At 37.8% G+C, this 54,875-nt stretch carries 41 protein-coding genes, 1 tRNA gene, 1 other RNA gene, 1 pseudogene and 1 riboswitch; of the genes and pseudogenes, 20 read left to right on the top strand and 24 right to left on the bottom strand.

What is annotated here, in order from left to right; all coding sequences use genetic code 11:
• Positions 1-169: 169 nt before the first annotated feature.
• Positions 170-1,813 (bottom strand): sensor domain-containing diguanylate cyclase, encoded by a 1,644-nt coding sequence (locus MT391_RS16030; RefSeq protein ID WP_499498985.1) that lies wholly within the window; start codon positions 1,811-1,813, stop codon positions 170-172.
• Positions 1,814-2,191: 378 nt separating this feature from the next.
• Positions 2,192-2,313: riboswitch (TPP riboswitch) on the top strand.
• Positions 2,314-2,379: 66 nt separating this feature from the next.
• Here MT391_RS16030 and thiD point away from each other — a divergent pair.
• The 9 genes and pseudogenes from thiD to MT391_RS16075 all read left to right on the top strand — a co-directional run bounded on the left by thiD (position 2,380) and on the right by MT391_RS16075 (position 10,371).
• On the top strand, positions 2,380-3,222 hold the full coding sequence (gene thiD, locus MT391_RS16035; protein ID WP_499498987.1) for a bifunctional hydroxymethylpyrimidine kinase/phosphomethylpyrimidine kinase: 843 nt from the start codon (positions 2,380-2,382) through the stop codon (positions 3,220-3,222).
• Positions 3,223-3,230: 8 nt separating this feature from the next.
• Positions 3,231-4,019, top strand: coding sequence for an ABC transporter ATP-binding protein (locus MT391_RS16040; RefSeq protein WP_499498989.1), 789 nt, complete (start codon positions 3,231-3,233; stop codon positions 4,017-4,019).
• Positions 4,020-4,122: 103 nt separating this feature from the next.
• Positions 4,123-4,809, top strand: a pseudogene (locus tag MT391_RS16045) (ABC transporter permease); the annotation flags it as partial.
• Positions 4,810-4,907: 98 nt separating this feature from the next.
• Positions 4,908-5,858, top strand: a complete 951-nt coding sequence (locus MT391_RS16050; protein WP_299665455.1) for an ABC transporter substrate-binding protein — start codon at positions 4,908-4,910, stop codon at positions 5,856-5,858.
• 54 nt (positions 5,859-5,912) lie between these two features.
• Positions 5,913-6,578 (top strand): thiaminase II, encoded by a 666-nt coding sequence (gene tenA, locus MT391_RS16055; protein ID WP_499498991.1) that lies wholly within the window; start codon positions 5,913-5,915, stop codon positions 6,576-6,578.
• Positions 6,579-6,620: 42 nt separating this feature from the next.
• Positions 6,621-7,433 carry a hydroxyethylthiazole kinase gene (gene thiM / locus MT391_RS16060; protein ID WP_499498993.1) on the top strand — a complete coding sequence of 271 codons (813 nt, stop codon included), beginning with the start codon at positions 6,621-6,623 and terminating at the stop codon, positions 7,431-7,433.
• A gap of 188 nt (positions 7,434-7,621) precedes the next feature.
• Positions 7,622-8,248 carry a thiamine phosphate synthase gene (gene thiE / locus MT391_RS16065; protein WP_499498994.1) on the top strand — a complete coding sequence of 209 codons (627 nt, stop codon included), beginning with the start codon at positions 7,622-7,624 and terminating at the stop codon, positions 8,246-8,248.
• Between the two features lie 307 nt (positions 8,249-8,555).
• Positions 8,556-9,443, top strand: coding sequence for a LysR family transcriptional regulator (locus MT391_RS16070; protein ID WP_499498996.1), 888 nt, complete (start codon positions 8,556-8,558; stop codon positions 9,441-9,443).
• Between the two features lie 247 nt (positions 9,444-9,690).
• On the top strand, positions 9,691-10,371 hold the full coding sequence (locus tag MT391_RS16075) for a DUF3334 family protein (protein ID WP_166370662.1): 681 nt from the start codon (positions 9,691-9,693) through the stop codon (positions 10,369-10,371).
• 341 nt (positions 10,372-10,712) lie between these two features.
• On the opposite strand, the gene MT391_RS16080 is transcribed toward MT391_RS16075, so the two are convergent.
• The 4 genes from MT391_RS16080 to MT391_RS16095 all read right to left on the bottom strand — a co-directional run bounded on the left by MT391_RS16080 (position 10,713) and on the right by MT391_RS16095 (position 16,912).
• Complete coding sequence (locus tag MT391_RS16080) at positions 10,713-12,050, bottom strand: EF-hand domain-containing protein (RefSeq protein WP_499498997.1); 1,338 nt, start codon at positions 12,048-12,050, stop codon at positions 10,713-10,715.
• 320 nt (positions 12,051-12,370) lie between these two features.
• On the bottom strand, positions 12,371-13,039 hold the full coding sequence (locus MT391_RS16085; RefSeq protein ID WP_299665434.1) for a response regulator: 669 nt from the start codon (positions 13,037-13,039) through the stop codon (positions 12,371-12,373).
• Between the two features lie 3 nt (positions 13,040-13,042).
• The gene (locus MT391_RS16090; RefSeq protein ID WP_499498998.1) at positions 13,043-14,437 is read right to left on the bottom strand and encodes an ATP-binding protein; all 1,395 of its coding nucleotides are present in this window, start codon (positions 14,435-14,437) and stop codon (positions 13,043-13,045) included.
• A gap of 246 nt (positions 14,438-14,683) precedes the next feature.
• On the bottom strand, positions 14,684-16,912 hold the full coding sequence (locus MT391_RS16095; RefSeq protein ID WP_499499000.1) for an NADP-dependent isocitrate dehydrogenase: 2,229 nt from the start codon (positions 16,910-16,912) through the stop codon (positions 14,684-14,686).
• Positions 16,913-17,221: 309 nt separating this feature from the next.
• Here MT391_RS16095 and MT391_RS16100 point away from each other — a divergent pair, with 309 nt between their 5' ends.
• A complete protein-coding gene (locus tag MT391_RS16100) occupies positions 17,222-17,914 on the top strand; it encodes a pseudouridine synthase (RefSeq protein ID WP_166370672.1) in 693 nt (230 codons plus the stop codon).
• A 120-nt stretch (positions 17,915-18,034) separates the two neighbouring features.
• On the opposite strand, the gene murI is transcribed toward MT391_RS16100, so the two are convergent.
• A complete protein-coding gene (gene murI / locus MT391_RS16105; RefSeq protein WP_499499002.1) occupies positions 18,035-18,901 on the bottom strand; it encodes a glutamate racemase in 867 nt (288 codons plus the stop codon).
• A 189-nt stretch (positions 18,902-19,090) separates the two neighbouring features.
• Between murI and trmA the strand changes: the two genes are divergently transcribed.
• A complete protein-coding gene (gene trmA / locus MT391_RS16110; RefSeq protein ID WP_499499004.1) occupies positions 19,091-20,197 on the top strand; it encodes a tRNA (uridine(54)-C5)-methyltransferase TrmA in 1,107 nt (368 codons plus the stop codon).
• Between the two features lie 174 nt (positions 20,198-20,371).
• Here the strand turns inward: trmA and MT391_RS16115 are convergent, their stop codons facing one another.
• The 7 genes from MT391_RS16115 to ftsY form a co-directional block, all read right to left on the bottom strand.
• Positions 20,372-21,316, bottom strand: coding sequence for a dienelactone hydrolase family protein (locus MT391_RS16115; protein WP_499499006.1), 945 nt, complete (start codon positions 21,314-21,316; stop codon positions 20,372-20,374).
• 220 nt (positions 21,317-21,536) lie between these two features.
• A complete protein-coding gene (locus MT391_RS16120) occupies positions 21,537-22,382 on the bottom strand; it encodes a prephenate dehydratase (RefSeq protein ID WP_499442413.1) in 846 nt (281 codons plus the stop codon).
• Positions 22,383-22,455: 73 nt separating this feature from the next.
• Positions 22,456-23,304 (bottom strand): RNA polymerase sigma factor RpoH, encoded by an 849-nt coding sequence (rpoH, locus tag MT391_RS16125; RefSeq protein ID WP_166370680.1) that lies wholly within the window; start codon positions 23,302-23,304, stop codon positions 22,456-22,458.
• Between the two features lie 110 nt (positions 23,305-23,414).
• Positions 23,415-23,738: a hypothetical protein gene (locus MT391_RS16130; RefSeq protein WP_166370682.1), complete on the bottom strand. Its 324-nt coding sequence runs from the start codon at positions 23,736-23,738 to the stop codon at positions 23,415-23,417.
• Between the two features lie 161 nt (positions 23,739-23,899).
• Positions 23,900-24,889, bottom strand: a complete 990-nt coding sequence (gene ftsX / locus MT391_RS16135) for a permease-like cell division protein FtsX (RefSeq protein ID WP_166370684.1) — start codon at positions 24,887-24,889, stop codon at positions 23,900-23,902.
• Positions 24,882-25,562, bottom strand: coding sequence for a cell division ATP-binding protein FtsE (gene ftsE, locus MT391_RS16140; RefSeq protein WP_166370686.1), 681 nt, complete (start codon positions 25,560-25,562; stop codon positions 24,882-24,884). The genes ftsX and ftsE overlap by 8 nt, the downstream gene beginning before the upstream one ends.
• 13 nt (positions 25,563-25,575) lie before the next feature.
• Positions 25,576-27,375, bottom strand: a complete 1,800-nt coding sequence (ftsY, locus tag MT391_RS16145) for a signal recognition particle-docking protein FtsY (RefSeq protein ID WP_499499008.1) — start codon at positions 27,373-27,375, stop codon at positions 25,576-25,578.
• Positions 27,376-27,471: 96 nt separating this feature from the next.
• On the opposite strand from ftsY, the gene rsmD reads away from it, so the two are divergent.
• Both rsmD and MT391_RS16155 read left to right on the top strand, forming a co-directional pair.
• Positions 27,472-28,077 carry a 16S rRNA (guanine(966)-N(2))-methyltransferase RsmD gene (gene rsmD / locus MT391_RS16150; protein WP_499499010.1) on the top strand — a complete coding sequence of 202 codons (606 nt, stop codon included), beginning with the start codon at positions 27,472-27,474 and terminating at the stop codon, positions 28,075-28,077.
• Between the two features lie 3 nt (positions 28,078-28,080).
• The gene (locus MT391_RS16155; protein ID WP_499499011.1) at positions 28,081-28,344 is read left to right on the top strand and encodes a DUF1145 domain-containing protein; all 264 of its coding nucleotides are present in this window, start codon (positions 28,081-28,083) and stop codon (positions 28,342-28,344) included.
• A 536-nt stretch (positions 28,345-28,880) separates the two neighbouring features.
• On the opposite strand, the gene MT391_RS16160 is transcribed toward MT391_RS16155, so the two are convergent.
• From MT391_RS16160 to MT391_RS16190, 7 genes are all read right to left on the bottom strand, one after another.
• A complete protein-coding gene (locus MT391_RS16160; protein WP_166370694.1) occupies positions 28,881-29,840 on the bottom strand; it encodes a KpsF/GutQ family sugar-phosphate isomerase in 960 nt (319 codons plus the stop codon).
• A 42-nt stretch (positions 29,841-29,882) separates the two neighbouring features.
• Positions 29,883-29,959, bottom strand: a tRNA-Pro gene (locus MT391_RS16165).
• A gap of 200 nt (positions 29,960-30,159) precedes the next feature.
• On the bottom strand, positions 30,160-31,356 hold the full coding sequence (gene fabV / locus MT391_RS16170) for an enoyl-ACP reductase FabV (RefSeq protein ID WP_499499012.1): 1,197 nt from the start codon (positions 31,354-31,356) through the stop codon (positions 30,160-30,162).
• Positions 31,357-31,523: 167 nt separating this feature from the next.
• Positions 31,524-32,741 (bottom strand): FAD-dependent monooxygenase, encoded by a 1,218-nt coding sequence (locus tag MT391_RS16175; RefSeq protein ID WP_499499014.1) that lies wholly within the window; start codon positions 32,739-32,741, stop codon positions 31,524-31,526.
• Entirely contained in the window at positions 32,738-34,030 is a 1,293-nt protein-coding gene (gene ubiH, locus MT391_RS16180; protein ID WP_499499015.1) for a 2-octaprenyl-6-methoxyphenyl hydroxylase, read from the bottom strand. Before ubiH ends, MT391_RS16175 begins: the two co-directional genes overlap by 4 nt.
• On the bottom strand, positions 34,023-35,321 hold the full coding sequence (gene pepP, locus MT391_RS16185; RefSeq protein WP_499442512.1) for a Xaa-Pro aminopeptidase: 1,299 nt from the start codon (positions 35,319-35,321) through the stop codon (positions 34,023-34,025). The genes ubiH and pepP overlap by 8 nt, the downstream gene beginning before the upstream one ends.
• A gap of 11 nt (positions 35,322-35,332) precedes the next feature.
• Positions 35,333-35,902: a UPF0149 family protein gene (locus MT391_RS16190; protein WP_299668178.1), complete on the bottom strand. Its 570-nt coding sequence runs from the start codon at positions 35,900-35,902 to the stop codon at positions 35,333-35,335.
• Positions 35,903-36,074: 172 nt separating this feature from the next.
• On the opposite strand from MT391_RS16190, the gene MT391_RS16195 reads away from it, so the two are divergent.
• The 6 genes from MT391_RS16195 (at position 36,075) to MT391_RS16220 (ending at position 42,444) form a co-directional block, all read left to right on the top strand.
• Positions 36,075-36,377, top strand: a complete 303-nt coding sequence (locus tag MT391_RS16195) for a cell division protein ZapA (protein ID WP_166370706.1) — start codon at positions 36,075-36,077, stop codon at positions 36,375-36,377.
• Positions 36,378-36,567: 190 nt separating this feature from the next.
• Positions 36,568-36,752: non-coding RNA, 6S RNA (ssrS, locus tag MT391_RS16200), on the top strand.
• Between the two features lie 196 nt (positions 36,753-36,948).
• The gene (locus MT391_RS16205; protein WP_499499026.1) at positions 36,949-37,551 is read left to right on the top strand and encodes a 5-formyltetrahydrofolate cyclo-ligase; all 603 of its coding nucleotides are present in this window, start codon (positions 36,949-36,951) and stop codon (positions 37,549-37,551) included.
• Between the two features lie 385 nt (positions 37,552-37,936).
• On the top strand, positions 37,937-38,593 hold the full coding sequence (gene rpiA, locus MT391_RS16210; protein WP_166370710.1) for a ribose-5-phosphate isomerase RpiA: 657 nt from the start codon (positions 37,937-37,939) through the stop codon (positions 38,591-38,593).
• Positions 38,594-38,793: 200 nt separating this feature from the next.
• Positions 38,794-40,023, top strand: coding sequence for a phosphoglycerate dehydrogenase (gene serA / locus MT391_RS16215; RefSeq protein ID WP_499442518.1), 1,230 nt, complete (start codon positions 38,794-38,796; stop codon positions 40,021-40,023).
• 342 nt (positions 40,024-40,365) lie between these two features.
• Positions 40,366-42,444, top strand: coding sequence for a methyl-accepting chemotaxis protein (locus MT391_RS16220; protein ID WP_499499018.1), 2,079 nt, complete (start codon positions 40,366-40,368; stop codon positions 42,442-42,444).
• 293 nt (positions 42,445-42,737) lie between these two features.
• On the opposite strand, the gene MT391_RS16225 is transcribed toward MT391_RS16220, so the two are convergent.
• Positions 42,738-43,166, bottom strand: a complete 429-nt coding sequence (locus MT391_RS16225) for an organic hydroperoxide resistance protein (RefSeq protein ID WP_299668160.1) — start codon at positions 43,164-43,166, stop codon at positions 42,738-42,740.
• 171 nt (positions 43,167-43,337) lie between these two features.
• Here MT391_RS16225 and MT391_RS16230 point away from each other — a divergent pair, with 171 nt between their 5' ends.
• Positions 43,338-43,778 (top strand): MarR family winged helix-turn-helix transcriptional regulator, encoded by a 441-nt coding sequence (locus MT391_RS16230; RefSeq protein ID WP_166370716.1) that lies wholly within the window; start codon positions 43,338-43,340, stop codon positions 43,776-43,778.
• 223 nt (positions 43,779-44,001) lie between these two features.
• Here the strand turns inward: MT391_RS16230 and MT391_RS16235 are convergent, their stop codons facing one another.
• From MT391_RS16235 to MT391_RS16245, 3 genes are all read right to left on the bottom strand, one after another.
• The gene (locus MT391_RS16235; RefSeq protein ID WP_499499020.1) at positions 44,002-45,795 is read right to left on the bottom strand and encodes a GGDEF/EAL domain-containing response regulator; all 1,794 of its coding nucleotides are present in this window, start codon (positions 45,793-45,795) and stop codon (positions 44,002-44,004) included.
• Positions 45,788-48,787 (bottom strand): response regulator, encoded by a 3,000-nt coding sequence (locus MT391_RS16240; RefSeq protein ID WP_499499022.1) that lies wholly within the window; start codon positions 48,785-48,787, stop codon positions 45,788-45,790. Before MT391_RS16240 ends, MT391_RS16235 begins: the two co-directional genes overlap by 8 nt.
• An 85-nt stretch (positions 48,788-48,872) precedes the next feature.
• Positions 48,873-54,848, bottom strand: a complete 5,976-nt coding sequence (locus MT391_RS16245) for a beta strand repeat-containing protein (protein ID WP_499499024.1) — start codon at positions 54,846-54,848, stop codon at positions 48,873-48,875.
• Between the last annotated feature and the right edge of the window lie 27 nt (positions 54,849-54,875).

Consider the following 54,875-nt stretch of genomic DNA (forward strand, 5'->3'; position numbering starts at 1 on the left):
GAAATAACAGTGTTATATCACTTTGTTTGAGCCAGTAAATAAGACCTTGTAATGAATGATGTCTGAGCAGGGTAAAATGTATTCGACCCTTTAAATAGACCTTGTAAATAGACCTTGTAAATAATTCTGAGGGTACATTCCCATTTGAACATCACCACTTCATTTATGACTAATTTTTATAACACTCGCAGCGATTCCTACCATGTTCCTTACTTTGGTATAGGGCAAGATCTGCTTGTTTAATTAACTCCACAGATTTAATGTTTAGTTGAGGGGTCATTGATGCGATACCTAAACTAATGGTGACATGCTTGTATGACGTTTTACTATGGGAAATGTTTAAATTACTAACAGCAAGCCTTACCTTTTCTGCTACTAAAGCGCCTTCTTTAATATCACTTTCTAGCAATATAACAAACTCCTCACCACCATAACGAGCCAAAAAATCAGTAGGTCTATTAATGGTTTCTTGGATAGTTTGGGCCACTTTTTTTAAACAATCATCACCCGCTATATGTCCGTAAGTGTCATTAAATTTTTTAAACTCATCTATATCAACGAGTAATAAAGTTAACGGTTGTTGGCTACGGGTTTTTACCAACCATAAATAATTAAGCGTTTTATCTAACCACCTCCTATTAAATATATCAGTTAACCCATCGACTTGTGACAACGACTCTAATACCGCATTCGATTTTTCAAGTTTATCATTTCTCTCATTAACCATATCGATAGCGGCATTGAAACCAATAATCAAATCACCTATTTCATCTTTTTTATAACCTTTAATATGTGTCAGGGATTTTTTCTGTAATACCATTTCCCTAACAGATTCAGCAGCCTTTTTTAATGGATTAAAAAAGAAGAATAAAAAAAACATAATCACCAAAAATACAGAAAAACTAACAATGATCCCATTAATAATGGCAGCCCGTAAACTTTCATTTATTATCTGATAAACCTTGGCCACAGGAGTTCTTACCATAACAAACCAATCCGAGGAGTTAATATCAGCCGTAGCGGCTAACATTTCACCTTCAACTAAAGTCACTGTATGTCCATATCCGTTAAAGCCTCTCATTACCTCGTCAAGAAATGCATCCATCCCTTCTTTAGGAGTTGCTTTTAACACTAGGTTTGGATCGCTCGATGCTAAGAATATTTGATTCGTTCTTGAAATGACTAAGATATCGCTTCTTTCACTAAAGTCTTTATCAAATATATACTCCATAAAACCGGGGCGATTCAAGAAGATTGGTGCTTCTAATATGCCTAATACCTGCCCATTTTCATCTCTTAACGCTTTTGCGATCACAACCAGTACTTCACCCATAACTTCAGAACGAAAAGGTGAACTAATAATAACGCCTTGGCTATTATTCGCCTTTCTCAACCATTCGTAATCAGTCATTACTAAGTTTTTTCTACCTGGAATAACCGGATATTCAGCTATCGCGCCCTGTCCATTTGGGCTTATAACTGCAAAGCCCTGTGGAAAAAAATCAGTAAAAACAATATTATTTTTAAATATTTCCTTTATAAAGGCTTCTGATTGTATTTTTTGAGGAGGAATTTTATCCGCTAAAGCAACCAAAAAATTCGTACGCATTGCTATTTTTTTTTGAATGTCTTTTGCGATATATTTAGCTTGTGTATATTGCTCTTTATTGATTTGGTTTTTTATTTCAGCCTTAAGCATTAAAAAATTGTAAATTTGAAGCGGCGTAAAAGCAACGATGATAAACACCGCAACATAGAAAGATAATTTAGTGGAAATACGGGATGGTTTTATTTTATCTAAAAGAGTTGTCATCTACTCATAATTTATTAGTTAATACACAAAGGCAAACATACCTCTTTTATTATATAAAAGTTAGTTGTTTTGTTGATAACATTGCGACTCATCATGAAATTATTTGTTTGAAACAAAACTCAGTTATTAGCGACTATTAATTTTTACTATGCGAGATATAAAGCGGTAATAAAACGTATCAACAAGTAACACTTGGGATTGTCGAGATTGCGTAATCACATCTTAGAATGAAATATAAATTTAAGTGATGCAGTTTTATACGCAGTCGTTGTTTAACACGAATTATTAATATAGGCGATTAACCACAATTAACTTAACAAACTCTCCTTTACCAATATGTTTGATTGCGCTTTTAATAGAACTTGTTATGATTTGCGGCGATTATAGTCGGGGGGCCATTGGCTGAGAGCGATGTGATATCAATATTAATTGATAAAACGTCGATACCCGTTGAACCTGATACAGTTAACACTGACGCAGGGAACTATGTAGAAACCATTCCTGTGGCATTCCTTTGCTTTGTATTGGTGGATATCAGTTCCGATCGCGTTGTGAACGGAGCCATTATGTCTGACCTTACACCTAACGCTATTTGTACACCTATTCGCACACCAATAGTATTAACTATTGCTGGCTCTGACAGCAGTGGCGGTGCTGGTATTCAAGCCGATATTAAAGCGATTTCAGCCACCGGCAGTTATGCTTGCTCTGCGATCACTGCTATTACCGCACAAAATACGCTTGGTGTGTCTGCTATCTTCCCGATCCCCCTTGAACATGTTGAAAAGCAATTAGATGCTGTTTTTAGTGACCTCAATATTGTCGCGGTTAAAGTAGGCATGTTAGCCGACTGCGAGATCATCAAAGTGGTGGCTAAAAAACTAAAACAGTACAAACCGTCCTTTTTAGTAATCGACCCTGTGATGGTCACCACCAACGGTGATTTATTATTAGAAAAAGTCGCCATTCAAACGCTAAAAACTGAACTACTGCCAATGGCTGATTTAATCACCCCTAACTTGCCTGAAGGCGCGGCGTTAATTGACAGTCACATTCCCACCAGCGAACAAGAAATGCAGGCAATGATTGATGCTTTACGTCAGTTAGGTGCTAAAGCCGTATTATTAAAGGGCGGGCATTTAGAGCAAGATGAAAACAGTAATGATTTGTTAATTTTAGCGGACTCAGTACAGCAACTCACTGCAAAACGTATTAACACAAAAAATAACCACGGCACAGGTTGTACCTTATCTTCAGCGATTGCTTCTTATCTGGCTCAAGGCCATGAATTATCAACAGCAGTACAGCTTGGTAAAGATTACATTACGCAAGCATTACAACATGCTGACCAACTTAATATTGGTCAAGGCCGAGGCCCTGTTGATCATTTTTATGCATTGAATCGATAGTGCTAACCATGACAAATAACTTATCGCCACAGCCAAAAAAATCAATAAATCAAAGCGCTCCAAGCATTGATATTCACAATGCCAGCTTGCGTTATAACGACAGTGAGCAGTGTGTATTGTCATCGCTTGATATGCATATTCCAGCAGCACAATGGACCTGTATTTTAGGCCGTAGTGGCTGCGGTAAAAGTTCTTTGTTACGTTATTTGGCGAACTTATTAAGCGATAAAGTACAATGGTCTGGGCAGCTATCCACCAGCACCAATATTGCATTGCAAGGTCAAATTGCCTATATGGCACAGCAAGATTTATTAATGCCCTGGTTATCGGTATTAGATAACGTACTGCTCAGCGATAAATTTACACCTAATCCACAGCCATCACAACGTGATAAAGCACAACAACTATTACAGCAGGTTGGCCTTGAGCAACAAGCTCATTATCTACCACAGCAATTATCTGGTGGAATGCGACAGCGTGTTGCATTAGCGAGAACCTTAATGCAAAACAAGCCTGTAGTATTAATGGATGAACCTTTCTCGGCATTAGATGCAGTAACACGCTACCGCTTGCAAAACTTAGCCCATGAATTATTAAAAAATAAAACCGTAGTATTAATTACACATGATCCACAGGAAGCTATTCGTTTAGCAAACCAGCTTTATATTATGCAAGGTCAACCTGCATCTGCAGAATCATTAGATGTACCTAGTACCCCAGCACCAAGACAATTTGATGCACAATGCGCTGAGCTACAGCAGACTATTCTTGACCGTTTGGAGCAAGATTATGCGTAATTTTGTTTCCATGTCAGGTTTAACTAAATCGTTTAAAAGCAGTGATAAAACATTACCGCCAGTATTACGTATCCTGTTCACTTTTATGATTATAATTGCAATTTGGCAAGCGATTGTGGTGCTCTTTGATCTACCCTCTTTTATTTTACCTGAGCCGTTAGCGGTATTTGAACGCCTGATCACACGCTATGAAGTGTTGTTAAAACATAGTTGGGTAACCACACAAGAGATACTTTTAGGGTTATTACTAGGGCTTTCCATGGGCCTATGTTTTGCACTACAAATGTTACTGTTTAAACCCATTAAACGCTGGTTATTACCGATCCTGATCACCAGCCAAGCAATTCCTGTTTTTGCGATTGCGCCTATTTTAATGATCTGGTTAGGTTACGGTATTTCCTCAAAAATAGTGATGGCGGCGATGATCATCTTTTTCCCAGTGACCACCTGTTGCTACGACGGGTTAAAAAACACTCCTACCGGTTACCTTGATTTAGCTAAAACCATGGGCGCGACTAAATGGAAGATGTTACGTCATATTCAATTGCCTGCTGCTTTACCTACTTTAGCGTCTGGTATTCGTGTTGCTGTGGTTATTGCGCCGATTGGTGCGGTTGCCGGTGAATGGGTAGGTTCAAGCGAAGGGTTGGGTTATTTGATGCTACAAGCTAATGCGCGAATGTTAATTGATGAAATGTTTGCGGCCTTATTTATTCTATCTGCGCTCTCTGTAAGTTTATATTTTATCACCGATAAGTTACTAAAAAAGCTTATCCCATGGGAAGTCTAAATGCACCATTTTTAATAACCCTAAACTAAGCCTAAAACTAAAACTAAAACTAAAACTAAAACGATTAATACCAAAAATACTATAAGGAAATAAAACACATGAAAAAGAGTTTCATTTTAACCGCCTTGTCTCTAACGGCTGCATTATTATCATTCTCCGCACAGGCTGAAGATAAAAAAGTCACGCTAATGCTAGATTGGTTTGTTAACCCTAACCACGGCCCAATTGTGATTGCACAACAGCTTGGTTATTTTAAACAGCAAGGTTTGTCTGTCGATATTCAAGAACCTGCAGACCCAAGCATGCCACCTAAATTAGTTGCCGCGGGTAATATTGACTTGGCTATTACTTATCAGCCTAACTTGATCATTGATGTATCTGAAAAATTACCTTTAGTACGCTCAGCGACCTTAATAGCAACACCGTTAAATACATTAATGGTCTTAGATGATGGCAAAATAAATTCATTGAGTGACCTAAAAGGAAAAAAAGTCGGCATTGCTATTTCAGGTAGTGAAGAAGCCATCATTGGCAAAATGTTAGAATCAGTACAACTTAATTATCAAGATGTAGCGATCATTAACGTCGGTTGGGCTCTCTCTGCTTCTTTAGCATCGGGCAAAGTCGATGCCATTTGGGGCGGGTTACGTAACTTTGAAACTAACCAGTTAGAACTGGAAGGGTTTAAAGCTAAAGCTTATTTCCCTGAAGAGCATGGTGTTCCGGTTTACGATGAATTGGTATTTGTTGCAAATGCAAATAAGTACGATGCGAAAATGATTAAAGCCTTTAATAAAGCCATAGAGCAAGCCACTATTTATATCGTTAACCACCCACAGCAAGCATGGAATGAGTTTGTTAGTTACGCACCTGATACGTTAAATAATGAGTTAAATAAACGAGCATGGCGCGATACGTTGACTCGTTTCTCATTACGCCCTGCTGCTATTGATTTAAAACGTTACGATGATTATGCGCAATTTATGTTTGATAACAAACTGATTAAAAGTCTGCCAAAAGCAAAAGATTACATGCCAATATTCGAGTAGTTAGCACACTCATATCAAGTTTAAATAGACAACTAAAAAAACAGCGAGAGAATCATGAACCATCAAGATTTAATTAGTGCTTGCCAGTCTGACTGGGATGCCTACACACAGCATCCATTTGTGATGCAATTAGGAAACGGCAGTTTAGCGCAGCCGTGCTTTTTACATTACCTAAAGCAAGATTTTTTGTTCTTAAAGCAATATGCGCGTGCTTATGCATTAGCCATTTATAAAGCCAATACCCTAGCAGACATGCGCAAGGCGTTACCTAGTGTACATGCGTTATTAGATTCTGAGATTAGTCACCATGTCACTTATTGCGCAAATTGGGGATTAACGGAAGCAGACTTAGAAGCAGAGGATGAAGATTTTGGTACCGTCGCTTACACGCGTTACGTGTTAGATGCAGGCATGACCGGTGACCTAGTTGATTTATACGCAGCATTAGCCCCCTGCTCTATTGGTTATGCAGTGATTGGACGTTTATTAGCAAATGATAAAAATACCATCGTTGAGGGTAATGAGTTTGCTAGTTGGATTGATTTATACAGCGGTGAAGAGTTTCAACAAAGTGTTACCGATGGTGTGCAACATTTTGACCAGTTACTTGCTGAAGTAGACATTAACAGCAAACGTGGTCAACACTTGGTAAAAGTATTTAAAACAGCAACCAGAATGGAAGTTGCCTTCTGGCAACAAGGTTTAAACGCCGCTATTTAAATAGACGCAGTGCTAAATAAAAACAGAAGTAGAGGAGCAAATATGTCAGTAATAGCAACAGAAAAGCGACAAGTGATCACTAATGCCTTACAAGTATTGCGCGAACAAAAACCATTAGTAGTAAACATCACTAACTATGTGGTGATGAACAATACAGCTAATGCATTGTTAGCAATTGGCGCTTCACCTATTATGGCGCATTCATGCCAAGAAATGGCTGAAATGATGTCATTTAGTGGTGCGTTAGTCATTAACATTGGCACCTTAGATAGCCAGTGGATACCACGCATGATCTTCGCAGTTGAACAAGCGAACCTCAATAATAAAGTGGTAGTATTAGACCCTGTGGGTTGTGGTGCAAGCACTTTACGTACTGAAACATCACGCCAAATAGCAGCACTTGCAAAGCAGTTAATTATTAGAGCTAATGCTTCTGAAATTATTGCTCTAGCAGGAGAAAAAGCACAAGGCAAAGGTGTCGATTCACTTGATAGCAGTGAAACAGCAGTTGGTGCAGCCCGTTACTTAGTTGAAACTTATCAATGTAATGTCGTCATTTCTGGCGAAGTCGATTACATCATCAATGCAGAGAGTGAGATATCACTGCATAATGGTGATGCAATGATGCCTAACATCACAGGAATGGGTTGTAGTTTAAGTGCATTAACCGGTGCTTTTGCAGCGATTGGTGAAAATACTGGTTTAGCAGCTGCTGCCATACTTGGCATCGCAGGGGAAGTTGCGGCTAAGCAATCCGCGGGACCAGGAAGTTTACAAATGAACTTATTAGACGTGCTATATCAATTAGATGATAAAGCGATTGTGGCACACTTAAAGATGACTATTAATAAATAATACAGTCGTTGCTGGATCAGTAAGTGAAAGTGACCTTATTGCTTTCACTCTACTTAGTTATATTCTTTGCTATTGCTGCTTAGTACTATTGATTAACTTTGCTGCTTAGCATTTCAACTTAGCTTTGACAATTAGCAATGCTATTTACATAAGCCACTTTTTTATTGTATCCAATACAGGTAAGCACCATGAATCCATACCGTTTATATCTAGTCACCGATGATCAACAGGATCTTTATACTTTAATTAATGTAGTCAAAGAAGCTGTCGCTGGCGGTGTTTCCATGGTGCAAGTACGCGAAAAAAGTAACGATATACAATCTTTTATTACTCGCGCTCAAGTGGTTAAAACCATACTTCAAGGCACTGGCGTTCCGCTAATTATTAATGATCGAGTTGATGTCGCTTTAGCGGTAGATGCCGATGGTGTGCATTTAGGTCAATCGGATATGCCAGCACAAATGGCAAGAACATTAATTGGTCCAAATAAGTTGTTAGGTTTATCGATAGAGAATGAACAACAATTAATGGATGCAAATACACTACCACTGGATTACATTGGTTTAAGTGCAATATTTGCTACCCCAACAAAAACCGATACGCTTAAACAATGGGGTATTGCCGGTTTACAAAAAGCGATTAATGTTTCTCAATTTCCGATTGTGGCTATTGGTGGTATTAATCACAGTAATCTTGATCAAATCATTAGCACGGGTGTTGACGGTGTAGCGCTAGTCTCTGCTATTTGCCATGCCGATGATCCTAAAGCTGCTGCAGCAGCGTTGTTAAAACAGATACAAACTGCTACGCCATAAGCCTGTTGAAATAAAAGCAATTAACCACAAAGCTAAAAAGGTAAGATCAAAAGCGCTTAACCACGAAGGCACGAAGTTAAAAGAAGGTTAGGTCAAAACCTTATATGAAGGTAGGTAGCACTAAACTTTCCACTTAAACCCAGTTTTTCTTTCTTCGTGCTCTTCGTGTAGCCGGTAGCGCAGCGCTTCGTGGTTAATATCTTTCTTTTTTATTTTGTCACTAATGACTTCTCAACCACAGCATTTCAATTAAGAATAACTTACAATATTATTCAACTTGTTAATTAAATTAAAACACTGGCTAACGATGAATATTACGCTCAAACAATTGCATGTATTTGTAACTATTACTCAAGAAAAAACCTTAACCACTGCGGCTGAGAAATTATTCCTGAGCAAACCAGCAGTGAGCATGGCTTTAGCTGAACTTGAAAAACAGTTAGGGCATAAACTCTTTGAGCGCACTAATAATCGATTATTAATCAATGAAATGGGCAAGGCGTTATTACCATTAGCCGATGAACAAATAGAACGCATTAAAGCTATTACTAGTTTATTTGATAAAAACAATTTCCAAGGAAAACTAAGAATTGGCTCGAGTAATACCGTCGGAAACCATTTGTTGCCCAATTTATTAGCTGAGTTTAGGGATATTAAACATCATCAAGCTCAATCCATATACGTTGATAACAGCACTTGTATCGGCAAAAAACTTAAAGAATACGAGCTAGATATTGCCTTAGTTGAAGCTTTAGTGATTGATAAACAATTGCATATCGAGCGATGGATAAAAGATGAGATGGTGATAGTCGCTAGTCCTGCTCACCCGCTAATGAATCAAGAACAAGTCACGATAGAAGATTTAAACCACCAGCATTGGATTTTACGAGAACAAGGCTCAGGTACGCGCGAGTTTTTTATTACACACATTGGACAGTATTTAACAAACCTCGATATTACCTTTGAATTAAGCTCTACGGAGGCAATCATTAACTGCTGCGCTGCAGGGTTAGGATTATCTTGCATGTCTAGTACTGCTGCTCGGCATGCCCTGCAGGATAAACGTTTGGCAACCCTGCCCATTAATATCGATATGTCACGAGACTTATATTTGGTATGGCATAAAGAAAAATATCAGAGCCCAATATTGAAAGAGTTTATTATTTTTTGTCAGCAATGGACCTTAAACGCTTAATTCGAAAGATAGTTACCTTAACTTCTTAGGCATATTATTTAAATAACAGACTTCACTAATATAGTTCTTGAATTCAATAATAATCTCAACATTTTAAAATCAAACAAAATTAGTACTGGAATAAACATAAAAAAACAGCGACTTACTATCATTTTCATTAAATAACACACCATAAAACTACCTATATTTAAATAATAGCCTATTCTAAACGCTTCATTATGTGCATTTTAAAAGGCGAGAAAAGAATATGGCTAGAAGCAAAACCACCTCTACAGACGATGTATTATTAGTATTATGTAATTCGGTAAAGTCTGTTTTAAGTAGTGCAACGGGGCGAACGGTTAACTATTCATCTATGGTTCAAAAAATCAATAAAACCTGCCTTAAGCCCGATATTGGCTGTTTTGTGTTATTTGACGGTGGTTTTTCTGGATTAGTTATTTTGAATTTTAGTGCCGCTGCTGCAATGGAGCTATACACCACATACATGACCAATATGGGTTTGTCGGAAGAAGACTTAGCCACATCGCATACTGCTGATGATGTAAGTGATGTAATGGGTGAATTAATGAATCAAGCCGTTGGTGATTTTACGGGGGTTATTGGTCATGAATTACATACATCTATCAATCAAAACCAACCTAAAATGCTGACTATCAACAAGCAAGTTGTACTCTCTATTGATACAAACCTAGATCGCCCACAAGCTCGACGAGTGAGTTTTACAACAGAAAAAAATAATATTTTTTATCTTGAATTAGCGATGGATAAAACTGAGTTTATTAAGTTACCTAATTTTGAAGAGCGAGAAGCATTTGATCCCGACTCTCTAATTGAAGAAGAGAACAATAAAACATTGCAGGCAAACGCAACGGCTCAAAATACATCGACCTCAGACTCTGATTTGTTTGATGAGTTAGGTATTTAACCTCAGTTCGGGATAAGCAAAACGACTCAATACCGTGAATTTCTGCGTTAATTTGTCTTGTGACAACCTGGTGTTCGAAAATTTATAAAGTACATAAAAAAAGTTTGCTGAGTATACTCAGCAAACTTGGATTTTATAACATTACAAAGATTAAAGATTTATTGTAACTACTCAGGCCGTCGCTATTTAAGCCTATTTCTTCGTTCAAAAATGCTCATTTAAACCACTAAACTGCGTTTTTTCGCCTTGAACTAAGAATAAATAGCTTAGCCCTGAGCATTTACGTTTTTATTTTGGTAAAAAGCACTCAGTTTTAATGGGTGCTGAGTAGTTACGATTTATTAAGCTTGTTTATTCATTTTTGCATGTTGTTGGTGAAACGAGTCGAACTCAACTTGTGAAATTTTTCCATTACCATCAGTATCTAACATTTCAAAAGTCGGGCGTTTATGACTTTTTTTAGCTTTAACCATCGCATTAAACTCTTGCTCTGACAACTGACCATTATTATCAGCATCTATTCTATCAAAATGCTTAAGTAAACGCCCTTTCGCTTCACTTTTAGCAATTGAGCCATCATTATTGGCATCAACCATGGCAAAAGTTAGTTTTTGATCGCGCTTTCCTTTACCCATCTTTTTCACTAATTCAAATTCAGCACTTGTGATTGCACCGTCTGCATCCGTATCAATTTTATCAAAGCCTTTCAATAAACGACCTTTGGCTTCATTTTTAGTGATTTTACCATCGTTGTTAGCATCGACTTTAGCGAAGGTAGGTTGTTTATGGCCTTTACCTTTTCCTTTGTGCATTGCTTTCATGGCATCAAATTCAGCGCTAGTAATTGCACCGTCTGCATCTGCATCAATCTTATCAAAGTATTTTAGTAAACCACCTTTGGCTTCATCTTTAGTGATTTTAGCGTCGTTATTAGTATCAACTTGAGCAAAGTCTAATTTATGATTACCGTTACCTTTTTTATGCCCTTTGCCTTTATGCATATTTTCCATTGCAGTAAATTCAGTGGTTGTGATTGAACCATTTGCATCGCTATCTATTTTATCAAAATGTTTCAATAAACGACCTTTAGCTTCATCTTTAGTGATTTTAGCGTCGTTATTAGTATCAACTTGAGCAAAGTCTAATTTATGATTACCGTTACCTTTTTTATGCCCTTTGCCTTTATGCATATTTTCCATTGCAGCAAATTCAGTGGTTGTGATTGAACCATTTGCATCGCTATCTATTTTATCAAAGCCTTTCAATAAACGACCTTTAGCTTCATCTTTAGTAACAACACCGTCACTGTTAGCGTCTACCTGAACGAAGTTTAATTTTCGATTTCCTTTATGCATTTTTTTCATTGCATCAAATTCTGCTGCCGTAATATCGCCATCGCCATTACTATCAAAATCAGCGAATGCAGCTTTTTTATGACCTTTTCCCTTATGCATTGCTTTCATAGCTTCAAACTCAGCTTTATTAACACTGCCATCACCATCGCTATCAATACGATCAAAATGCTTAGCCATTCTTGAACCCGCTTCTGCTAACGTAATTACACCATCGGCATTCACATCAAAGCTTTCAAAGTCACGTTTACTTTTACCATCTGCTGCCATTGTTAAAGCGCTAGAAACCATTAACGCAACACCGCTTAATATAAATAATTTTTTCATGTTAACCTCTATTCTAATTTACCAAATAAAGCTCTTTCTGAGCTGATGTAAAGACTATAGGTAAACATTGTGCAGGAAATATGGATAAAAAAAGGAGTTAAGGGTTTTAGGCTATTTTTAAGGACAATTATTTATTAATTGCTGACTTTGAATAGGATAAAAAGGAAGGCTTACTATTTAAAAATGTGGCGAATTCAGCATTGAACCACATTATATTTTTAACAGTAAGCAGTAAATAAAGAATGTAACAGCTAACGTTCGTTGTTAGATGAATTTGATATTTATTAAATTCACTTGGAATTCAGAGATATAATTAATGATCACAGGGCAAACTTATAACCCACTCCATATATTGATTGAATGCAATCGACCTCAGCATCAACATTTTGGATTTTACGACGTAGATTTTTAATATGGCTATCAATCGTTCTATCGGTAACAATGCGATTGTCAGAATAGATTTGAGACATTAGTTGTTCGCGACTGAACACTTGGTCTTTATGTTGGTGAAAATGGGATAATAAACGAAACTCCGCACGGGTTAAACTCACTTCTTTACCCTTAACTAACACTTGCATGGTACTTTCGTTGATACTCAAGACTTTATCTACTGTTTTGACATCATCTGTAGCGCGACGTAAAATATTTTTCACTCGCACCACTACTTCTCGTGGACTATAGGGTTTACAAATATAATCATCAGCTCCAAGTTCAAGCCCTACTAAACGGTCAATTTCATCCACTCTTGCCGTTGCCATCACCACGGGTATGTCAGTGAAAGTACGTAGCTCTCGGTAGATATCTAAGCCATTTTGGCCCGGCAACATTAAATCTAATATAATCAAATCAACTGAGTTTTCTTTTACCCAACTAACAACGGATAAACCATCATTGAGTATGTGTGTAATAAAACCAGATTGACTAAGGTACTCACTAAGTACTTGTGCTAATGAATGTTCATCTTCCACGATTAAAATATGCTGTGGCATTATCTATTTCCTAATTATTGGCAAACTAATAGTGATGGCTAATCCGCCTAAAGCGGAATGGGTCGCAACCATACTGCCTTGATGTGCTTGTACAATGGTTTCACAAATCGATAACCCTAAACCTGCCCCCCCACTTAAACGACTACGTGATTCATCAACCCGATATAATCGTTCAAATAACTTAGGTAAAGCGGCATCAGGGACACTAGGTGCACTATCTTCAATACAAATAGAAAGCTGTTTTTTATTTGTTTTAATATGTACTTGTAATACGCCAGGCGAATCCGTGTAGCGTAGACTGTTTTCTAATAAATTAGAGAATAGCTGCGTTAATGACTTTTGATCTCCTTTAATATAAACCGGCTTTTTAAGATCAAAATGACTGTGCAACTGTATCTGTTTTTCTTGACACCGCAGTTGATATTGATTGCAACTGGTGGCCAATAATTGTTGTACATCAACCGAATCCGTTAAGTTAAATTGTAATCCTGCATCGGATAATGATAATTGATATAAATCATTCACTAGCTGACTTAAGTTCTGAACTTGATGGTGTAAAGAGTCAATATACTTTGGTTCAGGTTGACGAATACCGTCCTGTAATGCTTCGATTTCACTTTTTAATACTGAAATAGGCGTACGCAGTTCATGTGAAATATCTGCTAACCACTGTTCTCTGGTCTTTTTTTGATGTAACAAACTTTGACTTAATTCATTAAATCTCGTTGATAATGCAGCAAGCTCATCTTCACCTTGTACTTCTATTTGCGTTAAATAATCACCTTGTTGTAAGGAATTAGCGGCGCTTTCAAGGCGTTTTAGTGGCGTTAAAAAATGTCGTACCAATAACCAAGATAATGAGAATGACAATAAGGTTACCCACAACACAATCCACATTAGGTTATGTTGCTGCTCGCGATAAAAACTACTCTCTAATGCACCTGAAATAGCATTACGTTTTTTAGTGATCACCCAACCAACCGTCTTACCTTGATAGCTAATCATCACTTTAATCAAGCCTTTTTTACTTTTGGGTTTAGGTTGATTTAATAGAGGTTGATAGTCTTTATCTAAAATAAAAATACGTTTCATTAGACTTTCAACATTCCTTGCAGATGCTTGTCGCGGTTGATTATCTCCATGACGTGGTCGAGCAAATACTTGTGCGATAACATCCCCCACAACTTTTGGAGACAAATCTTGCCAACCATTTAACGTTGAGTAAAAAGGCGCGATATGCTCAGCAACAAGTTGCAATTTTTCCTTTTCACCGTGATTAAGATAATTCCGCAGTCCAGTTTGGAAGCTAGAGTTCATTAACCATGCCATGCCTATGACCATTAAAGAGCTAATGAATAACATGGAAATGAGAATTTTCTTGAACAAGGTTAGACGCATCTAGCACCCTTTTATCTAAATTGATTATCAACACTTAACTGTAACATAAACTGAGATTTATTCCGTAGCGAGAATTAATACTCCTGCGGCTAAATAAATCACTTGCCTTAAAATATGTATGTCACAAAGATTAGCTTAAAAAAAAGCCACTAAGTAAATTACTTAATGGCTTTCCAATGACATACTATAAAGTATGTTAAATTTTATAACTTCAACAACAAGGTCATAAAATACTGTTTAAAACGATTAGATATTTTCAATCGCTGTATTTAATGTCGCACTTGGACGCATTGCTGCAGATACTTTAGCTGGGTCAGTGTCGAAATAACCACCTAAATCAACTGCAACACCTTGTGCATCGTTAAGCTCTTGTACAATTTTAGCTTCATTGCTTAATAATACGTCAGCAAATGGTTTAAATTGTGCTTGTAGCTCAAGATCTTTAGTTTGTGTTGCTAACGCTTCAGCCCAGTACATCGCTAAGTAGAAGTGGCTACCACGGTTATCTAATTCTTTTACTTTACGAGAAGGAGATTTATCTTCTTTTAAGAATTTACCGTTAGCAGCGTGTAATGCTTCAGCTAAAATAACTGCTTTTTCATTACCTGTTTTCGCTGCAATATCTTCGATTGAAACAGCCAATGCTAAGAACTCACCTAAAGAATCCCAACGTAAATGATTCTCTTCAACAAATTGTTGAACGTGCTTAGGTGCAGAACCACCCGCGCCTGTTTCAAATAAACCACCACCAGCAAGCAATGGAACAATTGAAAGCATTTTAGCACTCGTACCCAACTCTAAAATTGGGAATAAATCTGTTAGGTAATCACGTAATACGTTACCCGTTACAGAAATAGTGTTTTTGCCTTCTTTAACACGTTGTAAAGAGAATTTACATGCCTCAACAGGTGTTAATATTTGAATATCTAAGCCACTTGTATCATGGTCTTTTAAGTATTCATTTACTTTAGCAATCAAGTTTTTATCGTGTGCACGATTTTCATCTAACCAGAAGATTGCAGGTTGGCCAGTTGCTTGTGCACGACTTACAGCTAAACGAACCCAATCACGGATTGGAATGTCTTTAGCTTGACACATACGCCAGATATCACCGGCTTCAACATCGTGAGACATTAATGTGTTGCCCGCAGAATCGATGACGTTAACAGTACCCGCTTCTTTGATTTGGAATGTTTTATCGTGTGATCCGTATTCTTCAGCTTTTTGAGCCATTAGACCTACGTTAGATACATTACCCATTGTTGCAGGGTCAAATGCACCATTCTCACGACAGAATTTAATCGTTTCTTCGTAGATACCTGAGTAACAACGATCTGGAATTAATGCTTTAGTATCTTCAAGCTTGCCTTCTGCATTCCACATTTGACCACTAGAACGCACCATTGCTGGCATAGAAGCATCGATGATCACATCACTTGGCACGTGTAAGTTAGTGATACCTTTATCAGAATCAACCATCGCTAAGCTTGGACGAGTTGCATATACCGCAGCAATATCCGCTTCGATAGCCGCTTTTTGATCTGCAGGTAAGTTAGCAATTTTTGCGTAAACATCACCTAGACCATTACGCTCATCAACACCTAACTCTTTAAATAAGTCTGCATGCTTAGCAAATACATCTTTAAAGTAAACAGTTACAGCGTGACCAAACATGATTGGGTCAGATACTTTCATCATGGTTGCTTTAAGGTGTAAAGAAAGCATGATGTTGTTTTCTTTCGCTTCCGTCATCTCTTTTTCATAGAAAGCACGTAATGCTTTTGCACTCATACGAGATGCGTCAATTAATTCATCTTTTAATACTGGTGTTGATGCTTTAAGTACCGTTTTTTCACCAGCAGCATTAGTAAATTCTATTTTCACATCATCATCTTGGCCTAAAACAACTGATTGCTCAGAGCTATAGAAATCACCATCATCCATGTCTGCAACATGAGATTTAGAATCTTTAGACCATTTACCCATGCGATGTGGGTTGTCTTGTGCGTATTGTTTAACCGCATCGGCAACACGACGGTCAGAGTTACCTTCACGTAAAACAGGGTTAACTGCACTACCTAATACTTTTGCGTAACGCGCTTGTGCATCTTTTTCTTCTTCAGTAGTCGCTACTTCAGGGTAATTTGGTAACGCAAAGCCATGTGCTTGTAATTCTTTGATAGCGGCATGCAATTGTGGAATTGATGCGCTTACATTGGGTAATTTTATGATATTTGCTTCGGGCGTTTTCGCTAAGTCGCCTAGTTCGGCTAGGGCGTCAGCTTGCTGTTGTGCAGGAGGTAATTTATCAGAAAAGTTAGCAATAATTCGAGCAGCTAGAGAGATGTCACGCGTTTCTACAACGATGTTTGCAGCTTTAGTAAATGCATTAACGATTGGTAATAGAGAGTGAGTTGCAAGCGCAGGTGCTTCATCTGTTTGTGTATAGATGATCTTTGCTGATTTATCTGTCATTTTATTTCCTTTAACAAAAATTTATGAAGTGAATTGTTAGCGTTAAAAATGTTATCAAATTGTTACGCATAATAATTACGCGCATATCATATCGGAAAAAACAAAATTATCTAGTTTCAGACCCTTAAGTCATCGATTAAAACGAGATCAAGATCATTATTTGTGAACTTGTGCTTGTTACCATCAAGTAATTAAATAATGTCAGATAGCGCTATTTGATACTGATAAACATAACATTTCATAAGCAACTCTGCCTTAATATTTTATTCTGCTACAATGTTTTTTTTTGACTGCTTTTAAGGGCAACAAATGAACCAACCTCCAATAAAAAAAACCAATAGCACATTTAAAGCAGACGCAAAGAGCAGTCCACGAAAAACCAAAAAACCTTCGCATTTTAATGTTAAAAAAGCAGCGCATAAAACCTTTGTTCCGAAAAAAGCACTACCTAAAGCAATGCAAAAAATCGTTTTATTTAACAAACCTTTTGATGTGTTAAGCCAATTTACCGATGAAGGCAACGCTGACAGCTTTCGAGAAACCTTAAAAGACTACATTACGATCCCTAATATCTATGCTGCGGGTCGTTTAGATAGAGATAGTGAAGGTTTATTGGTACTAACTAATGACGGGCAATTGCAAGCGGACATCACGCAGCCAGGTAAAAAGACGGAAAAAACCTATTGGGTACAAGTTGAAGGTGCGCCAAAGGAAGCTGACTTAGACAAATTACGTCAAGGTGTGAAATTAAAAGATGGTATGACCTTACCTGCAAAAGTAAAAATAATGGACAACCCTAATATTTGGGAGCGATACCCTCCGATACGCGAACGAGCGAACATTCCTACTACGTGGTTAAGCATTACCATTTCTGAAGGGCGCAACCGACAAGTACGCCGAATGACTGCTAATATAGGCTTTCCGACATTACGTTTGATTCGTTACTCCATTGGCGAATGGACCATTAAAGGGCTTGATAACGGGACTTTCAAAGTACTTTAAAAAGCAATCAGCTATTTAACAAGCAATCAGAGTTTTAACAGTAAAAAGCCCGAAACATAAATTTACTCAGAACCAACTCTGAATGGATTCGGGCTTTATCGATTTATTACTACAAGTGACCTAAAGCCCACAAAAATTAATATCTAAAAAGCCCCGCTCTTTAAAACTCATTGTTAAAGCTGTTAAATGTGCTTTGCTTTCAAACTGGCGGGTATAAAAAGCCTGATGATTTAATGGGGACTTGTTTAATGGGTAATTGTTTAATCGCTGAGAACTTGATAACTGTTCATCTAATAACTGATCGCCCAATGATAGAGGATTTAATAACTGCTTTACACGCAACGCAATCGCTTGCCCAGAGTCAACTAAATGAACCGACCGAGCGAAACAGGCACTGATTTCTTCTTTGAGTAGAGGGAAATGAGTACATCCTAATACTAATGTATCAGGCATGTTATCTTCATTCTTTAACCAAGGTGCTAATATTGCTCTAAAACTATCTACATCAAGTACTTTCCCTATCAACTTATCTTCAGCTAATTTAACCAATTGAGTAGAGCCAATACGCAGTACCGTTTTATCAGCGGCAAACTCATTAATTAACGTATCGGTATAAGCACGCTCTATAGTACCCGGCGTTGCTAATAATCCAATCACATTATTAGCAGTGATTAAAGTAGCAGGCTTGATGGCCGGGACAACCCCAACAATTGGTATAGTAAAGTGCTGACGTAATGCATCAAGCGCGACTGTACTCGCGGAGTTACACGCGATGACAATTAAATCAACCGAGTGCAACTGCATAAATTCAGTTAATAATTGTGTTAGCCGATGAATTAATTGTTCTCTTGGCAGTTCACCATAGGGGAAGTAAGCATTATCAAACAAATATTGACACTTGATAGTAGGATTATATTTAACTATCTGTTCGTAAACAGATAAACCACCGACTCCAGAATCAAATATAAGTACTCGTTTGGCTGACATTTTCTACTTCCTTGGCAAAAAAAGTATTTTAGCCTGTAATCAAAGCATAAAGAAATAAAATGATCATTAACCTGATAATAATGATGGTCGGTTTTAGCTAGCCAACAGCTACTCGCTGTTTTAGAATGCCCCTCCATTTAAATGCTATTGAAAAATAGTCAGTGATAGATATAAAAAACAGAGGTTATTATGAGCTTAGAATTTGTTGATCCGGATAATTATGAATCACAATTAGACGCTAAAAAAGAGCAATTTACAGCTCTCTTTTCAACCTTTGAACTCCCTGAATTAGAATGTTTCGATTCACCAAAAACACATTACCGTATGCGCAGCCAATTTCGAGTTTGGCATGAAGATATGGACCTGTATTTTTACATGACCGACCAAGAAACGCGCCAGCGTATACGTGTAGAACAATTTGTCCCTGCGAGTGAATTAATTAATCGATTAATGCCTCGCCTAGTAGAGGAATTAAAAGTATCACCCATTCTTCGCTATAAATTATTTCAAGCTAATTTTTTATCAAGCATGAGTGGCGAAATTATGGTGAGCTTTCTTTACCATAAAGTTTTAGATGATGAATGGTTAACGGCGATTAAAACATTAAAAGCCCGCTTATCTAAAGAGTTTAAGATTAACTTTATTGGTCGAGCACGCAAACAAAAACTGATTGTCGATCATGACTATGTAGTAGAAAAACTAAATGTAGATGGGCAACAATTAATATATCAACAAGTTGAAAATAGCTTTACCCAACCTAATACAGAAGTTTCGATTAAAATGCTTGAGTGGGCTATCGAATGTACACGAGATAGTGAAGGTGATTTATTAGAACTGTACTGTGGTAATGGTAATTTCTCTTTAGCATTGGCAAAGAACTTCAACCGAGTATTAGCGACAGAAGTCTCTACTCCATCGGTTAATTCTGCACAATATAATATTGCCGCAAATAATATTGATAACGTGAAAATTGTTAGAATGTCTGCTGAAGAATTTACTCAAGCGATTAATGGCGAGCGAGAGTTTAATCGTTTAAAAGAAAAAAATGTCGATTTATCTAGTTATCAATGTAATACCATTTTCGTTGATCCACCACGGGCTGGCCTTGATGATGATACCGTTGAAATGGTACAAAAATATGACAACATCATGTACATCAGCTGCAATCCTGAAACATTAAAAGCGAATCTTGATGTATTTACTCAGACACATGAGATTAAAAAATTCTCTCTATTTGATCAGTTCCCTTATACACACCATACCGAAGCGGGTGTGTTTTTAGTTAAAAAGCATTAACTATTCAGAAGACTATTTGTTATCTAACCTTATTTTTTTTATTTAAACGATGAATGGGAGATTGAGTCGTTACTAAAAATCAAAAACGGGTCGATAAATACAAAAAAGCTACATACCTAAGTATGTAGCTTTTTATTTTTACACTTAACTTACGCGCTTATTAGCTAACTAAAATCAAGTCGTGGCTAGATGCTTATTAAAAAAGTTGATACTTCTATCCCAAGCAAGGTCGGCCATGGTTGGAACGTAGCGAGCTGTTGAGTCATTATGAAAACCATGATTGGCTTTTTCATACATATGCATTTCATAATCCACATTATATTTTTTTAAGTCCGCTTCATATTCTGGCCAATACGCATTCACCCTTTTATCAAGTTCAGCTAATTGAATTAATAAAGGTGCTTTAATATTTTTTCTTAATTCTGCTTTAGCAGGGGTTCCGTAGAACGGCACACCCGCATCCAGCGTTTCAGGGATAGTTGCTGCCAGCATATTGACAATATAGCCACCAAAACAAAAACCTACTGCACCTAGTTTTCCATTACTCTGTGGATGTGTTTTTAAATAATTAGCTGCTGCAATAAAGTCTTCTTCAATTTTATTTTTATCTAACGAACTTTGCATCTTTTTACCTTGGTCATCATTACCTGGGTAGCCACCAAGTGAATGTAAGACATCAGGGGCAAAAGCAATAAACCCTGCTTTTGCCAAACGACGAGCAACATCTTTTATGTAAGGATTTAAGCCGCGATTTTCATGAATAACCAACACCACAGGTAATTTACCGTCTACAACTTTTGGTGTAACAAAATAGCCTCTGCCTTCACCGTGCCCTTTCGGTGATGGGAATGTTTGGTAGGTTGCAGTTATATCATCATCATTAAATGAAATTTGTTCAGCGAGCGCATAATTAGGCGTTAATGCCGTTGAAAGTGTTGCTAAGGTAATACCGGCTCCTGCAATACCAGCTAGTCGTCTTAAAAATGTACGTCTATCTATATCTCCATGAGCATATTCATCATACCAGTCAAAGGCTTCTTGGGGGATCTGCATGCTAGGCTGGTTTTCTGGTGCTTTAGTTATATTAGCTTTATTTGTTATATTAGCTTTATTAGTCATATTCACACTCTCATTATTAATAAATTATTACATTTAAAAACGATCGTTCAAACAATAACCAATTTAAAACCTAGTGTAAAATTTATTCTTAATCATCAGTGATCATCAACCTATTCCTAGCGTCATTTTTCATATCTTTATTATTTTTGCAAGGATGTAACGATCTAATAATCGATAAAGTGAATAATAACTTAGTGCAGTGAAAACGATTTAAATAGTTTTAATTGACGGCTTTAATATAAGAGCCAATCACTGTTACTGCATATTGAGCTTGTATCTCAGCTAACGCAGAAGCGATATGTTGATCTTCTTGATGTCCATCTATATCAATAAAAAAGTGATAATTACCTATTTGTGAACGAGTAGGACGAGACATGATAGAGGTTAAATTTACTTTTTGCATTGCAAAAGCACTGACAATACTACCTAAAACACCCGGACAATCTTGTTTATTATTAACAACCAAAGTGGTTTTATATTCTTTATCCTGAATCCGTGCTTGAGGTGTTTCAGAAAGTACTAAAAAACGTGTTTGATTATTAGCATAGTTGGTTACGTCATTATCAACTATGCTTGCTTCAGTCGCTTGTGATAAAGCATGTTGCGGAATAATTGCACCAGCCGATTTACCTTTTTGTTGCGCTAACACCAAGGATTCAATATTGCTTTGCGTGTTGTGTATTCTAACACCTTCCAATCCATTGATGAATTCAGAGCATTGCCCATGAGCAACAAACTGCACATACAAATCACGTAGATCAGAGAATTGCTCACAGAATCCAACAAATGAGAATTGAATCGGCAATAGCAGTTCAGAGATAACAAACAGCTTAGTATCCAATAATTGGTCTAAAACTACCTGCACATAACCTTCGGATAAGTTTTCAATGGGTAAAACACCTAATTGACAGTCTTTGCCAACGGCTTGAAAGGTTTGTGATAGCGTAGAGTAATATTTAATATCAGTATTGGGGACGGGATCTTTATCTTGAATAGCTTGAATATACTGCTTAGTAGCGAGATCTGAGAATGTATCTTTAGGGCCAAGTGTCGCGATAGTAAGCATAGAATACCGAGTTGATCTTAGAGAGGGTAAATAAAAAGGTGAGCCTGAGCTCACCTGATAATATTCTAACTATTTAGAAGTCCATGTTAGTTTTTAATTTCTTAAGGGCATTCGCTTCTAACTGACGAACACGCTCCGCAGAAATATCATAACGTGCAGCTAAATCGTGTAAAGTGGCTTTTGGCTCACTCAACCAACGAGAATTTAAAATATCTTGGCTACGTGCATCTAACGTTGATAACGCTGAATACAATTTATTCTTTGTATGAGACTCAGTATTTTCTTGCTCAATTTGAGTTTCAACGCTTGCACTTTTATCTTCAAGATAGTGCATCGGTGCAAAGGTATTGTCATCATCGTCATTAACACTTAAATCAAAAGATTGATCTTGAGCATTTAAACGAGACTCCATTTCAAGTACATCTTTAGTACTTACATTTAACTCTTCAGCAACCGCTTCTACTTCTTCTTTTTTGAACCAACCTAAACGTTTTTTAGATTTACGTAAATTGAAGAATAATTTTCGTTGTGCTTTTGTCGTTGCAATTTTTACAACACGCCAATTACGGATCACGTACTCATGAATCTCTGCTTTAATCCAATGCACAGCAAAAGAAACAAGACGCACACCCACAGTTGGGTCAAAGCGTTTAACCGCTTTCATTAGTCCTACATTACCTTCTTGAATTAGATCCGCTTGCGCTAAGCCGTAACCAGCATAACTTTTAGCAATGTAAGCAACAAATCGAAGATGCGACATGACTAATTTTTTTGCGGCTTCTAAATCACCTTTGTAATATAGACGCTCTGCTAACTCTTGCTCTTCTTCAGCGCTTAGCTTAGCAAATGAGTTTACAGATTGAACATAGGCTCCAATACTTCCTTGAGGAACTAGACTCATTGAATTTATTGTTTCACTCATGTTTTACCTTAATACTTGAAGTTTTAATAATAAGTGTTTCGATACTAATCAAACACTCTATATTATACAGTATCAAATTGAAAATAAAATATTTTACTTACCTAATAACCCTAACTGGCTATCAAAAAATTGAAGTAACATCTTTTATCTAACTTGCGTTTTACAAAACGGGATAACCAATATTGTCCGATACTATGATGTTGAAAAACATCTCGAAAATGTAATGAATTGATACGCATAATCTGACCATCAAATAGATCAAAAGTTCCGTAAGCAACCAACCGCCCATCAATACGAATAACAAGAATTTCTTTACAATTAGCAATCAAATCAATCAGCGTCATGCCTTTATGGAAGGCCATTTGTTCTTGAATGAGCACTTGGCATGTAGGTGACGAAATGGGTAACAACTGAATATCAACATTTTTTTTCATAAAACACCTGAAATCAAATTCCCTTAGCAAACCCGTGAAGTAGATCACATATTACAGGCAAAACAAAAGAGATCAAGCAGTTGTTTTTGATTTATTTTTATAAAAAATTGGTATTAAGTTATTCCATAAGCGTCTAAAAGCAGCAATTATAGTGATTAAAATTACTTCGGTTCAATCTTCACAAGGTATTGTTTTACAGATATAAATGAAGCAATAAAACCTAATAGAGCACCAACAATAAGTAGTGTAATAGATTCATCAAAATTCAATGATATTATTTGAAATTGAGCCTGATAAAGGCCGGTTAAATTCATCACCCCAGATTCCAACCAGATAACCAGTATCCAAGAAAAGAACCAAGCAATCACACCACCCAAAAATCCATACCAAGCTCCGATATAAATATAAGGTAATTGGATAAAACTGTTGGTTGCTCCGACTAATTTTAGTACTTCTATTTCATCACGTTGATTAAGTATGTTAAGCCGGATCGTATTACTAACAATTAATAACACAGATAATAATAATAATGTTGCAATACCAATGACCATATCAACCACAAGATAGAAAATAGCCTGTAACTTTTCTATCCAATCAATATCAACACTTACCAAGTCAATATCTTGCTCTCGTTCAAGTTTAGCCACTAGTAATTTACTGCCTGCTGCATTCATCGCCGATTTAACAGGTACAACCACCAGCACTGCAGGCAATGGATTTTCATCTAAATAACTTAATGCCTTTGAAAAACCAGACATCTCTTTAAACTCTAACAATGCTTGATGGCGCGAAATATAAGTAACGGCTTCAATATCTTCATACAAACCTAACTTATTAATCAGTACTTGTACCCGTTCTTCAGAAATATTCTTTTTTAAAAAAAGGCTTACCTCTGAGGCGCTGTCCCATTGTCCGCTAACGCGCTCTACATTTTTATAAACTACATGGAAAACAGTGGGTAAAGATAGTGCGACACCTAATACTAGAATTGTCATCAAGGTTGCAAACGGCGTTTTCCATAATTCAAAAAAACTATGGATAACCTGATGTACATGCTGTACGAGCGTTGCTTTAACACGACCAATAAAAGACACTTTATTAATTTTAGGAGAGCCAGATAGCTTTCTTTTTGCGCCCATCTTGTTACTCATTACGTTCCCTTAATAAGCCGTCATTGATCATATCACCATCACGTAATGTCAGTGTACGGTAACGCATCTTAGCAATTAGCCCTAAATCATGTGTGGCAATCAACACGGACATACCAAATTGATTTAAAGATTCAAACAAGGTTAAAATTTCTAATGATAATTTAGGATCTAAGTTACCAGTGGGTTCATCTGCTAATAATAAAGGAGGTTGATTAATAATTGCTCGCGCTATACCTACTCGTTGTTGCTCACCACCTGATAAGTTGATGGGAAAACTGCTTTCTTTCCCCGTTAATCCCACTTTATCTAAAGCCGCTAAACTACGCCGTTTAATTTCATAACGGCTGTAACCTTCAATTAATAAAGGCAAGCCAACATTTTCAAGTACGGTACGATTCATCAATAAACGATGATCTTGAAAGATCATACCAATATGACGACGTAAATAGGGAATATCATTGCCTTTAATATGACTGATATCATTGCCATTTAAAACAATACGCCCCGTAGTAGGGCGCTCCATCAGGCTCACCAGCTTTAATAAAGTACTTTTACCAGAACCAGAGTGGCCGGTAATAAAAGCCATTTCGCCTTGTTTTAAATGAAAGTCTACTTTATTTAAAGCGATTTGCTCATCGGCATAAATTTTGCTGACTTCTTCGAATAATATCATTATCTATTTTACCTTATGACTCATCTTCTTTAGAGAAAAGAGCATCGATAAACTCTTTGGCGTTAAACTCCCTTAAATCATCAATGCCCTCTCCCACTCCGATATAACGGATAGGCAGTTTAAATTGGTCCGCAATAGAGAAAATAATCCCCCCTTTTGCCGTACCATCAAGCTTAGTAAAGGTCACGCCTGTCAATCCTACGGCTTGGTTAAATAATTTAACTTGGCTAATCGCATTCTGACCAGTACCCGCATCAATTGTTAACATGATTTCATGAGGGGCAGTTGGATCTTTTTTACGCATGATTCGTACTACTTTTGCCAACTCGTCCATCAAGTGATCTTTATTTTGTAAACGGCCAGCTGTATCTGCAATTAACACATCGATACCGCGAGCTTGCGCTGCATCCATTGCATCAAATAAAACCGATGCACTATCTGCCCCCGTTTGCTGAGCAATCACAGGAATGTCATTACGCTCCCCCCAAACTTGCAACTGCTCAACAGCAGCGGCACGGAACGTATCACCGGCAGCAAGCATCACTGACTTACCTTCCTGTTGGAATTTTTTCGCTAATTTACCGATAGTGGTTGTTTTACCAACACCATTTACTCCAACCATTAAAATAACATAAGGTTTTTTAGTTTCATCAATCACTAATGGCTTTTCAACTTCATGCAGTATATCTGATAAGTCTTTTTTCAATAACTCATAAAGAACTTCTGCATCTTTTAACTGTTTACGGTCTGCATGCTCCGTTAAATTATCAATGATACGCAATGTCGTCTCAACACCGATATCCGCGACAATAAGTTGCTCTTCTAGTTCTTCAAATAGCTCATCATCAATTTTTTTGCCTTTAAATAACGATAATAAACCACTACCAATATTAAGCCGTGTTTTCTTTAATCCAGCAGCAAAACGAGCAAAGAAACCTAATGTATTTTTTTGTTTCTCTGCTTCAACTTCTTTTTCAGCAACTAACTTTGCCTCTATCTCAGCTTCTTGTGCTGCTTCTTCATTTGCCTCACTTTCTACCTGTTGACGTGCTAATTCAGCATTTTTTTGTGCTTCTTGATATGCCAATCTTGCTTTAGCAGCTGCCTCTTGTTGAGCTACTATTTCTAACTGACGTTGTGCTTCTTCCGCTGCCGCTTTTTCTTTTGCTTCAAGTTCAGCTTGCTTACGTGCTAACAGCTCTGCGCGTTTGACTGCTAACTCTTTTTCTATTAGCTCAGCTTGCTCTTTTTCGGCTAGCTCTTTTTCTACTAGCTCGGCTTGCTCTTTTTCAGCTAATTCTCTTTCTATTAATTCGGCTTGACGTTTTGCTTCTTCAGCAGCGGCGATCTCTTGTGCTTCAAGTTCAGCCTGCTCGCGTGCTAATAGCTCGGCTTGCTCTTTTTCAGCTCGCTCTCTTTCTATTAGTTCAGCTTGACGTTTTGCTTCTTCAGCAGCGGCGATCTCTTGTGCTTCAAGTTCAGCCTGTTTGCGTGCTAATAGCTCGGCTTGCTCTTTTTCAGCTCGCTCTCTTTCTATTAGTTCAGCTTGACGTTTTGTCTCTTCAGCAGCGGCGATCTCTTGTGCTTCAAGTTCAGCCTGTTTGCGTGCTAATAGCTCGGCTTGCTCTTTTTCAGCTAGCTCTCTTTCTATTAGTTCGGCTTGACGTTTTGCTTCTTCAGCAGCGGCGATCTCTTGTGCTTCAAGTTCAGCTTGTTCACGTGCTAATAGCTCAGCTTGCTCTTTTTCTTCTTGCTCTGTTTTCTTAGCTGGTTTTTTTGAAAACCATGAAAACAATCCTTTCTTTATAGACATTGATTAAAAACCTTACTAACAACCTGTTTACCCTGCTAAAATAGCAATCGTATTGAAATGCTATATTAACACTATGCTTGCCGGACTAAAAATTATATGAGTAAAAATCATCGTACTTTAACCAAAGAAAACAATAGAAAATCAATGAGTGACGGATTTATCCGCTTAATCTCTGGTCAATGGCGAGGAAAAAAGCTTCCCGTTAAAGATAAACAAGGATTACGACCAACAACGGATCGCACAAAAGAAACTCTTTTCAATTGGTTAATGCATGATATTCGAGCTGCAAATTGTTTAGATTGTTTTAGTGGAAGTGGCAGTCTAGGTTTCGAAGCGTTGTCTCGTTATTGTCAATTCTGTACTTTCTTAGAGCTTGATAAACAAGTAGCTAAGCAGCTACAAATTAACTTAACTTCATTAAACGTGGAAAATGCGCAAATTATTCAAGGTGATTCATTAAAATACCTGCACCAAACGGCGACTCAAAACTACGATGTGGTTTTTATCGATCCTCCATTTAATCTAGGCTTAGCTCAACCTTGTATAGAACAATTAGAAGCAAATGGATATTTAGCCAATGGATGTCTTATTTATGTGGAAGTTGAAAGTAGCTTAAACACGTTACAAACTCCTGATAACTGGCAACTATTGAAAGAAAAAACATCGGGCCAGGTTCGTTATCAATTATTTTCAAGAGGTTAAAAAATGGCTTACTTTATTCCCTTTGCAAAGTTTTTAATGATCATTATTTGGACCTTGTTGCTTGCTAATTTATTTTTTCCATTCCCTGGAAAAGCTGCAATGGCCTTTTACTTTTTATTAGCCTTTGTGATTGTAATGCATGCGATCCAATTGTTAGTTATTTATGGAGCATTTGCTGAAAAGCTAAAGTTAACCAAAAAAGAAGCTTTTGAAATTTTCTTTTTTGGTGTATTTAAAATGTGGCAATTAAAAGCACGCCTTTTATAAACACGCTTTCTATCACTGCACATTTTTAAAAAATGGCGAATAAAAAAGGGTGAGCATTATAAATGCTCACCCTTTTTTGTCGTCTTCACTTCATTCCGTTGAGATTGACCGCATCCTTGTGGCTCCATGACAATGCTTTCCTAAGCAACTCCCCTTGCCAATCCTTTGGCGGTTCCTTATCCCTGTAAACAGTTCCACTGCAACGATGCTACTTCCTTTACTTGCTGCTAAGTATAAGAAATTATTCGCAATTAGTTATTACATGAAATAGAAAATAGTTTCTAAACAGCCCAAACAACATAGATAAAAGTTTAAAAAGAGTTTATTTTTCAGCATGTTAAATAAAATTAATAAGATAGGGAGAGAGATTACTTTCTTAAATAAGGCAAATAACAGTATCTAGGATGGTTGATCTCTTAGGGTAAGTTTATCTCTGTGCAGAATAAGCCGCAGCCAATAATAAAAAAGTCACCGTAGTGACTTTTAATGGAGCATATTTTAATAAGTTAAGCTTTTTGCTTAGGCAATATCTTTGGTTATTGTCCCCACTCGATAATGCCATCTACTTTTTTACCATCTTCACTTACCACTAACCATTTTATATGTTTTTCGCGCATTAATTCTTCAGCTTCAGTTAGACGCGCTGAAGCAGAAATTAAACGTGGTGTAGGATTCATTAAATGTTCAGCTTGGCTATCAACAATACTTTCACCTGCAATTAAGAAACGACGAACATCACCATCAGTGATCACACCCTGTAAATTGCCATCTTCTAACACCAAAGCTAAACCGGTACGAGTTTCAGTCATCACCATTAACACATCAGTCACTGACGTATCAGCACTTACAACCGGTAAGTTATCACTGCGCATTTCATCGCGAACAAAAGTTAATAAACGCTTACCTAAGCTACCGCCAGGATGAAAGCGAGCAAAATCCATTGGACTAAAGTCTTTTTCTAACGTGAGCGTATTCGCAAGTGCGTCACCGATCACTAAGGTCAAGGTAGTAGAAGTGCTTGGTGCTAGGTTATTAGGGCAGGTTTCTTTTTCTACGCTTGCATCGAGTACAACATGAGAGTTTTTAGCAAGTGTCGATGTTGTGCCACCGGTAATTGAGATGATTTTATTACCAAAGTGTTGCAGCGATGGAATTATTTTTAGTATCTCATCTGTTTCGCCACTATATGAAATTAATAGTAATACATCTTCTTTTGTTACCATGCCTAAATCACCGTGAAAAGCTTCACCGGGATGCATAAAAAAAGAAGGCGTTCCAACAGAGGCCAGTGTAGCTGCTATTTTAGTACCGATATGGCCTGATTTTCCCATTCCAGAAACAATCACACGCCCAGTACAGTTTTTCATTAAAGCCAACGCTTGAAGATACGCTTCGCCGACCTGTTTACTATGTGTAGTAATTGCCGCACTTTGTACTTCAAATACGTTTTTGAGTTCTTTTAACAATTGAGACTCTGGCAATGCAAAACGGGACATGAAAATTCCTTAGTATAGGAGGAGAAATAATAAATGAAGAAATGGTCGGTATGGGAGGATTCGAACCTCCGACCCCTGACACCCCATGCCAGTGCGCTACCAAACTGCGCTACATACCGATTTATGTAAGTCTAATTATTTATCATGAAGTTGCAACAAAAAAAGCAAGTCTAAGCGTAAACAATAAAGAAAAAGTAACGTAATTGAAACGGATTGACATATTGTGACAAAGATTGAGGCAAAAGTTGAGGCAAAAAAATACCCGCTCTCGGCGGGTATAGTAGACTACTTAAATACACTCATTCAAATGAATAAGAAATTATAAACAATCAAACTCAACTAAAGGTTCAACTTCAGCATCATAATCAACACCGTCGATACCAAAACCAAATAATTGTAAAAATTCATCTTTATAATCTTGGTAGTCTGTTAGTTCAAACAGATTTTCAGTGGTAATTTGAGGCCATAGTTCTGTACAGGCTTGTTGAACATCATCACGTAACTCCCAATCATCAAGACGTAAACGACGTGCTTCATCTGTTGTAGGAGCTGAGCCATCAGCTTTAAATAACTGTGTAGTAAACAGACGGTGAATTTGTTCCATACAACCTTCGTGTAAACCTTTTTCTTTCATGATTCTAAAGACCATTGAAAGGTATAAAGGCATAACAGGGATAGCTGAGCTTGCTTGTGTCACAACACTTTTTTGTACTGAAACATAAGCTTCACCATTTAAAGCAGCTAATTGAGATTGAATAGCGGTAGATGCACGATCTAAATCTAATTTCGCTTTACCTAATGCGCCATTCCAGTAGATAGGCCATGTTAATTCAGTGCCGATGTAAGAGTAAGCAACGGTTTTAACACCTTCAGCTAACACACCCGCATCTGCTAGTGCATTGATCCAAAGCTCCCAATCTTGTCCACCCATAACGGTAACAGTATTAGCAACTTCTTCTTCAGTTGCAGGCTCTACTGATGCTTCAATGATCACGTCTTTGTTAGTATCAATAGCAGTTGAAGTGTAAGTTTCACCAATTGGTTTTAGGCTTGAACGAATAACTTCGCCCGTATCAGGTAATTTACGCACAGGCGCAGCAACAGAATAGATGATTGCATCAATTTGACCTAAGTCAGCTTTGATTGTATCGATAACAAGTTGCTTTGTTTCGTTAGAGAATGCATCGCCATTAACGCTTTTAGCGTATAGACCATCTTCTTTAGCTTGTTTTTCAAATGCAGCACTGTTGTACCAACCTGCAGAACCCGTTTTACGATCAGTTGCAGGTTTTTCAAAAAACACACCAATTGTTGAAGCATCACTTCCATATGCAGCTGCAATACGAGAAGACATGCCGTAACCAGCAGAAGAACCAATCACTAATACACGTTTAGGACCTTTTTCAATTTTGCCTTGTGCTTTTGTGTATTCAATTTGTGCTTGGATGTTTTTTTCACAACCGGTTGGGTGTGTAGTAGTACAAATAAAGCCACGAATCTTAGGTTTAATGATCATATTTTTTCGCTCTTATGGTATTTGAAACCTTTAATAAGGGTAGTAATGATAGAAAATCACCGCACTCGCATTAAAGGCGTAAGTAAAATTATCGCTAATATACCTGTTCTCTGGGAAAATGCCAAAAAACAGCTAAGGCTAATTAAAACCTCTATCGGGTTAACTTATTAGACACCTGTTTTTATTAAACACAAATCAGGTCTATCGCCATTTAATCCCATCGCTTGTTTTATAAATTGTTTTTTCAATGGTGCTATATTACTGGCCATTAATAGTGCGACGTCTCTCACCAATTTTTGCACAGGATTTGCACCATTAAATAATTGTTTCAAACCTTCCATGGAAGCAATCATTTGGATCGCTTCGGCTTTACGCCAACGTTCAAAATGACGCAAATGAGGGTATAAACCAATATCATTACCTAATGCCGTATGTTTGATTAATTCCTGCCCTAAACACGCGGCATCAAGTAAACCTAGGTTCACGCCCTGACCAGCTAAAGGATGAATAGTATGCGCAGCATCGCCAATTAAAGCGACACGATGTTTTGCAAAATCTCGAGCATAACGCATGCTTAAAGCAATGCTTTGACGTTGGCCTTGTACTTCACAGGGACCTAGGCAATTGTCAAAGGTACGACTTAGATGTTGATTGAAGGTTTGATCATCTAAAGCCAGTAAAGCTTTTGCTTTTTCAGGCGGCAAAGACCATACGATAGAACTAAGATGTTGTTGGTATAAAGGCAAAAAGGCGAGTGGTCCTTCCGGGGTAAATATTTGACGAGCACAAGCTTGGTGATTTTCAACGGTTTTTATCGTAGCAACAATAGCATGATGCTCATAATCCCATTGTGTTAAAGGAATATTAAGCTGTGTTCTTACCCATGAATTAGCACCATCGGCAGCTACCACTAACTTTGATGTCAGTTGTTTGCCACTGTTTAATGTTAACCAAGCTTCCCCCTCTCCGATAGCCATACTTTGTAGTGAATCGGGACAGAAAAAAGTGACATTTTGCTGTTGTTGTACACTCTGTTGTAAAGCTTGCTGTAAATTTTTATTCTCTACAATGTACCCTAAGTCTTTTTGGTCGACTTGTTTGGCATCAAAGTCAATTTTACCAAAGCTATCTTTTTCCCATACTTGCATCGTATGGTACGGCGTAATGCGTTGCGCTTTTAGTAATGGCCAAATGCCTAAATTATCAAACAGGGTTTTGCTAGCAAAGCTAATCGCACTGACCCTACTTTCAGGGGCATCACTTAACGCCACTGTTTCATTAGCTTCAATGATAGCAATAGATAAATGACTTTTAGCTAAACATTTGGCTAATGTTAATCCAACCATTCCGCCACCGACAATGGTGACATCGTAAGACTGCATCATGATAAATTCTCACTGTTGAACAAATCAAACTGGCCTTTAGCTTGTTCGATAATGGGTTCTGATAAAAAAGGGAAACAGCTCATTGCTTGCAAACCAATATTACGAGGAATGCTCAATAATGGATATTGATTACTGAATATTCTCACTAAACTATCTGTCATCAAAATTGTGCGATGATGATCTTTAGCGCGACATTGCCAATAAGTATTTAACATTGAAAATGAGCCAATATGTTGTACTTCAGATTGAGTGATCACCTTCGCTAAAACAAATAAATCACGTAACCCCAAATTGAAGCCTTGCCCTGCAACAGGGTGTAGACTATGCGCCGCATTACCAATACATAAAACGCGATGAGCAACCGGCTTAGTTGTTTTTACTAAGCTTAACGGATAAATATCTCGCTTTCCTGTTTCTTCAAATATACCTGCACGAAAACCGAAATGTTGCTGTAATTGAGCAAGAAACAAGTGATCCGGTAATTCTGCAATTTGCGCGGCTTGCTGATGCTCAACGCAATACACTAATGAATAGCGGCCTGCAGTTAACGGTAATAAAGCAATAGGACCGCTTTTACAAAATCGCTCATAGGCAATATTTTGATGTGGTTTAGAACAACGAACATTACAGATAATGGCACTACGGTCATAGCTATAGCGCTGTGTGTCTATTTTAGCTAGTTCCCTGACTTGGCTTTCACTGCCATCGGCGCCCACACATAATCTTGCATCAATATGCTGACCATCACTGAGTTCACAACTAATTGCATCAATACCTTGTTGAAAATGTTTGAGCTTTACATTATATCGTGTCGTTAGCGATGGAAAAGCGCCTAATGCTCTTGCCAGAACTTTCCCAACATGTTGCAGCTCAACAACATAGCCAAAAGTTTCGCCTTTATTATTCGGCATTAAACCTAAGGCTCCAAAGTAGCCTTTATCTGATACTTGGATTTTGTCGATGGCTTGTGCATTAATTTTAATATCAGACCATAATGCTAGCGAGTCTAAAATATCAACCGACCCAGCGTTCAAAGCAATACAACGCGCATCGAAGCTAGGGTTACGTTGCTTGTCAGATAATGTTTTAGTCGCTAGAGACAGGTCCCTTTCAACACGCTGCTCGTTTTCATCTAACAATAACACCTTAAGTTGATCATTTTGCTTCAACAAAGATAACGCTAATAATGAGCCAGATAGACCAGCACCTACAATGACGATGTCATAACTAACGTTATCACATCGCTCATCTGAAACAGTGTCAACCGTAGTAATGTTGTTTTTAACCATGCATCAATGCTTCAATATCTTGAATGCTTTTTGGCACTGCCGAAGTCAAAATTTCGCATCCAGTGTCGGTAACAATGACATCATCTTCAATACGAACACCAATACCTTTCCAACGATCTTCAACATCTGCATCATTACTAATATAAAGCCCAGGTTCAATGGTGATCGCCATGCCTTTTTCTAAGAGGCGCGGTATTTCGATACTGCCAGAATTCCCGACATCGTGCACATCTAAACCAATAAAGTGGCCTAAACCATGCATATAAAAGTCTTTATATTTTTCTTCCTGGATCAGAGTTTCAAGGTCACCTTGCAAAATACCCAAAGCTAATAAACCTTCACACATTTTACGTACAACCAATTTATTGATCGCTAAAACACTGATATTCGGTTTCACTTGCTCAAGTGCAAATAACTGACAATCTAGGACTAATTGGTAAATAGTCGCTTGCTCTTCAGTAAAGCGACCATTAACAGGAAAAGTACGTGTAATATCGCCAGCATAACCTTGATATTCAGCACCCGCATCAATCAGCACTAAGTCACCATCCTTTAGTTGCTTATCATTTTCGGTGTAATGCAAAATACAGGCATTATTACCACCAGCAACAATACTGTTATAGGCAATATCACGCGTCCCCTGCCTTGCGAATTCATATTCAACTTCTAATTGCAATTGGAATTCCCACATACCCGGTTTACACTGTTGCATTGCTCGTACGTGGCCAAGTGCAGAGATCTCCCCTGCTTTACGCATTAACTCTTTTTCAGCATCACTTTTGAATAAGCGCATTTCATGTAACTGCGGTTGCCAATTTAAAAACTGATTGGTTGCAATTAAACCACTACGTGTTTTATTACGTAACTTATTGAGAATAGTTTGCAAGCGAGTATCTAAACTTAAACCACTTAATACCGGATAATATACTGTCTCGATGCCGGTTAATAAATCCGCTAGAATCACTTCTAACTCATCAATAGCAAAGGCTTGATCCATCGACAATTCAGTAACGGCAGCCGCTTGACCTAATCGATAACCATGCCAAATTTCTGCCGTTTTATCTTTTCTGCGGTTAAATAACACACTGCTAATTAACCCTTTTCTTTTGATCAATAACAAGCATGCTTCCGGCTCATTAAATCCAGTCAGGTAATAAAAATCACTATTTTGACGAAAACGAAATTCGGTATCGTTACTTCGGATCAATTCTTCATTAGCAGGGAAAATAGCCATACTGTTGTCCAGCATACTATTAGAGAATAAATGTCGGCGAGTATTAAATTCAGTCATGTGCTCTCAGTTTAGTGAAGGGTATTAGAAATAGGCGTTGCCATGTTACGGGAAAATGTATTAAAACATAACATAGCGCTAACGCGAAGGTACTCAACAATTTCAGCAAAAGCAATTTCAGACTCTTCATCTTCTTGTTCAAAATCTAAAGATAGTTGTGAGATATCACGAATATCTCGAATCACTTCTTGTACATCTTCCGATGCTTGATTTAGTGCCTGTTGCACCATACCAAAACCGACTAAAAAACCCTGTGCCCATTGCGCCATCGCTTCAGCTCTTTCATCTAAAGGTTTTTCATCATCAGGTAATAATAAGTTAAAGCCTAAACCATCGTCAGCACATTGCTTCACCACCTCTGCATAAATATCAGCAACAAGTTTTTTTATTGGTTGTGGCAACGCCATTCCCTCATTAACAACATCATTAAATAATGGTTGCCAACTTTTATCATCAAGGGCAATACCACCGCAAACAAAGCCAGATAAGACTCCGTGAGTTTCGGCAGCATTGGTGAATAACTCAGCACCTTCAAGGGCTTGCGAAATTTTTTCAAAACTTGGTAGTACAGCTGAATTCATAAGGACACTCTTAATCAATAAAAGATAATTGCTATATTCTATCATCCACAGGATCTCGTCGCCACTAAGTACTTGAAACTTGATAGCTAGGTCGATATAGTTCGCCCATTATATGACATTTTTTTAGGGAGGTTCACTGTTCCCTTAATTTGCAACACTAACGGGGGCTTTTATGGCACATCTTGATATTACTATTTTAGGCCAACAATACAAAATCAGCTGCCCAGAAGGTGAGCAAGAAAGTTTATTAGGCTCTGTTGCACAAGTTAATGAACATTTAAAAGAAATGAGAACCTCGGCACGCACTTTAAGAAGCGATCAACTGGTTGTAATGGCAGCATTAAATTATCGCCATCAACTGAATACATTAAAAGAAGAAAATCAAGCGCAGACCGAGCAATTAAATAAACGTATTCAACAATTACAAGATGCCATTAACGGTGCATTAGATAACACTGCTTTATTAAAAGACTAACATTTTATTTTCTGCTTTATTTATTGAACAACCTTATATTTTTATATCCCTTTAATATTACTAATTGCAATCACTCATACTGTCTTTGATTGACTTTGCAATTACGATTAAAAATTCATCATTCAATGCAAAAGTTCTTATTTTTTGCCAAAAACCCTTTTAAAAACGATTAAATGTATGTACAGTTTATTTAACCCTCGGGTACCCGTTAATCTTGACTAAGTCCCTGAGCCGATAAGCATTACCCTGGTGAATTTGTTTGGATACTATTGTGTAAGCTCGACTTGTATCGAGAAACCTGCGGTAGACACGAGTACACCAACCTTGACCTTCGGGTTCAAGGTCACAGTCAAAAGCGGTATCCTTGGGTTAACTTCAATTTCTTATTATCATTTATGTTACATCCCGTTATTTCTATCCCTTAAATCTATTCCTAGAGTTAACCAGTTTAGTTTCAACCACTCCTTTGTCTTCTCTTATTTTGTTTAACCTGCTTATTTTAAGTTAATCTTAAGATATACTTTTAAAATCATCGTTATAACTAAGCAGAAATAAAATAATGGCTAATACTATTTCTACACAGCGCAATACCATTCGACAACAAGTACGAAGTGCACGTAAGGCTTTGTCCTGCAATGAACAACAACAAGCATCTTGTCAATTGTTACAAACCTTAAAACAACACCCCAAAGTACAACAGGCACAACATGTATCAGTGACTTTAGCCTATGACGGTGAAATAGATCTTAATCCTTTTATTGACTGGTGTTGGCAGCAACAAAAACAAGTGTATTTACCTGTTGTGCATCCAACTAAAACTGGGCAGCTATTATTTCTCGCGTATCATAAAAATACTGAAATGAGCATCAACCGCTATGGGATTGCCGAACCTAAATTCACGCATACGACAAAAAACATTGAACAGACATGCCCAGCACAATCCTTAGACTTGGTGCTAACGCCGTTAGTTGCGTTTGATCAACAAGGTAACAGAATAGGTATGGGAGGAGGTTATTACGACAGGTTATTAGCGCCTTGGTTTACTCAAAAAACCGGCCCCTACCCCATTGGGTTGGCTCATGATTGCCAATATATAAATGCCCTACCAATTCAAGAATGGGATGTCCCTTTGCCCGAGGTGATCACACCGAGTCAACACTTCTATTTTGAATAACCCAAAGGATGGTTGATCTTTTAAATTTATTATCGCGATGATCTGCAGGTTTTAGCCAAGACAGACTCTATGTAATGTAATCTAAGCTTATGTACTGTGATTAGGGAATGTCATGTTCCCATAACTAAGCGAAAGCACAGTATTTACAGTGAGCCAAGGTGACCGTAAGACGCTATGTACTTTGTTGAAAAATACACTTATATCACTAGGGTTGATTATGCCCGCCTCCATCAAAACACCATGTAATGAATAAAATTTCAACAACAAAGATCAACTCCCCTTAAGTATTTAATGATTTTTCATAAATTTAGCTTAAATTAAAAGCACGGTTAAGGGTATAATCGCGCCACTTTAACGACATTGCTCACTCAATAGGATACAAGTCATGACTCAAGACGAGAAGAAAAAAGCTGCCGCTTATGCTGCCTTAGAATACGTAGAAAAAGATACCATTATTGGTGTTGGTACAGGTTCAACGGTTAATCATTTTATCGATGCATTAGCAACCATAAAAAATGACATCATAGGTGCAGTCTCTAGCTCAGATGCATCAACAGCTAAGTTAAAAGGTTACGGCATTGAAGTTTTTGATTTGAATGAAGTCTCTGAGTTAAGTGTCTATGTTGACGGCGCCGATGAAATTAATGCCTACAATCACATGATCAAAGGTGGCGGTGCTGCACTAACTCGTGAAAAGATTGTATCAGCTGTTGCTAAAAAGTTTATTTGTATTGTTGATGATACTAAAAATGTTGATATTTTAGGTGCTTTCCCGCTACCGGTTGAAGTGATTCCAATGGCTCGTAGCTATGTAGCCCGTGAGTTAGTTAAATTAGGCGGAGATCCTGTATACCGTGAAGGCGTGGTAACTGATAACGGTAACGTTATTCTAGATGTACATAATCTTAAAATTGCTGAACCATTGAAATTAGAAAACCAAATTAACGCAATCGTTGGTGTAGTGACAAATGGTCTATTTGCAAACCGCGCAGCTAATGTTGTTTTAGTGGGCGCAGAAGATGGCGTTAAAACGATAAAATAGTTAAATATATTGCTCTCTTTGACTGATAAATAAACACAGAGAGCAGTAATGACCTAAATAGTAATAAGTTGTTTCAATTTTTCATATACGAAATAACAGTCTCAGATTCACAATTACAACTATTTTTGCTATTTTACGAGCACTAAAATTATTCTTTAAATTGCTGTTCCACATACCTCCATAAGGCCCAAGGAAATACAATGACCAAGTTTTCACTCAACAAAGATAAAATTAAAATTCTTCTTCTAGAAGGTTTACACCAAAGTTCAGTTGATACTTTTACTCAAGCTGGTTACAACAACATCGAAAGTATTAAAACGTCATTAAGTGAAGAAGACTTAATCGAGAAAATAAAAGATGCACATTTTATCGGTATTCGTTCTCGCTCTAACCTATCTGCAAAAGTATTAGACGCAGCAGAAAAATTAGTAGCTATTGGTTGTTTTTGTATTGGTACAAACCAAGTTGATTTAAATGCAGCACAAGCAAAAGGGATCGCAGTTTTTAATGCACCTTTCTCAAACACTCGCAGTGTAGCTGAGTTAGTACTTGGACAAGCTTTATTATTATTACGTGGCGTACCTGAGCGTAATGCTAAAGCGCACCGCGGTGAATGGGATAAATCAGCAACGGCTTCATACGAAGCACGTGGCAAAAACTTAGGTATTATTGGTTACGGCCATATCGGTACACAGTTTGGTATTCTTGCTGAAGGCCTAGGCTTTAACGTTTCTTTCTATGATATTGAAAGCAAACTAACATTAGGTAATGCAACTCAAGTTGCTACTTTAAAAGAGCTATTAGAAAAGTCTGATGTAATTAGCTTGCACGTACCAGAAGTTGATTCAACTAAAAACATGATGGGAGCAGATGAATTTGCTCAAATGAAAGATGGTGCCATCTTTATGAATGCAGCACGAGGTACGGTGGTTGATATCCCTGCTTTATGTGATGCATTACGTAGCAAAAAATTATCGGGTGCAGCAGTGGATGTATTCCCTACTGAGCCAAAATCAAACAATGAAGAATTTGAATCTCCATTACGTGAATTTGACAATGTTATTTTGACTCCACATGTTGGTGGCAGCACACAAGAAGCACAGGAAAACATTGGCTACGAAGTAGCAGGTAAATTAGTGAAGTACTCTGATAACGGTTCTACACTGTCATCTAAAAACTTCCCTGAAGTATCTTTACCGCTTCATAAAGATGCAAGTCGTCTGTTACACATTCACCGTAACCAACCAGGTATTCTTACTAAGATAAACTTGGCATTTGCTGATAACAATATCAACATTGCGGCACAATACTTACAAACAAATGAAAACATTGGTTATGTTGTTATTGATGTAAACAGTGAAGATGCAGATACAGCCTTAGACAAGTTAAAAGAGATTGAAGGTACTATTCGAGCGCGTTTATTAAAGTAATAACGCAATGAAAAACTAAAATAGGACTCATTGAGTCCTATTTTTTTGCGCTAATTTTATACAAGTCCCACTTACAAATCCCCTACTTCTAAAGCGAAGCTTATTACATTTTTATTAGTTAAAACTAATTAGCCTTTCATTTACAAAAGCCCTTAAATTTTTAATCAACTTTTCACTGCACTTATGATCTGAATCCAAGGATTTTAAAAGTCACACATTTTTAAAATACTCACTGTTTTATTGATATATAACAATAAAGAGGTAGTCAGGCAAAGCACAGGTTAATTTCCTATCTATAATTAATTAACTTTTACTTCAACCAACAGATCCTAGGAAGTACCAATGGCAATTAAATTTACTATCAAAGCAAAACTGGTCACCACTTTATGCGTACCTCTGCTCATCATGGCTTCCTTTTTTATCTATTCACTAATAGAAACTGAAAATATTGTCCTTGAAAAAGAAAAAGAAAATGTTCAAGTACAACTAGATGAAATACTTGATCAAAACCTCAGAGGTCAAGTTGATACCATCGCGTTCGCGATTTCTGATTATTATGAATCTTCTAAAATTGAAAATATAAAGAAAAACTTGGCCACTGAAATGTCTGAGTTTAGAAGTACTATCACAAATATTTATGAAAAGAGTGGTTCATATTGGGAAGCTGAAATGAGTATTTATGCTTTTCTACAACAGCATCGCTGGAATAATGGACGCTATTTATTTGCCTATGATGCGAACACTGTGATCAGCAAAGCTTATGGTAGCGATATTAGTGAAGTCGGAAAAAGTGGTTACGAAAAAGTCGATGCTAAAGGTAAATTTTTTGTAAGAGATGTTATTGCTGCAGCGCAAAAAGAAGATATAGGGTTTAGTGAGTACTCTTTTTTAAATCCAACCACACAAACCATCGAAGAGAAAATGACCGCTTCATTTTATTTCAAACCATTAAATTTAGTGATAGCCAGTGGAGAATACGTTAGCACACTGAGAAAAGAAAATATTGAAGCCGCTATAAATGCAGTTAATGTCGCTAAATATGGGCTTAATGGCTATTTTTGGATCCAAGATGAAGATGGAACCATTATTGCTCATCCTAAAACGGATATTATTGGCACTAAAACCGACAGTACTCAATTGATAGCCAAACACATTCAAGGAAAACAAGAGTCAACGGTTGACATCGTTTATGAAAACCCGGTCACTAAAAAAAGTGAAAACAAAATAGCTTATAGCCGAAAAATATTCCCAGAGTGGGGCTGGATACTTTCTACGGGAGCTTATGAGAACGATATTATTGCTGTTCAAGACAATTTAACAAACGCCACTCGACATATTTTTGATGACCAAGTAGCCTCAATGTTCACTTCTTCAGCAGTATTAATCATAGTGTCACTTTTACTCATTATTTTAATCATTACTGCAATTGTTAAAAACCTACACTCTTTGAAAGAACGTATTGACACTCTATCTACTGGCGAAGCAGACTTAACATCACGCCTGACTATTACTAACGATGATGAGTTAGGTGATATTAGTCATTCAGTGAATAAATTTATTATGTACTTACAATCAATGATGCTTGATATTTCGCAGGCATCAGCGCATATAACGACCAGCACTGAACAACTTAATCAACAATCGATGCAGGCAAATAGCGCTTTAATTGCACATGCGAGCGAAACAGAACAAGTTGTTAGCGCAATAACAGAAATGAGTAGCACATCCGAAACTGTTGCTCAAAATGCAGCAGATACTGCGTTTAATACTCAACAAGCAAATGATGAAGCCATTTTATCAAAAACGATTGTGAGCGAAGCATCGAACAGTGTTTTAGCGTTAGTAGATGAAGTTGACTCGGCATCCGCAAGCATTAATACCATGAGTAATAATACGCAAGAAATTATTAAAGCATTGAGTGTTATTGGTGATATAGCAGACCAAACTAATTTATTAGCTCTAAATGCGGCAATAGAAGCGGCTCGAGCAGGTGAGCAAGGTAGAGGCTTTTCTGTAGTAGCGGATGAAGTTCGTTCACTTGCAGCGCGTACCCAAACCAGCACCGCGGAAATTAATCAAATATTGAATACGTTAAGTAGTGATGCAAGCAATGCAGTGTCTACAATGGATGCCACAAGATCAAGTTGTCAACGTGCAGCAGAAAACACAGCTCGAGTTACCGATAGCTTGGATAATATGACTAATTTTATTATTCAAATTAACGATTTAAGTACGCAGATTGCAACGGCTTCTGAAGAACAAAGTAGTGTTACTGAAGAAGTAAGTCGCAACATGACCAACATAAATGAAATGGTACAAGAACTAACTAAAAATGGCCAAGCAACAGTGGATAGTACACAAACGTTGGCATCTGCTAATACACAATTAGATGCATTGGTGAAAAAGTTTAAATTGCAATAACGGTAATGATCATCTTAATCCAATAGGATGAAGGTAATTTAAATTTAACGGTTGCCAAGTAAAAGCTAAAAAAGTATAAAAAACATTTTGATTGTTAAGGCCCTTTCCCTTGGACCCGGCCCTAAAGTTTGTGTAATAGCATAACTTATTACTGAGTTTTAGCTTTTAAAATAAAAGAGCTGTAATGTCATTACAGCTCTTTTATTATTGTAGTTATTTTATATTCTGTAAATAATTCAGTATTTTACTTACCCGCGAAAGACTGAATTCACTAAAGTACAGAGCTAATGGAATTAAATAACTGTCAGTTCTTTAGCAATATTGCCACGTGTTGCATTTGAATATGGGCAAACTAAATCAGCTTTTTCGACTAAAGCCTGTGCCTGTGCTTTATCCATATCACCCAGTGATACAGCAAGTTTAACAGCTATCCCAAAACCACCTTCAATGGGACCAATAGCAACTTCAGAATTAATGTAGATATCACTTGAAAGTTTTACTTTTTCAGCCGCTGCAACATGTTTTAATGCACCAATAAAACAAGCAGCATAACCCGCCGCAAATAATTGTTCTGGGTTGGTTCCCTGCCCATCATCACCACCTAAGTTTTTGGGTGTTGATAATTTAATATCTAAACGAGCATCATCGGATTTAGCAACACCTTCACGGCCACCTGTTGCTGTCGCTTTAGCTGTGTATGCGATTTCTTGTAATACATTCATAGTGAACTCCAAAGTTTATATTAATTAGGTAATTTATTTTGCATGCAAAACAATATTAACCAAGATAAATAGCAATTGCAAATATTTTGCATGCAAATTAAAATAAAGAATAAGTATAAATATAAAAATAAATATAAAAATAAATATAAAAATACATACAGGGGTATTGTGATGCCATTTGAACAATTAAAGCTAAAAAATCAGTTATGCCACCGTTTATACATGGCTTCCAACAGCATTGCTCGAGCCTACCGTTCGCCATTAGCTGAAATTAACTTAACTTACCCTCAGTATGTTGTGATGATGGCACTATGGGAAAAAGATCAGATAACTATCGCAGAACTTATTGAAAAAACAGCAATTGATGGCAGTGCTTTGACGCAAATTTTAAAGAAAATGACAGATAAAAAGATACTTGCAGTGGTTAAAGATGAACAAGATAAACGTAAACGTCACATCCAACTTACTAATGAAGGACAAGCATTAAAACTAAAAGCGGCACATATACCAAATGAAATTCGCTGTAAGTTTGATAGCATCGATGCAACTCAATCATTACAACTGATGCAAGCACTAGACTTAGTCGTTAATGATTTAAAAAATGACAATTAACATAAAAAGCATCAATAGCATCAATAGCATCAATAGCATCAATAGCAATATTATAACGACTAAATAGGATGCGTTGCATTACTACTGTTTAGACTTTCAAGTTTATAACTGTAATGCGTCTAACTGTAATGCGTCACTGATTTTTATGTAACCTAGAGCATATGTGATAATTGTATACATAAGTAATTGTGCATAAAAAGTAAAACATCACTTCGGTTTATTACTAACCAACACATCTCGCTTTATTTCTAGCCAACACATACTGTTCAAATTCGTCAGCGGGTAAAGGCTTGCTAAAATAAAATCCCTGTATCACATCGCAGCCTATCCCTTCAAGAAATGCGAGTTGCTCGCTGTTTTCTATCCCTTCAGCTACCACTGATAATTCGAGGCTATGCGCCATCGCAACGATCGCTCGCACAATGGCACAATCTTCACGCTTGGTTGGCACGTCAATAATAAATGCTCGGTCTATTTTTAACTCATTTAACGGGAAGCGTTTTAAATAACTTAATGAAGAGTATCCTGTTCCAAAGTCATCAATTGATAGCTTCGGCCCTTGCTTTCTGATCCCTTTCATTACATCAATGGCACGTTCTTCATCGCCCATCAACATACCTTCAGTAATTTCAATAGTAAGGTACTTCATGTCCATACCAGAAGATAATGCAGCCGCCATGGTTCGATCAATATGTTTTGCTATAAACTGTTGCGGCGAGACATTAACTGATATTTTTAAATCCCCTAAACCTTGATCTTGCCATACTTTATTTTGGCGGCAGGCTTCATGAATGACCCACTCTCCGATACCTGGAATGAGACCAGATTTTTCTGCAATATCAATAAAATGAAAGGGAGATAACAATCCTTTTTCAGGATGTTGCCAGCGAACTAGTGCCTCCATTCCCATCACCTGATTTGTTTTAGTATTGATTTTAGGCTGATAATGCACAACGAACTCTTGTAAATCGATTGCACGCCTAAGTTCAGACTCCATTTGTAAACGCTCTTTGGCTTTATTATTGATATCTTTTGAATAAAACTGATAGTTATCTCGCCCCTTATGCTTAGCAAACTCTGTCGCCGCACTGGTATTTTTCATCAAGGAATCCGTCGTTTCTGCATCATCAGGGTAAACAGCAATACCAATACTCGCCGTTACAAAGACATCATGACCATTTATAACAAAAACACCTTTCATTACCCCTAATAAGCGCTCTGCAATATAAGCTGAATCTTCAGCAGCTGCACCTCCGGGTAACAAAATGCTAAATTCATCTCCGCTGAGTCGCGCAATATTCAGCCATAGATCATCTCTTCCAGTATGGCTAATAACATCCGTGAATCTAACTGCACCCGATAACCTATCGGCAATCTGTTGCAGTAATAAGTCCCCTGACTTGGGGCCTAAAGTATCATTAATTTCTTTAAATCTATCCACACTTAAGTTCATTACTGCAACTGAATCTTTGTATCTAATGGCGTTCATCAACGCCCAATCTAAGCGGTCCATAAATCGAGCGCGATTAGGTAGCCCAGTTAAAGAATCATAAAAGGCTAATTGGTCTTGGTAAGCTTTTACCGTTAAGGTATTACGTAAGCGTAAAGCCAGTTCACTTGCGTCGATTGGTTTTGCTAGAAAATCTGTAGCACCAAGTTCAAGCGCTTTTAGTTTAGTAGCAGCATCAGATGCGGAAGTTAATACAATCACAGGGATACGTTTTAATAGTTCATGAGAACGTACTTCTCTTAAAATTTCAAAACCATTCACTATCGGCATTTTAAGGTCGAGTAATAAAATATCCGGTGGATTTAGCTTCAACTTTTCCATCGCCAGTGTTGAGTCTTCAATATTAATGAAATTCTGATAACCTTCATCTTCTAGAAAGCTTTGTAATATTTCCATCAGAATAGGTTCATCATCTATCATCATAATCACAGCATTTTTTAATTGTATGTGAAGATTATCAACGCAAGCACTTGGCTTATCGAGTTTATCAATATTCAGATTATTCACTCACTTCCCCTACGCTTTTTTTATCTTTTTCTGTAGAATATTCAACTATTTCAGGCATATTAGCTTTTTCAGAAACACTAGATAAATCGATATTTTTTGTCATCTGTTTAATTGTTTTGAGTAAATTTATAGCATTAATTGAATCTTTCTCATTTGCTGATGTTTCAAGCTTTATTGCTGGTTCGGTAAAATCATGGAAGCCAATAGTGCCAGCCGACCCTTTAAGCCAGTGTGCTAAATCGGCTAACTCTACAAAATCACCTTGCTCTAATGCAGTATTCATTACTCTAATTTTCTCATCTAATCTCAACACAAATTTCTCAACCATTGGTCTTAATTTAGGTGTGCTCATCAATAAACTTGATCTGATTGGAGCACTTGCAGATATCGTCTGTTCGGTAACAACATTGGCCTTACTCTCAGTAATTTCTTGCTCGATAGTGTCAATGTTATCATTCACCTCTAGACGTGAAATCAAATCACTAATTTCTGCAATTTGCGCTCTAACAGCAACTCGATCTTGTTGCATAGCATAGGCCTCTAATGCTTCTGCTGGTTCAGTGAAATCATGAAAACCAACCGATCCTGCAGATCCTTTCAACCAATGTGCTAAGTCAGCGAGTTGCTCATAATTAGCTGTAGCAGCTGCTTGTTCTATTAAGCTAAATTGTTCATCTAAACGAGTAATAAAACGTCCGATTAAGCTTCGGTACTTATTTTTTGCCCCTGGCAAAGATGAATGGATAGCAGCCTTGAGCGGAGTGTTTTCTGTCATTTTTTCGTTAACCGAGTCTTCAATCATCAATGCAGTGTTAGCTGCTTCTTGTTGTAGCGACGTTGTTGCAGTTGCAATCTTACCTCCCAACTCATTAGCCAAGTATTTAAGCAATTTATCAATATCAATGGGTTTCGTCATGTAGCCTGAATATCCCGCAGAGAGACACTCACTTTCAGCTCCTTTCATTGCATGTGCCGTTAAAGCGATAATAGGAATGCTAATACCTTTTTCACGCATCAAACGTACCGCTGTATAACCATCCATAATCGGCATCTGTACATCCATTAAAATAAGATCAAAGTTTCCAGCTGTAGCCATACTCACCGCTTGTTGACCATTAACAGCGGTTTCAATACTCAGCCCAGCCCCACTTAAGACGACCTCTAATAAATCTCTATTTTCATCGCCATCATCTACCACTAAAATATTCGCATCGGGGAAAATCCATGTGACTTGTTGCTCTGCAGTATTAGATGTAATTTCTTGCATGACTTCGGTGGAGGAAAGCAACCTAGCTTGCGGAACGGCTTCAACTTCTATATTGACAATAAAACAACTGCCTTTACCTTGCTCACTAGTAACCGTAATATCGCCTCCCAGCGCTTCAGCAAAACGTTTACTAATAGTAAGACCCAAACCAGTACCACCAAAACGTCGTGTGATCGAACTATCTGCTTGTACAAATGGTTTAAAAACCGCTTCAGCTTGTTCCTGTGTCATGCCGATACCCGTATCTGAGACCTCAATAATCAGTCTCGACTTATGCTTTTCTGACTTATAACGTGTACTTAGTTTAACCACTCCACTTTCAGTAAATTTTATAGAGTTACCAACTAAATTAGTTAATATTTGTCTTATTTTACCCGCGTCTGTTAATACAAGTTCAGGCATGCTATCGATGGCAACAAACTCAAGATTAATACCTTTTTCCTGGGCTTTCACCCCCATCACTTTAACCACTTCTTGAACTATTTGATGTGCAGGGCAAGGTAAGGTTTCAATTTCAATTTTTCCAGCTTCAACCTTTGATAAATCCAGTATATCGTTAATTAAGCCAAGTAGATGTTTACCGCTGGAGGCGATCGTACCTAAATAACGCTTACTTTCTACAGGATCGTTACTATGGCCGCGGATTAGCACCTCTGTAAATCCAAGAATGGCATTCATTGGCGTACGTATTTCGTGACTCATATTGGATAAAAAATCACTTTTTGCACGGTTTGCCATTTCAGCTTCTTCTTTAGAGCGACGTAATTCTATCTCTTTCTCTTCTAACTTAGTAATATCATCAAAACTGACCATCATACCAGCTACTTTACCGTTTTGACCTAATACTGGTGAACAATTAACCATGAAGGTATAACGAATATTGTCATCTAGCTCTAAATACAACATATGATTCATTTGCAGTGAACTGGATGCAAGGGCAATTTCCCATGGGTATTTTGGCTCAGGGTTTGGAGAAACGCTTTCATTCTCGCTACGAGCCATGACTTGCTCCCAGCTAAACTTTGCAATACTACGTCCCATTAAATCTTCTGGTTTTTCACCGACTAAGACAGAGAAGGCCTCATTCGCTAACACTATATTTTGCTTAACATCTAAGACTAATAACCCCTCAGCCATAGTATCCAATGCTGAACGGACCCGGCCAGGAATGGCTTGAGAGGGGTCCAACTGTTTAAGCATTTTTCCTAAGTAAAACTTGAAAAAAATGAAACTGAAGAAAGAAACAAACATAATAAACTGCGCTAAAGGTTCGAAAAAGAAAGCAAACAAGCCAGGATGTTTTAAAGGTTCAAATCGAAGTTCGATATTACCCCATTGTGTATTGCCTTCCCATATTGGCACCACCAACTGCGATTCTGTAGAAGTTCCTTTTTCCATCGCTTTCCATTGCAATTCGTGATCACCAATAATAGCAGCAGCCTTACCTTTTAGAGGCTTAACTGCAGCGGAAAGTATTTGCTCATTGCGAGACACAAGAATATTAAGGTTAGCTTCCATTCGACGTATATCACGGCGTGTAATAAAGACAGAGCTATTAACAGCCACAATTTCAGCAATGGCTGCTCTACCAGCTAATATCGCGCCATACCTATCCGGAAATAACCCTAGAAAAGAAGCAGCGATACTTACGCAAACTACTATGCTCACTAATCTTAATGCGATTCGTGTTTTTGCACTTTGTCCTTTAAATATTTTGCTTATCAACCTGAATTCCTTTCATTCTTTTATTTACAATAATAAAGTCTGTTTTGATATTTTTTAGGTGCCTTATTGTGAAGTAATAGCATTACTATTTATTTTCTTCATTCGCATCGCTGCCATCGGAAACAATCGATTCTAAAGACTCCCCTTCTTCGCCTAACACGCCTCTGGCTTGATTTAGTACCGGAAGCGGGTCTACAAAGCGCCATACGGGTAAGGTTCCCATAACACTCCCTAGCAACACGCCACTCCGGGCTAACCAAGCGACATACCCCGCCGAAACACCAGCAGAAACAGCCAATGAACTGCCAACGGTTGTTTTATTAAAAATAATATCTTGGTCGAGCTCTTGGCGCATCTCATTCAATCCGCTAATAAAATTATTTGTCTGTATTAACATTAGCGGATCATCTTTCATTAAAAAATTATCAATATCATTTTGAAGCTGAGATTGTTGTTCTTCAATCGTATTTTTTTGCAATATTTTCAATACAGTAGCGGTATTAACATTATTATTGCTAACCTGCTGTTCACCATCACTATTAAAAGAAGTAACAGCAGTGTTGATGATTTGCAGTTGATCCTGAAATGCATCTTGTTCAAAGTTATTAATTTGTTCAGGCTCTCCACCTCCTAAACTTTCTTCAGCGCTTTCTTCTATCTCTTCTTGTAGAGCTTCTTCAACTTCCTCTTCTAACATTGTTTCAAGATCTAAAACTTCCTGTTCTAGCTCAACACTGTCAAGTGGAATAAAAATAGGGGTATCAACTACACTCACTCTTTCTTCAATAATTTCTGTAACTTCAGTCGTTTCTGTCATTTCAATATCTACACTAGATACTTTTTGCGGCTGGCTACTAATACTCTCGAGCGTTCCTTGACTATCAATATAGCTCACTATGACGGATATGTTAGTCCCTATATCGGTTGGTTGAAGCACATAACTTGAAGTCGTCGCGGCAGTTATTTCATTACCATTTTTTAGCCACTGAAAAGTAAACTCCCCAAGGCCATCGTCATCGGAAATTAATGAAGTATCTACGACCAATATTTCACCATCACTTAGAGTACCAGTTACTACAACTTTACCTAGTGCAGGGTCATTAACATTAGTGACCAACAAATTAAAACTATCAGTAGCCTTTAAACTACCATTACCATCATCGGCTGTAACTTCGATGGTTAAGCTACCCACATCCGCATTCAAAGGTGTACCAGTAAAGGTTCGCGTAGCGTTATCAAAACTTAACCAAACCGGTAATGCTGAACCATTAGTTAACTGCGCGCTGAAAGTTAAACTATCGCCGCTATCCACATCTTCAAAAGTATCTGCAGCAAAAGTGAAGTTGAAAACGGCATCTTCCATCGCTGATTGATCTGCGATGGCGTTGTTTAAAGTGGGATCGTTATTGCTGTTAGCAATCACAAGTTCAAAGCTATCGACGGCATTCAAGTCACCATTACCATCATCGGCTGTAACTTCGATGGTTAAGCTACCCACATCCGCATTCAAAGGTGTACCAGTAAAGGTTCGAGTAGCGTTATCAAAACTTAACCAAACCGGTAATGCTGAACCATTAGTTAACTGCACGCTGTAAGTTAAACTATCGCCGCTATCCACATCTTCAAAAGTATCTGCAGCAAAAGTGAAGTTGAAAACGGCATCTTCCATCGCTGATTGATCTGCGATGGCGTTGTTTAAAGTGGGAGCATCATTAGTATTCGTGATCACCAGCTCAAAAGTATCTGTTGCAGGAATACCTCCTTGACCATCATCGGCTGTGACTTCAATGTTGATCGTTCCCACATCACTATTCAGCGGTGTGCCAGTAAATGTGCGAGTATTTGTATCAAAACTTAACCAAGTTGGTAACGGTATGTTTCCAACTAGCTGTGCGCTATAGGTCAAGCTATCACCACTATCGACATCGCCAAAAGTATTAGCGGCCAAGGTGAAATTGAACGCGTTGTCTTCCGTCGCTGATTGGTCTGCAGTCGCACTGTCTAAAGTCGGATCATCATTAGTGTTCGTGATCACCAGCTCAAAACTGTCTGTTGCAGGAATACCACCTTGACCATCATTGGCGGTGACTTCAATGTTGATCGTTCCCACATCACTATTCAGCGGTGTGCCAGTAAATGTGCGAGTATTTGTATCAAAACTTAACCAAGTTGGTAACGGTATGTTTCCAACTAGCTGTGCGCTATAGGTCAAGCTATCACCACTATCGACATCGCCAAAAGTATTAGCGGCCAAGGTGAAATTGAACGCGCTGTCTTCCGTCGCTGATTGGTCTGCAGTCGCACTGTCTAAAGTCGGAGCATCATTAGTGTTCGTGATCACCAGCTCAAAACTGTCTGTTGCAGGAATACCACCTTGACCATCATTGGCGGTGACTTCAATGTTGATCGTTCCCACATCACTATTTAGCGGTGTGCCAGTAAATGTGCGAGTATTTGTATCAAAATTTAACCAAGTTGGTAACGGTATGTTTCCAACTAGCTGTGCGCTATAGGTTAAGCTATCACCACTATCGACATCGCCAAAGGCATTAGCAGCCAAGGTGAAATTGAATACGCTATCTTCCGTCGCTGATTGGTCTGTAATCGCATTGTTTAAAGTCGGAGCATCATTAGTGTTCGAGATCACCAGTTGAAAACTGTCTGTTGCAGGAATACCACCTTGACCATCATCGGCGGTGACTTCAATGTTGATCGTTCCCACATCACTATTTAGCGGTGTGCCAGCAAATGTCCGAGTATTTGTATCAAAGCTTAACCACGAAGGTAATGCTGAGCCATTGGTCAACTGTGCGCTATAGGTAAAGCTATCACCACTATCGACATCGCCAAAGGTATTAGCAGCAAAGATAAAGTTGAAAACGGTATCTTCCGTCGCTGATTGATCTGTAATAGCATTATTTAAAGTCGGATCATCATTAGTGTTCGTGATCACCAGCTCAAAACTGTCTGTTGCAGGAATACCACCTTGACCATCATCGGCGGTGACTTCAATGTTGATCGTTCCCACATCACTATTCAAAGGTGTGCCAGTAAATGTGCGAGTACTCGCATCAAAACTTAACCAAGTTGGTAACGGTATGTTTCCAACTAGCTGTGCGCTATAGGTTAAGCTTGCCCCATTATCAACATCATTAAAACTGTTTTCATTGAAGGTAAAATTAAACGTAGTGTCTTCAATCGCGACTTGGTCTAGTAAAAGGTTATCCAACGTTGGATCGTCATTGACCGCGCTAACAAGTAAGTGGATTACCCCATCACTAGGACCTGCTCCTAAAGCGTCTTCAATGTGTGTTGTGATATTAACATCACGTTCGTTATTTGCTGTTGGAAGGAATTCAACATTTGCCAATGCAGCATTAACATCGGTCACTGAACCATTTATCGTCCATATGCCAGATGTACTGTTATAGGAGCTAGAAGCACTTCCAAATACCCCCGAGCTCAATGAGCCTGATGTAGTGTCAGATAAAACCAGTGTTGCGGTGATAGTTTCTGCATTATCAACATCGATTACAACAATATTATCAAAAGAAACAATGCTATCTCCCTCAATATAATTTTTAACTTGGGTTTGATTAGTTGCGCTAGGCACATCATTCATATTAATTATTTCAGACGTTTCTGCACTTGTTAATATTTCAGTTGTCCCCTGTGCATCCTTAAAACTGACCACAATACTTATTTTACTTCCAACATCGGCACCTGATAACGTATACGTTTCATTCGTTTCAGCACTGATATTTAAACCATCTCTTAACCATTGATAGCTAAAGACCCCCAACCCATCTTGATCGCTAATAGTGCTAGTATCGGCGGACAATACATCACCTTCCAAAGTTGCACCGATGATCGTTACATTGCCTAAAGGAGTGTCATTGACATTACTTGTCGTCAAAGTAAAACTATCGCTAGCAACCACACCACCTTGGCCATCATTGGCACTCACTGTGATATTGATACTACCAACATCATTATTAAGTGGCGTACCGCTGAAGGTGAGGGTCGCACTATCGAAAACTAACCAATCAGGTAAAGCACCACCACCAAGTAACTGTGCTGAATAAATTAATGATGCTCCGCTATCCAAATCATTAAATGTATTCGCGGCAAACATAAAATTAAAAGCACTTTTTTCAGTACTAACCTGGTCAGCAATTAAGTGCGCAAGTGTTGGGTCATCATTAACAGCAGTGACTTGCAGGGAAATAACGCCATCAACAGGGCCGGCACCTGATGCATCTTCAATATGAGTGGTGATATAAGTATCAATATCATAATCACTCGAGGGTACAAAAGCTGTCGCAGCTAATGCGGCATTAACATCATCTACAGTACCTGTTACCGTCCAAACTCCAGTTACCGAATGATAAGAGCTCGTTACTGTTGCAAAGGTTCCGGAGGTCAGTTCACCAGCAGAAGGATCAGCCAATGTCAGACTGGCAGTAATAATATCGCCAGAGTCGACGTCACTCACAACGATATCGTTTAAAGCCACATTAATGTCGCCTTCTGTATAATTTTGTACTTGGTTCATTTCTGTTGCATTAGCAGCGTCATTAATATTAACGACGGCAGTGGTCGCAACACTTACGACACTTTCTGTAGTGCCAACTGGCAACCCATTATCTAAGTAGCTAATCACCACAGTGATGGCTTTATCGACGTCATTATTTCCGAGCGTATAGCTCGCACTATTTGCACCTGAAATATTAATGCCATTGCGTTGCCATTGATAACTAAAAGTACCCAATCCATCGGGATCGTTTAATGCCGAGGTATCTGCGTTAAGGGTTTCTCCTTGCTTCGGTGTACCATTTATAAACACACTACCCGTAGGTATATAATTACTACCTGTCACAGTGGCTGTCGTCTCACTAACAACAACTTCAGAGGTACCATGCAAATCGGTATAACTTGCCACTACTTTAAGAGTTTGGTTATCGTCACTAACGGTAATGGTGTAGGTATTTTCTGTTGCACCGACTATATCAATACCATTTCGTTGCCATTGATAGTTAATGACACCTAAGCCATCTTGGTCAAGCAAATCATTATTAACAGTAAGTGTGTTACCGACGGTCGCTGTACCTGTTATCGAAATAGTGCCTGTTGGTAGGTCATTAATATTCGCAACAGCAATCGTTTGTTCACTAGTAATGGTTTCTAATGTCCCTTGAGCATCGGTATAACTCACTTGATATGAAATAACCGAACCAACATCGGCATCGTCAAGCATATAAGAGCTTGTTGTCGCACCACTGATAGCAACACCATCTCGCAACCATTGATAATTAAACGAGCCTAATCCATCATCGTCAGCTAGAGTAGAGGTATTTGCAGTTAAAATTTGGTTTTCTATCACTGAACCGGTGATCGTGGCAGTACCATTTGGTAAGTCATTACTGTTAGAAATAATGAGATTAAAACTATCTGTTGCTGCGATTCCACCATTGTTATCGTTGGCAATCACTTCAATCGAAAGCGTTCCTATATCATCATTTGTAGGCGTTCCACTAAAAGTTCGTGTATTTGAATCGAAATTTAACCAAGCCGGAATTAAAGCGCCACCAACTAGTTGCGTGGAGTAACTAATATTATCGCCACTATCAATATCACTAAAAGTATTTGCTGCAAAAGTGAAAGTGAATAGCGAATCTTCAGTCGCAGTTTGATCATTAATGTCATGCTCAAGAGTGGGATCATCATTACTATTTGCTATAACAAGTTCAAAACTATCTGATGCAGGTATACCACCATTGCCATCATCTGCAATCACTTCAATGGAAATAGTTCCTACATCTTGATTGAGGGGTATACCACTAAAAGTACCCGTGCTCGCATTAAAGTTCAGCCAACTTGGTAATGTGCCCCCACCTAGTAATTGAGCGCTATAGGTAATAGTATCGGCGTTATCAATGTCCTTAAAACTGTGTTCAGGCAAGATGAAATTAAACAAAGTATCTTCACTAGCCGATTGATCAGGAATGCTACTCTCTAAGGTTGGGTCATCATTCTCAGGCGCCACAGTTAAGATGATCAAACCATCAATTGGCCCCGTATTAGCCAC

It is taken from the genome of Vibrio sp. 1-Bac 57 (assembly GCF_037546855.1).
Taxonomy (GTDB): domain Bacteria; phylum Pseudomonadota; class Gammaproteobacteria; order Enterobacterales; family Psychromonadaceae; genus Psychromonas.

Excerpts from the sequence above, each read along its gene's own strand:
- trmA (WP_499499004.1), top strand. The coding sequence starts at position 19,091 with ATGAGCTTAGAATTTGTTGATCCGGATAATTATGAATCACAATTAGAC.
- ubiH (WP_499499015.1), bottom strand. The coding sequence starts at position 34,030 with ATGGTTAAAAACAACATTACTACGGTTGACACTGTTTCAGATGAGCGA.
- ftsY (WP_499499008.1), bottom strand. The coding sequence starts at position 27,375 with ATGTCTATAAAGAAAGGATTGTTTTCATGGTTTTCAAAAAAACCAGCT.
- fabV (WP_499499012.1), bottom strand. The coding sequence starts at position 31,356 with ATGATCATTAAACCTAAGATTCGTGGCTTTATTTGTACTACTACACAC.
- MT391_RS16070 (WP_499498996.1), top strand. The coding sequence starts at position 8,556 with ATGAATATTACGCTCAAACAATTGCATGTATTTGTAACTATTACTCAA.
- thiE (WP_499498994.1), top strand. The coding sequence starts at position 7,622 with ATGAATCCATACCGTTTATATCTAGTCACCGATGATCAACAGGATCTT.
- MT391_RS16160 (WP_166370694.1), bottom strand. The coding sequence starts at position 29,840 with ATGTCCCGTTTTGCATTGCCAGAGTCTCAATTGTTAAAAGAACTCAAA.
- MT391_RS16155 (WP_499499011.1), top strand. The coding sequence starts at position 28,081 with ATGGCTTACTTTATTCCCTTTGCAAAGTTTTTAATGATCATTATTTGG.
- murI (WP_499499002.1), bottom strand. The coding sequence starts at position 18,901 with ATGTCAGCCAAACGAGTACTTATATTTGATTCTGGAGTCGGTGGTTTA.
- thiM (WP_499498993.1), top strand. The coding sequence starts at position 6,621 with ATGTCAGTAATAGCAACAGAAAAGCGACAAGTGATCACTAATGCCTTA.
- MT391_RS16230 (WP_166370716.1), top strand. The coding sequence starts at position 43,338 with ATGCCATTTGAACAATTAAAGCTAAAAAATCAGTTATGCCACCGTTTA.
- MT391_RS16100 (WP_166370672.1), top strand. The coding sequence starts at position 17,222 with ATGAACCAACCTCCAATAAAAAAAACCAATAGCACATTTAAAGCAGAC.
- MT391_RS16195 (WP_166370706.1), top strand. The coding sequence starts at position 36,075 with ATGGCACATCTTGATATTACTATTTTAGGCCAACAATACAAAATCAGC.
- MT391_RS16115 (WP_499499006.1), bottom strand. The coding sequence starts at position 21,316 with ATGACTAATAAAGCTAATATAACAAATAAAGCTAATATAACTAAAGCA.
- thiD (WP_499498987.1), top strand. The coding sequence starts at position 2,380 with ATGTCTGACCTTACACCTAACGCTATTTGTACACCTATTCGCACACCA.
- ftsE (WP_166370686.1), bottom strand. The coding sequence starts at position 25,562 with ATGATATTATTCGAAGAAGTCAGCAAAATTTATGCCGATGAGCAAATC.
- tenA (WP_499498991.1), top strand. The coding sequence starts at position 5,913 with ATGAACCATCAAGATTTAATTAGTGCTTGCCAGTCTGACTGGGATGCC.
- pepP (WP_499442512.1), bottom strand. The coding sequence starts at position 35,321 with ATGACTGAATTTAATACTCGCCGACATTTATTCTCTAATAGTATGCTG.
- MT391_RS16090 (WP_499498998.1), bottom strand. The coding sequence starts at position 14,437 with ATGCGTCTAACCTTGTTCAAGAAAATTCTCATTTCCATGTTATTCATT.
- rpiA (WP_166370710.1), top strand. The coding sequence starts at position 37,937 with ATGACTCAAGACGAGAAGAAAAAAGCTGCCGCTTATGCTGCCTTAGAA.
- ftsX (WP_166370684.1), bottom strand. The coding sequence starts at position 24,889 with ATGAGTAACAAGATGGGCGCAAAAAGAAAGCTATCTGGCTCTCCTAAA.
- MT391_RS16190 (WP_299668178.1), bottom strand. The coding sequence starts at position 35,902 with ATGAATTCAGCTGTACTACCAAGTTTTGAAAAAATTTCGCAAGCCCTT.
- MT391_RS16095 (WP_499499000.1), bottom strand. The coding sequence starts at position 16,912 with ATGACAGATAAATCAGCAAAGATCATCTATACACAAACAGATGAAGCA.
- MT391_RS16175 (WP_499499014.1), bottom strand. The coding sequence starts at position 32,741 with ATGATGCAGTCTTACGATGTCACCATTGTCGGTGGCGGAATGGTTGGA.
- MT391_RS16120 (WP_499442413.1), bottom strand. The coding sequence starts at position 22,382 with ATGCTTACTATCGCGACACTTGGCCCTAAAGATACATTCTCAGATCTC.
- MT391_RS16130 (WP_166370682.1), bottom strand. The coding sequence starts at position 23,738 with ATGAAAAAAAATGTTGATATTCAGTTGTTACCCATTTCGTCACCTACA.
- MT391_RS16050 (WP_299665455.1), top strand. The coding sequence starts at position 4,908 with ATGAAAAAGAGTTTCATTTTAACCGCCTTGTCTCTAACGGCTGCATTA.
- MT391_RS16085 (WP_299665434.1), bottom strand. The coding sequence starts at position 13,039 with ATGCCACAGCATATTTTAATCGTGGAAGATGAACATTCATTAGCACAA.
- serA (WP_499442518.1), top strand. The coding sequence starts at position 38,794 with ATGACCAAGTTTTCACTCAACAAAGATAAAATTAAAATTCTTCTTCTA.
- MT391_RS16220 (WP_499499018.1), top strand. The coding sequence starts at position 40,366 with ATGGCAATTAAATTTACTATCAAAGCAAAACTGGTCACCACTTTATGC.
- MT391_RS16040 (WP_499498989.1), top strand. The coding sequence starts at position 3,231 with ATGACAAATAACTTATCGCCACAGCCAAAAAAATCAATAAATCAAAGC.
- rsmD (WP_499499010.1), top strand. The coding sequence starts at position 27,472 with ATGAGTAAAAATCATCGTACTTTAACCAAAGAAAACAATAGAAAATCA.
- MT391_RS16080 (WP_499498997.1), bottom strand. The coding sequence starts at position 12,050 with ATGAAAAAATTATTTATATTAAGCGGTGTTGCGTTAATGGTTTCTAGC.
- rpoH (WP_166370680.1), bottom strand. The coding sequence starts at position 23,304 with ATGAGTGAAACAATAAATTCAATGAGTCTAGTTCCTCAAGGAAGTATT.
- MT391_RS16030 (WP_499498985.1), bottom strand. The coding sequence starts at position 1,813 with ATGACAACTCTTTTAGATAAAATAAAACCATCCCGTATTTCCACTAAA.
- MT391_RS16225 (WP_299668160.1), bottom strand. The coding sequence starts at position 43,166 with ATGAATGTATTACAAGAAATCGCATACACAGCTAAAGCGACAGCAACA.
- MT391_RS16075 (WP_166370662.1), top strand. The coding sequence starts at position 9,691 with ATGGCTAGAAGCAAAACCACCTCTACAGACGATGTATTATTAGTATTA.